Origin of the sequence: Bradyrhizobium sp. 26S5, from assembly GCF_036923295.1 — a bacterium.
Classification (GTDB): Bacteria; Pseudomonadota; Alphaproteobacteria; order Rhizobiales; family Xanthobacteraceae; genus Bradyrhizobium; species Bradyrhizobium septentrionale.
The window spans coordinates 1,944,667-2,002,337 of sequence record NZ_CP145948.1; the positions used below are offsets into that span (position 1 = coordinate 1,944,667).

Below are 57,671 nucleotides of genomic sequence, written 5' to 3' on the forward strand. Positions count from 1 at the left end.
CGCGAGCTTGCGCGGCGCTTCGATCTCGAGGTCGCCGACAAGCAGGACAGCCAGGACATCTGCTTCGTGCCGACCGGCCGCTACACCGACATCATCGGACGGCTGAAGCCGAATGCGATCGCGCCGGGCGACATCGTCGATCTCGCCGGCAATGTCGTCGGCCAGCACCAGGGCATCGTTCATTTCACCGTCGGCCAGCGCAAGGGCCTCGGCATTGCCTCGGGCAGCCCGCTCTATGTGGTCAAACTCGATGCGGCGACGCGCCGTGTCGTGGTCGGGCCGCGCGAGGCGCTGCGGATGGATCGCATCGCGCTGCGCGACGTCAACTGGATCGGCGACGGCGCGCTGGATCGCGTGATCGGCGAGGGCATCGAGCTGTATGTCCGCGTGCGTTCGACGCGCGCGCCGCAGCCGGCGTGGTTGCGCGCCGCCGATGGCGGCTATGAGGTCGAGCTCGTCGCCGGCGAGGAGGGCGTGTCGCCCGGCCAGGCCTGCGTGTTCTACGACGCAGCCTCTGGGCAGGCGCGCGTGCTCGGCGGTGGCTTCATCAGGAGTGCGAGCGCGAGCCGCGTGGCGCGGGCGGCTGTGCGGGATGCGGCGGCGGCGCTCGCCGATGCGGTTCGCGGATAGACAGAAGAAACGTCGGGGCAGGGAATGGCTGGGGACATCGACCGCGAGGGGGTCGAAAAGGCGTATGGCCGCTGGGCACCGATCTACGATCTGGTGTTCGGCAAGGTGTTCGATCAGGGCCGTCAGTCGACGATTGCGGAAGCCGACCGGATCGGCGGGCGCGTGCTCGATGTCGGCGTCGGCACCGGGCTGTCGCTGTCGGAATATGCGCGCACCACAAAACTGTGCGGCGTCGATATTTCAGAGCCGATGCTGCGGCGGGCGCTTAAGCGCGTGCGCGCGCTGGGCCTCTCCAATGTCGAGACGCTGGCGGTGATGGACGCCAAGAACCTCGCATTTCCGGACTCGTTCTTCGACGCCGTGGTCGCGCAATACGTCATCACCGCGGTGCCGGATCCCGAGGCGACGCTCGACGATTTTGTTCGCGTGCTGAAGCCCGGCGGCGAACTGATCCTGGTCAATCACATCGGCGCCGAGAGCGGCCCGCGCCGCATCTTCGAGCTCGCCTTTGCGCCGCTGGCGCGGCGGCTGGGCTGGCGTCCGGAATTCCCGTGGGAGCGGCTGACAGATTGGGCTGCCAAGCATGGCGGCGTCAGTCTCGCGGAGCGTCGGCCGATGCCGCCGATGGGGCACTTCTCGCTGATCCGATTCCGCAAATCGTGAGGCTGCGGCGATTTTCATAGGGAACATCGGCGCGTCGTCACGGTTCTCCCGTCATGAGGATTCGAACGCTGGCTTTTTCCTGTGTGCTGATGACGGCACCCATTGTGGCCGCCGCGCAGGCGCCGCCGACGCCTGCCACGCCGCCGGCGCGGACCGCGCCGCCGGCACCGTCGCGCGCTGCCGTGAATTGCGCGCCGCAACAGCCTTCGCATACCGGCGTGGTGGTTCCGGAGGGAACCACCACCGGGCAGGCGCTGGGCGACAAGCTCGCCAAATCCGACGGCGTGCTGTGCCCGCCGGCCGGCGTCGATCCCGAGATGCGTGCGCCGACCCCGCAAGGCGGCAACACGCCGGTGATTCCACCGCCCGGCAGCCCTGGCGGCGACCCATCGGTGCGGCCGAAATAGCCTCTGTCTGCAATAAGTTGCGACTCTGTCCGCCTTTGCTTGACAGGCGAGCATGCCACTCTTTATATGCCGCCCGTTCGCACCCGCGGCTGCACGCCGACGTTCGCGAGCCCATGGCGGGGTAGCTCAGCTGGTTAGAGCACGGGAATCATAATCCTGGGGTCGGGGGTTCAAGTCCCTCTCCCGCTACCACCTTTCCCCCCCCGTCTCATTACTGGGGGATTGGCGGTACCGCCCTCCCGCTGCCATATTGCCCCACACTCCCTTGACGCGGTTCGGATAAGCCTTCTCGCCAAGGAGGGCGTTGAGCCGACCTGCGATCTCCACGGTTACACCACCTGTCCGCTCTGGATCGCGGAAGACGGTGACAGTCTCGACGAGATCTCTGATGGCTTCGGTGGCCTCTCCATCGCCCGCACTGACACCTTTCGCCAGCGCTTCCTCAAGCCGAGCGAGTTGTCCCTCATATCGCTTCAGGATCGCCGGATGGAGCGCAACTTCTTTGGGGGACGGCGGTGCACTCTGCAATTCCTCCGAGATCCGCTTACGTTCAGCACCTAAGGCTGTCGATCGAGGACCAAGAATGGACGGATCGCCAAGTCCCTTTGCGATCGCATCAACGAGTCGGTCGATTTCCCTGTTCAGTTTTCCGAGCTGCTGCTCAAGACCTTGCCTCTTCGCGACTGATGCAGCTACGAGACGCTTCCTCTCCTCGATGTATGTGCGCACGTATTCGGAAATGACTTTCGGCGCGCGCAATTCGGCTTTCAGACCATTTAGAACTGCAATCTCGACCGTGTCCAAATAGAAGGTCTTGGCATCAGGACACGTTCCACTCTCCGTCGCGGCCGAGCAGCGAATGCGAACGCGCCCTGATTTGTCTCGTCCACTGGTTGCCATGCCCGAGCCGCATGAACCGCAACGGATCAAGCCAGACAGCATCCGACGTGGTCGACGTTGATAGCTAGGATGGGTGCGGCCACGTTCCTCTTTGCGTTTCTGAGCCGCAGTGAACAATTCCGAACTGATGATCGCGAGATGCGGCACTTCAGCGATCTGCCAGTCACTCTTCGGATTGGGGCGTGACAGGCGCTTTCCAGAGTCGGGATCCTTTACCATCCTGACCTTGTTCCAGACGAGGCGCCCGACATAGAGCTCGTTCTGCAGAATGCCGGCACCCCTCTCAAGATTGCCGTTAATAGTTGAAGCGTTCCATGACCGCCCTCGCGGAGGTGACACTCCCTCCTTGTTGAGATCGTGCGCGATTTCGCGAGGCGTCCGACCCTCCACGTATTCCTGAAAGATGCGTTGGATAGTTTGTGCTTCGGCCTCAACAACAACTCGTTCGCCGCTTCTCCCGGCGATCGCGGTATATCCGTATGTTAGGCCACCTCCAGCCAAGCCTTGCCTGATCCGTCCAGCTTGGCCACGACGCACCTTGTGAGCGTTGTCCTCGCGATAGAGCTGTCCGACCAGGCCGCGAAGGCCGACCAGTACAGTATTGACGACGCCCTCGTGCACCGCACGGATCTCGATCCCGAGAAAAGATAGCCGCTTATGTATGCCCGCGAGATCTTCCATGTCGCGGGAGAGGCGATCAAGTGCTTCGACGACGATAACGTCAAAGGACTTCTCCCTTGCATCGTCCAGCAGCTGAAGCAGGCCGTCGCGCCCCATCAACGAGCCGCCGGATCGGGCTCGGTCCTCATAGGTGCGGATGACGCTTAATCCTTCGCGACTGGCGTAGTTTTGACAGAGCGAAAGCTGATCCTCAATCGATCGTTCATTCTGAAGGTCTGTCGAGAACCGGGCATAGATCGCCGCTCTCTTCTTTGTTTCTTCGATTGGCTTGCTCTCTCTCATGATCTTCCCTTGCAGCCAGACGAGCGAGTACGCGGGCAAGGCGTAGGATCGCCTCGTCTGGACTCAGCTGCAAGGGCAATTTTCGATCAGTGTCCCGCACGATCGAGCCTCTAGATCGACGCGCGATCTGGCGAAGTGAGCACACCGGCGCCAGCGCCTATTGATAAAGTGTCGGCGGCTGTGACCATCCTCAGCGTATCCTAAGAGGGTGCTTATCCAGAAAAGGTCTTTAGAGACCCGCCATGCGGGAGGACATCGAGGCAATACGAGTCCACTAAAGTTCGGTTTGACAGCGTACTTGTTGATCACCATGAACGCAGCAATCCGTCACTCCTTCAACTGCAGGCCGAGCAAGGTTGCGGCATTTTGCGCGCAGACGGGGATGCTTGCATCATCTCGGTATGACGGATGACGGTTTGGTCTAGTCGATCATCTTCGCGTTATCCCATTCGAGGCGCCGGCTGGCAGGTCAGCCCTTCCGTAGCGGGTCTCGATTTCGTCTGTCGGCCCAAACGATCCAGGATTGGAGTGAGCCACTTCGCAGCGCGCGAGAAGCGCGCGTTCAAGTGACCATGTGCCTCGGATCGTCAGGTGAATTGCGGGCTCAATATACGAAGCGTCCGCAGGTCACCTCAGTCTCCGTTCAAGGAACAGGTAAAGCCGAGCTCCACGAACGCTGGCTCATTCATACTGATCGGACAGACGATCGCACCGCGGCCTTTTTCGTGCCGCCATTGCGAGAGGCAGTTGATCCGATGGTCAGGACGGGTAGGCGAAAGCTCGCGATGAGATCCAGGTTTCTCAAGCTTGGTCATAGTGTTCTTCTGTGGGCGCGTGAGGCAATGGCCGCACCGGGCTCTCGTCAACCGAGCCGCATGGCGTCTCGGTAGGGTAGGCGTGGAACACCTCCGCGGAGGATGTTCCTACGCCTCCCCCCAAACCGTGCGGGCACCTTTGCGATGCACACGGCTTTCCATGTGCGAGTGCTCTCGACCGGAAACGGTCGCCCGGCACGACGGGCACAAGACGATGGTCTTGCGCCGCCAGCCAGATCGTTTCCAGACTATCAGCGACCCACTTCGCAGGTCTCGAACACGGCGGAGGTGATGCATCTCGAACGGCCCTGTCGTGCCGCTGCATGCTTCGCATCGGCGAGCATTCAACCGGTCGATTAGGTCATTCGAGTTTCTGACCCACCACGCACCCCTTGTGACATCGTCAATTACTGGACTTATCCAGAAGGTTCGCGTGAGGTGCTTCAGTCTCCACAGTTTGATTGTGCGAAGCTTGCCCCGGACTACAGAACTAACCTCGTAGTCCGTGCCTTTCCACAGACGGGCCATGATCCGCGCCCTCGTCGTTCGATGTCGCAACGCCAGCGTCTTGATGAGGCTGCGGAACACAACAAGCTCCAACACTCCCAAGGCGCGTTTGTTGTCATCGGCAAACGAGTAATAGTTCGCAAAACCACGGAACTCTGAGTTGTAGGCGAGCACGGTCGCAGAGTCGCTGGTGACCAGGAACTGCTCACGAGCACGGCCGGTCTTCCTGGCGAGGTCGCCATAGCCGTTCCGTTTGCAGAACTCGGTTATCCGCTTTCGCGGCACACGTAGGCTAATATTACCGGTAGTCGGCCGGCGCGTGATACGCCATGTCCGTGCTGCCGGTCCCTTGCGGTTGGACCTTCGCCCACCCCCGTAGGACGTGTACGCTGCGATACGGTAACCGAGGAAGGTCACTCCCTTTGAAGCGGCCTGAATCCCACTCTTCTCGGGCGAGATCGCGAGCTTCAGCGTCTCCGTCAAGAATCGTTCGACAGAGGCCATGGCTTCACGAGCCTCCGCCTTGCTGCCGATAATGCCGATCAGGAAGTCGTCGGCGTATCGACAGTAGCGGAGCCTTTTGAAGTTGGGGTCCATTGGATCGACGGAAGGCACTTTCCGTCTCTCCTTGTTGATGGCTTTGATCTCTGCCATTGCGGCATTGATCTCGGCCAGCTCCGCGCCATCGGTGCGCAGCCGCTCAATCTTCCGGCGGAGACCAAGGACGCGCCTTTGCAGCGCCGCGTACGGCGGGAATGCGCGTCGGTCGCGACCTTTATCGAATCCCGCCTTCATTTTCTGCATGTGCTGGTCCAGCTCGTGCAGATAGATGTTGGCGAGCAAGGGCGATACTACTCCGCCCTGCGGCGTGCCGCTGTACGTGCGTCCAAGGACCCAATCTTCCATGTAGCCTGCTTTCAGCATTCCTTCGATCAGACCGATGAATCTATCATCATCGATCCGCTTCTTGAGAAGCGTGAGCAGAACGTCATGGTCGATGTTGTCAAAGAACCCACGCACGTCCACTTCGATCAGCCACTTGCAACCCGTCCAAGTCTTCTTGATGAGGTTTAGAGCGGTGTGACAGGACCTCCTCGGGCGGAACCCATGCGACTCATCGAGGAACACAGGTTCATAGATCGCTTCGAGGATGATCCTGACCGCCTCCTGAACGAGCCGGTCTTCCACCGTGGGAATTCCCAGCGGTCGTGTCTTGCCGTTGCCCTTCGGGATGTGAACCCGGCGGACTGGCCGGAAACGATAAGTGCCATCTGCTACGCGCCTGGCAATGTCGGCGAGCTTCGTCAGCGACATGCCGTCGAAGGTCTTGCCGTCAACACCTGGCGTCAGTGCTCCCTTGTTGAGGGAGACCTTTTCGTAGGCCCGCTCGAAGAGATACGGAGATCTCATCAAGCGGTGAAGGCCATTTATGCGCTTACCCGACCGCGACAAAGTCGGCAGTGATTCAATTCTCCTCTGGATGATGACGGCCTGCATCAGCAGAACCTTTCCGTCGAAGAATCTTCTCTACGCATACTGCAAATGCCGTTATTGGCGGCATCGTCCTTCCCCCGATCGGAGGCGCTTTCAATCCGGTCACCCGGCCTTATACGCATGATCATCCGCCTTGCGGCGGCTGTCCCGGCCATTACGCTGGGCATTTGGGTACTACGACGGCTCCGTCGCCATACAGGTTCGCGAACGAACCTGCTGCAGGCGATCCCGTAGTTACGTGTGTGGGGAGTTGCGGTGTGTTTAGGTGTCCCATTCGCTTCCTTGACCCTCCGATGGAGGTCGTCCCACGCGGACTGGTGGTAGATCGCACTGGCCGGTGCGATTTGCCCCGCGTGGCGTAGCGTGTCAGCCGCGTTCGCTACCGCCAACCCTTTAGCAACTGGAAACTTGGATTCAGGCAATACAGCTTTCACCATGCACACCTTACTCTGTGCTCTCCACCGGGCTGCGGCGCCCGATTTCGAGACGTTTCCCGACATGCTCTGGTCCCGTTCCTCTTTCGAGGTCTCAGTCGTTTCCGACACCGGTAAGTCGGGCAAGTAAGAGCCAAACCAGTAGGCTCCATTCTTTCGAACACTCCCTTCTTCTTCACGCCACAACGGCGCACGCCATCCGGCTGCGATCCCTCGCGCAAGTAGAGATAGATATAATGTGTCGCTCGCCGGAGGCACTCGCCCGCGGGCCCCGCCGGCATTGCATGCCGGCGTCGCTATCGCTGTCCCGCGTTCGGGTGCCTTGTTAACCGGTCTCGCGACCGCAGTCGCCTCGGTGCCCGCGGTCATTGCATGCCCGCGTCGCTATCACTGCCCTCTCGTCGGCTGCCTTTTTTCTGCAGGCATGGCTTGCACAGATACGTCTGCGCGCAAGCGCTAATGGGCGCCGCCCCTCGCGCGCGCCAGGGTAAGGCGTCGGCTTGCGCCGCCGCCGCCCCGAGCGGTCTCCCCGGTCTTCCGCGCTTCTCTCACTCTGCCGACTTTGGACGGCATGGCACGCGCTTGTGCAGACCCGCTTTTGTGAAGCGGCCCTTCGGGCGGGCGATACCCCTCCACTCGGGTCGCCCTGGCACTTGCTAGCCCCGGTCTCGCCGACGGGCAGGGGTGCAGGCGCGGAGTGCGCCTTGCACCCATGAAGCCCAAAAGGAGATCGATCATGTCGGCCAAGTCAGTTGGACTACCGAACGGAACAGAGGTTCGCATTCCGCTCAGCAAGCTCAAGAAGTCCCCGAAGAATGCGCGCAAGACGCCGCACAGCGAGGCGGCGATCGAGGCGTTGGCGGCGAGCATCGCTGCCAAGGGCATCCTGCAGAATCTGGTCGTTGAACCGGAGGTCGATGGCGAGGGGGCGGCCACGGGGTTCTTTTGCGTGACCATCGGCGAGGGCAGGCGGATGGCCCAGATGCTGCGGGTGAAGCGCAAGGAGATCAAGAAAAACGAGCTGATCCGGTGCATCGTCGATACCGCGAACGATCCGCACGAGATCAGCCTGGACGAGAACGTTACCCGGGAGAAGATGCATCCGGCGGACGAGTTCGAGGCGTTCGGGAAGCTCGCGGACGAGCGCGGGCTCGGCGCGGAGGAGATCGCGGCCCGCTTCGGCGTGACGGCGCATGTGGTGCGGCAGCGCCTGCGGCTCGGCGCGGTTTCGCCCCGACTGATGCAGCTCTATCGCGACGGCGAGCTGGCCCTTGAGCAGCTTATGGCCTTTGCCATCACGGATGATCATGCCCGGCAGGAAGCCGTCTATGAGCGGTTATCGTACGACCGGGATGCCTCTACCATCCGCCGTCTGCTCACAGAAATCCATATCGCGGCCACGGATCGCCGCGCGCGTTTTGTCGGGCTCGAGGCCTACACGGAAGCGGGCGGTACGATCCTGCGCGACCTCTTCACCGAGGATCGCGGCGGTTATCTGGAAGACGTCGCGCTGCTCGATCTCTTGGTGACCGCAAGGCTCGGTCGCGAGGCGGATAGTCGTGAGCAGCAATCCGAGCGATCGAGCCGAACTGCTGTGCTCGAACAAAAACTAGCGAATTCGTCAGGCAGACCTCTGAAATGCACAGCCGTTTTGGGAAAGGCCCATAGTTCGACGCATCTTGAACGCGCATCCTAAGCGGCGATACGGGCAAAAAAGGAAGCAGTGGCGCCTTCGGCGACGCCAATGCCGACTTCTCCTTATGGCCCTTTTCGGAAGTGCCCCGCCGGCTATCGAAAGTCCGGTGTCGGGGGTGAAGCGGACGTTGCGGTTACGCGTTCCGACTTCCGAGTCTGACCCAACTGAGACATGCGCGGTTCAGGATTGTTGCGGCGCAAATTGACCTTGAAGCCTATTTCTGTGGTCGCAATTGCCTGATGTGATCCTCAATATTGCGAGCCAATTTGTGTGATCCCTGCTCAGGGGCGCCGTGTCGATCACCATCATGTCGTGACAACAATAATAAAGCAGGAAGGACATCACATGCCTTCACGCCGTAGTTTTCTGACCGGCACCGTCGCCACCGGTGTCGCGCTGTCAATGCAGCACGCCGCGGCAACAGTCGCGCAACAAAAACGAGTGATCGTTGATTCGCAGGTTCACCTGTGGCCGGCGAGCACCCCGGAAAGACCTTGGCTCCCCGGTGCCAAACCGCAGCTTCCGGAGCCCTTCACCATCGAGCGAATAATCCCGCTGATGGACGAGGCTGGCGTCGATCGCGTCGTCATCGTTCCGCCAGTGTCGCTCGAAGGCGAGCGCATCGACTATGCCCAAGAGGCGGTCAAACGGTACCCGGGCCGTTTCGCCATCATGGCGCGTGTAGCCCTCGACAAGCCCGACCGCGCGGCACGGCTTGCGACTTGGCGCGACCAGCCCGGCGTACTGGGCGTGAGGTTGAACTTCGGCCCCGGCGAAGCGGCGTGGCTGACAGACGGAACCGCGGACTGGTTCTGGCCGGCGGCGGAGAAGGCCGGCCTGCCTGTGATGTTTCTCACGTCGGGCCAGACATCGCTGTTCGCCCGCATCGCCGAGCGACACCCGCAACTCACGCTCATCATCGACCACATGGGCGTCGGCGCGGGCCTGCGCCCTCGTCCTGATTCATCGGAATCCGTGAGAAACAACACGGTGCCTGAAGCTATTGCCCAGGCGGTCGCGCTCGCAAAATATGCGAATGTGTCGGTGAAGTTGTCGTCGGTACCGCTGATTTCGACTGAACCATATCCATTCCGTGACGTGACCCCGCATATCCACCGCCTATTCGACGCCTACGGCCCGGAGCGCTGCCACTGGGGAACCGATGTAACCAATTCATTCGCCCGGGCCACCTACCGGCAGCGCGTGACGCAATTCACAGAGGAGCTTCCGTTCCTCACCGAAAGCGACAAGGACTGGATCATGGGCCGCGCGATCCTGGCGCGGCTTCGCTGGACGTGAATCAAGCTTGCTGCGATGCATGAGTCCGCTTCTGGGCCCATTTGAGACATGCCGACGCACGGTAACGGTGTCTGCTTATAGGGGTAGAGCGGAAGTCGTCGGTACGTGGCCAAACCGACGTGAATGACCCAAAGAGCAGCACCGCTGACCCAACACGTCGAGCCTTCCGCCGACGCTAACGTGTCGCAGCCACAGACATTGCAGTCGGCTTGCGGAAAGGACGGAAACGTCTGAAAATTTGTTTCAGGGATCTCTTTGGATCCTGTTCCGGCGACCCGTTGAAGTCCCGGATCCGGCAGATTTTTTCCCTCCGCCCGATTTTGGAGCCCATTATGGCGACATTCAAGCGATCGCGAAGCCTGCTGGTTTCCGTAAGTCTTGCCGCACTCGGCGGCACGGCACTGGCGGCGCTGCTGGCCGGGAGCGGTTTTATTCTCGCGGACGCACGCGCAACCGCCGTGGATGTATCGCTGCCGCTCGCCGACGCCGATATTCCGATCTGCGGCACGCCGACGGCAACCGCCCGGCCGAACATGATGTTTCGCCTGGTACAGACGGAAGTGCCGCGCGCCGAGATGAGCGCAGCCAGCCCCGCGCCGGCATTCGCGGACACCGAGCCGCCGCTGTGGACCGGCATCGGCTCGATCACCTGGAAGATCACGACCGCGAACGAGCGCGCGCAGGCCTATTTCGATCAAGGCCTGCGTCTCGCCTATGCCTTCAATCACGATGAGGCGCGACGCGCGTTTCGCATGGCGCAAAAACTCGACCCTGACTGCGCCATGTGTTTCTGGGGCGAGGCACTGGTGCTCGGTCCCAACATCAATCTCCCGATGCCGGAGGACGCGGTCGCGCCAGCCTATGCCGCCGCGCAGAAGGCGAAGGCGCTGGCCGGGAAAGCGAGCCCGCGCGAGCAGGCGCTGATCGGCGCCATCGCGGTGCGCTACGGCAGCGATCCCAAGGCCGCCCGCGCACCACTCGACGCGGCCTACGCGGCCGAAATGGCGAAGGCAGCAAAACAGTTTGCCGAAGACGACGAGATTGCCACGCTCTATGCCGAGGCGGTGATGGATCTCAGCCCCTGGGACTACTGGAAGCCGGGCGGCCGCGGCGCCAAGCCGCAAAGCGTGCCGATCGTGCCGACGCTGGAGCGCGTGCTGGCGCGTAATCCGAATCATGCCGGCGCTATTCACCTATATATTCATGCCGTCGAGGCGTCGGACCGGCCCGAGCGCGCCGAGCCCTATGCCGACAAGTTGCGCGGCGCGATTCCCGGCGCAGGCCATCTCGTGCACATGCCAAGCCACATCTATTATCGGGTCGGCCGCTATCTCGACGCGCTGGAAGACAACAAGACCGCGGTCAAGGTCGATGAAAAATACCTGACCGAGACCAACGCGCCGATGGGCGTCTACAGGCTCGGCTATTATCCGCACAACGTGCACTTCGTGATGGCGTCGGCGCAGATGGCCGGCGACGGCCCGACGGTGATTGCGGCTGCGGAGAAGCTCGGCCAGCTCATTCCCAGCGAGGCTGCCAAGGGCATTGCGATGGTGCAGCCGGTCAAGGCGGCGCCTTACTTCGCGCACGCGCAGTTCAGCACGCCCGACACCATTTTGGCGCTGCCGGATCCCGGCGATGCGATTCCCTATGTCAAGGCGATGTGGCTCTACGTGCGCGGCGTCGCGCTGGTGGCGAACCGTGACTTCGCGGGCGCTACTGTCGCAGCGAGCGCCATCGAGACGATCGAGCGCACCGCGGACTTCAAGCTGCTGAAAGATTCAGGCGTCCCGGCGCAGGAGGTGCTCCGCATCGCGCGCACGGTGATCCTCGCACGCGTAACCCAGGCCAAGGGCGACTATCGCGCCGCCATCGTCCGGTTCGAACGGGCGGCGGCATTGCAGGACGCGTTGGCCTACACCGAGCCGCCCTATTGGTATTATCCGATCCGGCAGTCGCTTGCCGCCGCCCTGCTGCAGGCCGGCCGTTACGCCGAGGCGGAGCGGCAATTCCAGCGCGCGCTCGGCCGGGCGCCCGCCAATGGCTGGTCGTATTACGGGCTGGCGGAACTGCACAAGTCACGCGGTGATGGCTCCGCAGCCCGCAAGGCCGAGGCCGACCTTGCCAGAACCTGGATCGGCGATCGTAAGCTGTTGCAGATTTCGAATCTCTGAAGCGTGCGCCTGACTCGTGCCGATGAGGTGATCCAATGAGGTCGCGACTTCCGTTCCTCGGCACTTTTCGGACATGTCGAAGGTGCGCCGATGTCCGTTCTCGTGGGTAAAGCGGACGAAGCCCCATCGCAAGCCGATCTCGCCTTTTGACCCATTTCGGAAGTCATGTTGCCGAGGCGCGACGCTACTTTACCGGCGTAAAATTCTGATTGGTCAGCGGAGGCTCAATTGGACGCTGGATGCGGATAAACGGCTTGTTGGCTGCCGCGTGGCAGGCGTTGCAGCCGCTGGTAAGCTCGTCGAAAGCGACCGCAAATTTGTCGTTGCTCTTTGCGCTAACCGCTTTTTCAAGCTCCGCAATCCGCGGATCGATGATGGTCTTCATCATCTCGGCGACAGGAACGCCGTCAAAGGTTGGATGCAGCCTTCGGGCCTCCCCCAGGCCTTCCTTGATCTCGTCGATCTCATAAGCAGCAAGGTCCCAGTTACTTTCCCTACCGGCAAACCACAGCTTGGCGTGGCGAAGCTGCGTGGCTGTCATGAATTCGCCAAGTCCTGGCTCGTAGCGTTCTTTTGCTGGCTCTGCGGCTGCAAACATTACCGAAACAGCAAGGGCAATCGTTGCAATGACTATCCGCTTCATTCGTTGTCCTCCCGAGGGACCTCGTAATCATAGCCCAGGCCATCCAGTTCCGGAAGAAAGCCCACCACGTCGACGCGCCCTCTCGGAGTCCGACACTGCCTGCCTTTGACTATTGTGCGAATGTGACCGCTGTTGGCCCTTTTCGGAAGTGCCCCGCCGGCTATCGAAAGTCCGGTGTCGGGGGTGAAGCGGACGTCACGATTGCGCGTTCCGACTTCCGAGTTTGAACCCACAACGGACATCAGGACTTTGCAAACAGGCAACTCGAAGCCAGCCCTATCAATGCACTCAGTTGACCTGATACGATGGTCGCTGGGGGGTGACGTGCAGCGGCAGAAATTTCTTGGTGTTTTGGGTGTTGCGGCGGTCGCGTGGCCGCACGCCAAGCGAGCACAGGAGGGCCTAGAATGAGGAAGACATTTGCTGCATTTTTCGCTGTCGCAACGATTGCCGGTTCGCTCGCCGCAACGCCCGCAAGCGCACAGCGTGGCGTCGCCCCAGGCGTCGCGGCTCCGGGCCGCTATTGGCCCGCCCCTTACGGAGCAGGTCCCGGGCCATACGACGATTTTGGCAGTTGCGAATGGGTGACGCAGCGTTTCTGGAACGGCAATGGCTGGCGGGTCCGCCGGGTACGGGTCTGCGGCTGATCCGCGATGACGGCGAGATTTGCACGGCTCATAGCAACCATCGACATCGAGCGGAGGCCGTCGAAATGACCGGGACCGCAAAGCGCAAGGCCGAAGAACACTGCAGCGATGAGCGATCCATCCCGGCGAACTCGATTTGAAGGACGACAAGCCGATACTGCGGCGCATGAGTCCGCTTTTGGCCCTTTTCGGACGTGCCGCACTGGCTATCGAAAGTCCGGTGTCGGGAGTGAAGCGGACGTTACGGTTGCGCGTTCCGACTTCCGCGTTTGACCCGCAACGGAAATGGTGCGGCCTTCAACGACTTTCGCTCACAGCGCGCCTTCGCAACGTCGAAGTTGATGGCAAGCCCGTACTTTCCGTTCACGAAATCAAAGAGCCTTCCATTGCGGCAAGTGCCGCCAAGAAACCAAGAAACGACTGGCATTTCAGTTCGATTGGAGCATTACTGTATTGATCCGGGCCTTAATACTCGGCCGTCGGCTCGTTTTACGTAACACCTGTGACCTAAGTCGAGGTAGGCCTGTGCGCGAGACGGAGCGACTGTCAGCCTTAATAGGTGACATCTATGATGCCGCCCTCGATCCAGAATTGTGGATCGGTGTGCTTGAGAAAGCAGCAAAGTTTGTCGGCGGTCCAGCCGCCTCTATTTATTCAAGGGATGCCGTCAGCAGGGCAGCGTCCGCCGCCTATCATTTTGGTCTCGAACCTCGTTACGTGCGCCTTTACATTGAAAAGTATGCGAAGCTTGACCCAACATTGCCCGGTTACTTCTTCGCCGAAGTCGAGGAACCGACCCACGTTCCCGATGTCATGGCCTATGACGAATTTCTCCAGACGCGCTTTTACAAGGAGTGGTCGCGACCACAGGGGATCGTGGATTCGCTAAATGCGGTGCTCGACAGATCAGCGACGACGGCCGCCATGTTCGTGGTGTTTCGCCACGAACGCGATGGCCTGGTTGACGAGGAGGCGCGCCGACGGATGCGACTGATCGTGCCGCATATTCGCCGTGCGGTGCTCATTAGCAATGTTATCAGGCGTAAAAAGGCGGAAGCCGCGAGTTTCGCTGATGCACTTGATGGCATCAGCGCCGGCATGTTCCTCATCGATGCTCAGGGACGCATCCTCCATGCCAATGCCAGGGGCCACGCTCTGCTGGCCGACGGGGCACTGCTGCATGCGGTTGGGCAGAAGCTGGGTGCCCATGACGCCAGCGCTGAGCAAGCATTGCACGACGTATTTCTTGCGGCGGGCACTGGAGATGCGGCGGTTGGTATCAAAGCCATCGCTCTGCCGCTCAAGGCGCGCGATGGCGAGCAATACGTCGCGAACGTGCTTCCACTCACATCGGGAGCGCGCCGTCGCACAGGAACAAACTATCGGGCTGTCGCTGCCCTGTTCGTGCACAAGGCAGCGTTGGAGGCTCCCTCTCCGCCTGAGGTGATAGCCAAGACCTACAAGTTGACGGCAACCGAATTGCGGGTGCTGCTGGCCATCGTCGAGGTAGGGGGCGTCCCCGAGGTCGCCGAGGCCCTCGGCATCGCGGAGACAACGATTAAGACGCACCTCGGTCGCATTTTCCAGAAGACCGGCACCGGCCGCCAGGCTGATCTCGTCAAGCTCGTGGCGGGTTTTGCAAGTCCGCTCCGGGGCTAAGCCACCCTGTTGGCAGAGCTGTGATCGGCATCCTCCGATCGGAGGACGCAACCGTCCGCCATCGCGCGCAAGACCGAGGCACAGTAACCGTGATGGAGGATACGCATGATTAGTCCATTAGCATGCATGATAGGGCGCTGGGCTTCGGGCGCCGCGATTGGAGCCTGCCTAGGACTCTGCGCGGTCGCCCCGGCCCTGGCCAACGTCATCACCGATTGGGACGAGAAAGCCGTCGTCGTCGTTGCGCCGATGGCAAGCCTTGGTAACACGACGCCATACATGGCGGAGCGGTTCATGGCCATCGTCCACGCTGCGATGTTCGACGCGGTCAATTCGATCGAACGACGCTATCGCCCGTATTTGGTGCAGTTGCCTGCCGACCCGGCCACGTCGAAGGAAGCTGCGGCCGCGGCTGCAGCTGCCGCGGTCCTAGCAACCATCGATGGAAAAACGGCGAGCGAAATGAAAGCCGCCCTCGCGACTTATCTCATGTCGATTCCCGACGGTTCCGTAAAATCGGACGGCGTCAGGCTCGGCGAGGCAGTTGCTGCAAAGGTCATCGAGGCGCGGACGGACGATGGCTGTGATGCGCCCGATGCTTATCGGCCGCGGACCTCACCTGGCGTCTATGTGCCAACGGCGATCACCATCAACTCGATGTGGCCGGATATGAAGCCATTCGCCATAGCCAAGGCATCGCAATTCAGGCCAAAGCCCCCGATTGCGCTGGACAGCAATGAATGGGCAACTGACTACAACGAGATCAAGGACTATGGCGGACAACATAGCGCGAAACGGACGGCCCAGCAGACCGAGACTGCCCGATTCTGGCTTATCGGTGCACCGGTGGCCTATCATCCCTTCGTACGCCAGCTCGTGACTGCAAAACGGATGAGCGTCATCGACAGCGCGCGGTTTATGGCGTTCGTGGCGCTTGGGCTCAACGACGCGTTCATCGCCGTATTAGACGCCAAGTACAATTTCAACTTCTGGCGGCCGATCACGGCAATTCGCAACGGTGATATCGATGGAAACCCGGCCACTGCCAGTGAGGCAACCTGGCAGCCGATCGCCAGCACACCGATGCATCCGGAATACCCGTGCGCGCATTGCATACTGAGCGGGACCGTCGCAGGTGTTGTCAAGGCGGCACTCGGAAGCACTCTGATCCCTGAAATCGCGATGACAAGCCCGACAGCACCCGGCGTAACCCACCGTTTCACTGACATGACGGCTTACACCGAAGAAGTCGCCAATGCGCGTATCTGGGCCGGCTTCCATTATCGCTTCTCGACCCGGGCGGGGACGGAGATGGGATACGAGATTGGCGACTATGTTGTGAAAAATGTGATGCAGCCAGTTGGGACAAATTCACAATGATCGTTGCAACGCCGGATACGAGCCCGGCGCCGCTGACGTCACCGGCGTAGAGGCCCCGGCGTCGCTTCTCGCGCGCGGACGAGGTGATCGAATAAGGCTTGTCACTTCCGCTGTTGGCCCTTTTCGGACGTGCCGCATTTGCTATCGAAAGTCCGGTGTCGGGGGTGAAGCGGACCTCACGGTTGCGCGTTCCGACTTCCGAGTTTGCCCCATTTCGGAAGTCATGTTGCCGACGCGCGACGTTACTTTACCGGCGTAAAATTCTGATTGGTCAGCGGAGGCTCAATTGGACGCTGGATGCGGATAAACGGCTTGCTGGCTGCCGCGTGGCAGGCGTTGCAGCCGCTGGTAAGCTCGTCGAAAGCGACCGCAAATCTGTCGTTGCTCTTTGCGGCCCGCAAAGGCGGGACCGACAGAACCAAGTGGGCGCCAAATTATTGAGATAAGTACTCATTGGCAAGAAGCAGCTTCCAAGGCGATGTCGGAGCTTGTCGCTCCATGTCGCAATTCGAAGTGCTTCTGGTCAAGCGGAGAAGTCTTGTCTTCATGGGGAAAATGGCTCGGGATAGTTTAGCGACCCCAGAGGAGTTCCCCTCCAGCCTCTCACGAATCGCATCGGTGAGAGTTCAAACGGGTGCTGCTGAACCTCAATGCACGTTTTTGGTACGCTGCAAGCGTCCTGCCTAAAGGGCGTGCCTCAAGAAAAAACCGGAGCCTAGATGGCTCCGGTAAGTTTGGGAGAACCAGTCGATTACTTCAGTCCGTTGAGTGCAAAATCGAATATGTCGTAGTTGTGCACCATGCCGTCCTCGACACGTCTCTCGAAGTCCCTCTTGAGAGGCTTCGAGAACATGAACGGTACGGTCTGTTCGCCCAATCCGCCGTGGGATCGTAGATGATGGTTATTGAGCTGGCTCAAGTCATGGTCGATTGTCCTGGCGCCGACCACTGTATCTCTGTTGCTGAACGCGGCGAAGTCGCCCTCGCGATCGAATGGAAGGTTGAAGCGTTCGCTGACCTCTTTTCTGTCCAGCGCCAGTTGAATTCCCGGCAGCGTTCGAACGTAGTCGATCATTTCGGACACAGTGCCGTCCTTGAGTAGATGAACGCGGACGAAGGATCCGAGAGCGCCGTGATGTTTCACGAACGGATCCGCAATCGGACAGATAACCCGAACGCTCCCCGGACCAAATCTATCGTTGAGCTTGTCTTCGAGATAGACAACGTTCGGTTGCCCCTTCGAATCGCACTTGTCGCTCATACCATGATCTGCGGTCAAACCGACCGTTGCTCCCATCCGAACGAAAGATGCGAGCCTTGCATCGACATCGCTATGAAACTTGTCAGCTTCCGGCTCTCCGGGACCGAACTGATGTTGAATAAAATCGGATGTCGAGATGTACGTGATTGCCGGCCTACGTTGTTCGAAGATTGCCAATGCAGCATCGAATGCGAAGAGAGAGAGATCCGCCGAGTACTGACTGGGCTTCTGCCGCCCTACGAGCTTCTCGACGTTGTCGATACCGTTCGACTTCATGTTTGCTTTATCGGCATTCTCGGATGAAAATCCGATCCCGCCAACCATCTTGTAGGTCAACACCTGCAGAAGTTTATCCTTCGCCGTTGCCACAACGGTCGATACTCCTGCAGAACTCAGCCCTCCTAAGATGGTTTCGCTACGAAGCCTTTTGGCGTCGGTGATCATAATCTCCTCGCCCGTCTCCGTATCGAGATAAAAGTTGCCATTGATGCCGTGAATGGCGGGCGGGACACCTGTAATAATCGACGTATTGTTCGTGTTGGTGGTGCTTGGCATGGTCGCCGCGACGTGACCCACGAAGCCGCTCTCCTTGAACTTCTTCATGGTCGGTAACAGGCCAGTTGAGATTCCATGACTGAGGTAGTCAGGATCGAAGCCATCGAGACACACGATTACCGTGGGTCGGGTGGGCAGAGAATACTCGCGTCCGTTTACAGTAACCGTCTTGGCTTCGAGTTCGGTTTTGGGGGCTGCGACCATGTCATTCCTTCCTGGCTGATGATGTAGGGAATCTGTTGTCGGGGACAGAGGTCAACGCGAGTACCTTGGAGAGAAGCTCTTGGAGCGAGTCGATCACGTGATCGGCTCCAAAGGTGCTGGGATCGGAGCGGTAATAGCCATATGTCACCGCGACGCTGGATATGTCGGCCGCATGCGCAGCATCGATATCATGCGCACTGTCACCAACCATCATCACAGATGCGGCGTCGACGCCGAGGACCCTTATTGCCTCCAGAATTTGAGCGGGTTCGGGTTTCCGAGGTAGGCTGTCTCCTCCCACTACGATCTCGAGCAAATCCAAGACCTCGAGATCCTTCAGAAGGTTTTTGGCAACGGCAGCCGGCTTGTTGGTCACGACACCTAGCCTGAACCCTCTGGTCCGCAATTCTCGCAACACGGAGTGCACAGCTGGATAGCACCTGGTGAACACCGTAGCGTGGTTCTCGTAGTAATTCGAAACTCGCGCGGTGAATTCGCGAAGTTGATCTGGTCTTCCGCCGGCCTCTTGCAGTGCTCTCTCGGCGAGCTTTGGCAACCCATCGCCGATCATGCCCCTCACGACGTTCGCCGAAAGGTTGGGAAGCTCAAGTTCGCGCAAGGCTACATTCGCGGCTTCGCAGATGTCGTGGACGCTATCGACAAGCGTACCGTCGAGATCGAACAGGATTGCCTTGTAGCGGCCTGGCAAGCGTCAACTCCAAATTAGCTTGAATAGCAATCTGTTCTATGTGCTAATCTGTGAGTTGCAATCGAAAAAAAGGCACATACCTGTGAGTTTAAGTGCCTTGCCACGCGGAGGGAATTTTCCTGATGACACCTAGGGAGCTTCCGTTAATCGCGCTCCGCGCATTCTCCGTCGCCGCTCGGACCGGAAGTCTGATCACAGCTGCGTCCGAACTCGGGGTGACGCACGGAGCCGTAAGCAAACAGGTAGCGGCGCTAGAGCTATGGCTCGGGCAGAGTGTGTTTTTCCGGCAAGGAAGACATCTAGCGCTCACGCCATATGGAAAGATCTTGGCGGATCGCTTGGATGAATCCATCAATGAGATGACGACCGCTTGCGAGTACGTTCGCAGGCAGCGGGCAAAGTCCGTGATCTCCGTTGAGGCTCCGGCTACTTTGGCGACGTATTGGCTGTTGGAGCATTTGAAGGAATTCGAGACGCTGAACCCAAGTGTGAGCGTGTGGATCACCACTCGAATGAGCGGTCAATCGGCGGATTTCGGCGCAAACGATGTCGTCATCACGCGAGGCGAGCCAAGTCAGTATCCCCGACTACGCGACAGTAGGGTCTTATTCCAGGAAAGCCTCACGGTAGTGACGTCGGAGTCGGTCCTTTCGCATTTTCCTGTCAGAACGCCGCAAGATATATTGGCGCATAAGCTCATCGTATCCGCCACGCGGCCTGGAGATTGGGAATCTTGGTTTGAGTTCGCAAAAGTGAAGGAATACTTCTTCGAAGGAGGTCACCGCTTCGACCACCTATTCGTGGCTCTTCACGCCGTTCGCATGGGCTTCGGTTCAACCGTCGCGCCACGCGAACTCCTTCAAAAGAGTCTCGAGAGGGGAGATTTCAAAATTCCTCTGCCGAAGATGCTGCTCAAGGGACAGTCATATTGGGTGAACCGGACATTGCGGGCGGAAGGCAAGCACATAGACAAATTTGTGGAATGGATTGGCCGGTTGGCTGAAGAGAGTGTGATGTCAGTAAATCCACCAGGCGCCCGATCGAAGAGTAGACAAAAGCGGTGAAGGTGGGCGGACGCCGGAAATGTTCTAGGAGGAGGCGATGAGCTTAACTTGGCTGAAAGCGTTTCATTTGGTGGCGCAGGAAGGCAGCTTTACCGGGGCCGCCACAAGGTTGCGAGTAAGCCAGCCGACGGTCTCATCGCATGTCAAAGCGCTTGAGCAGTATTTTAAGGTCGAACTCTTTTTCCGACGAGGCCACCAAATTGAACTGACGCCATTCGGCCGCTCGTTATTTGCGATCACCGCCGGCCTCTTCGGTCATGAGGAAGAGGCAATGACGATGTTGCGATCGGCGAACAACTTCGAGGAAGGCCAATTAAGACTGGGAGCGGTCGGCCCTTTCGATGTGATGGCTTTGATGGGAGAGTTGAACAGAAAGTTCAGCAGGATGAAGATATCCGTTTCGTTGGGATCGGCACACAATGTGCTTCAGCAAATCATTGAGTATCAGACCGACGTAGGGTTGTTGGGTCGAGATCCGGAAAACGCACTGTACTATTGCATGCCCTTCAGAAGGCACAAGGTGGTGGTGATAACGAACCGGGGGAGCAGCCTCGCCAAAAAACGCCGAGGGAGCATTTCGATCAAAGAGCTTTCAGGAGAAAATATGATTGTGCGTGAGGCGGAATCTACGACGCGGCAGGCGTTCGAGCGAGCCTGCCGTGCCGCGAAGGTATCACCTAACATCTCGCTCGAGATCAACAGCCGCGAAGCGATTGTACAAGCCGTGGCGATAGGCCTCGGAACGAGCATCATTGCGGAAACCGAATTCATGCATCACCCGGACCTGAAAGTACTGGAATTGAACGACGCCGACGTTAACGTGAACTCCTTCATGGTTTGCCTGAGCGAGCGAAGGAACCGGCCAATCATAAGAGCTGCTTTCGACGTCGCTGCGAAGATGTCCGCCAAGGTCAAAAGCCCAGATAGAGTGGCTCAATAGGACCTGCCAAAAACAAAATTTTACAATCGATCCCTCGTCGCCGTAAGCAATGCCAGGTCAAGTGCAGCTCGAGCAATTGTGGAGCCGGGCGCCAACAAAAACAGGCAGCGAAGAGAGGAACGAAATGAAGTCGCCAGAACTCAAATATCGTCCCAAAGGGTTTTATATCGGCGGAGAGTGGGTGGCGCCCCAATCGGGTGGCAGTTTCTCTACATTCAATCCATCCAATATGAAGAAAATCGGGGAAGTCCCCAATGCCACCAGCGCTGATGTCGACCGCGCGGTGGCTGCGGCGAAGAAGGCGTTCCCGGAATGGTCGCAGGTGCCGATCAAGGAGCGGGCTCGATGCCTGGTGAACTTGGCCAAGGCAATCGAAGACAACATTGACGAGCTTTCGTTGATGGATGCTGTCGATTCCGGCAATGCTATTGTCGGAATGCGCGGGGATATGACCTGGACTGCTGACTGGCTGCGATACTGCGCCGGTCTCATTACGGAGATAAAGGGGCAGACGTTCTCGCAGGGGCCCCGCCACCTCAATCTGACGCGTCGGCAACCGTATGGTGTTGTGGCTAAGATCAACCCTTTCAATCATCCATTCAGATTCTGTGCCGAAAAGGCAGCTGCTCCGCTCGCTGCGGGCAATTGCGTTGTCATCAAAGGCTCCGATCAGGCCCCGCTTTCCAGTCTCCGTCTCGGTGAATTGTGCGAAGGCATCTTTCCGAAGGGTGTCGTCAACATCATCACGGGTGATGGCGCTATCGGAGCGGCGTTGGTTCGGCATCCCGATGTGTCGCGCATTGGGTTTGTGGGATCAGTCCCGACCGGCCGCGCGATTGCACGGGACGCCGCGGAGGGGCTGAAGCGGGTCAGCCTGGAGCTCGGAGGCAAAAACCCCATCATTGTGTTCCCGGATGCCGATCCGAAGAAGGCGGCCTCGGCCGCCATCAAGGGCATGAACATGAACCGGCAGGGTCAATCTTGTAGTTCGACTTCCAGAGTGCTCGTTCATTCGTCCCTGCGGGAAGCAGTCACAGCTGAGTTGGTCAAGCTGTCGGAAGCACTCCCGATTGGAGCGCCGTGGCTCCCGGAAAACGAGGTTGGCCCTGTTGTTTCGGAAAAGCAATTCAAACGGGTCATGGAGTTCATCGAGTCCGCAAAAAAGCAGGGCGCAAACCTTCTTACGGGCGCTGGCAAGCCGAAGGATCCGGAACTAAGCGATGGTCTCTTCATTGCGCCGACCATCTTCGACAATGTTACGCCTCAGATGCGGATTGGCCACGAAGAGATTTTCGGGCCTGTAATGTCTGTATTTAGCTGGGACAGCTACGAGGACATGATTCAGGTGGCGAATGGGATAGAGTACGGATTGACGGCCGCGATCGTCACGAATGACCTCGCGAAAGCGATGGAGACGGCGGAGCGGGTCGATGCCGGGTATGTCTGGATAAATTCCAACGGACGATACATGGGAGCCCCCTATGGAGGTTGGAAGCAAAGTGGAATCGGCGAAGAAGAGTGCTTCGAAGAAATTCTTAGTTACACGCAGGTGAAAAACATCAACATGCGTTGGTAGAGGGTTCTTGAGCACGATCGAGAGGCCCGCCGCACGGCGGGCCTTTGTATTGGCTGACCACGGTTCACAGGCTGTTTCGTCGACAAGGGTCACAAACAGCCGCGACCGCACCTTGCGAGCGAAGAGCGTTGATGGTGTTTGACGTTTCGTCGCGTCAAACGCTCTGGAGAAAGTTATGGCCATACTGATGCCGGCCTCTGACCTTACGGTTCTAGGGCGCCGCGATGCTATTGTGGAGGCGTTGCGCGCAATCGTGCCGGGCGAAGGCGTGATCGACAGCGCCGCGGAGATGCGGGCCTACGAATCCGATGGGCTGACCGCATACGGGCAGCCGCCGATGGTCGTCGTGCTGCCCGACACCACCGAGCAGGTCTCGCGCGTCCTGAAATATTGTGCCGGGCAGGGGATCAAGGTGGTCCCGCGTGGCTCCGGCACTTCGCTGTCCGGGGGCGCGCTGCCGCTGGAAGATGGCGTGCTGCTCGGGCTCGGCAAGTTCAAGCGGATCCGCGAGATCGATTTCGATAACCGCGTCGTCGTCACCGAGCCCGGCGTCACCAATCTTGCGATCAGCCAGGCGGTCGCGCATGCCGGCTTCTATTACGCGCCCGACCCGTCCTCGCAGATCGCCTGCTCGATCGGCGGCAATGTCGCGGAAAATTCCGGCGGCGTGCATTGCCTCAAATACGGCATGACCACCAACAACGTGCTCGGTTGCGAGATTGTGCTGATGAGCGGCGAGATTTTGCGCATCGGCGGCAAGTCGGCCGATAACACCGGCTACGACCTGATGGGTGTCATCACCGGCTCGGAAGGCCTGCTCGGGGTCATCACCGAGATCACGGTGCGCATCTTGCAAAAGCCGGAGACGGCCCGCGCGCTGATGGTCGGCTTTGCCGAGGTCGAGGCCGCCGGCGAATGCGTGGCGCGGATCATCGGCGCCGGCATTATTCCCGGCGGCATGGAGATGATGGACAAGCCCGCGATCCACGCCGCGGAAGCCTTCGTCCACGCGGGCTATCCGCTTGACGTCGAGGCGCTGCTGATCATCGAGCTCGACGGTCCTAAGATCGAGGTCGACGAGCTGATCACGCGGGTCGAGACCATCGCCAACGGCTGCGGCTGGACCACCTGCCAGATCTCGACCTCGGAGGCCGAGCGCAATTTGTTCTGGGCGGGCCGGAAAGCTGCGTTCCCGGCGGTGGGGCGCATCTCGCCCGACTATCTCTGCATGGACGGCACCATTCCCCGCGGCGCGCTGCCGAAGGCCTTGGCGCGGATCCGCGAGCTCTCGGAAAAATACCAGCTCGGCTGCGCCAACGTGTTCCACGCCGGCGACGGCAATCTGCATCCGTTGATCTTGTACGATGCCAACAAGTCCGGCGAGATCGAGCGCGCCGAAGCTTTTGGTGCCGACATCCTGCGCGCCTGCGTCGAGTTCGGCGGCGTGCTCACCGGCGAGCACGGCGTCGGCATCGAGAAGCGCGACCTCATGGGCGACATGTTCACCGAGATTGATCTCAACCAGCAGCAGCGGCTGAAATGCGCCTTCGACGCACAGGGTCTGCTCAATCCCGGCAAGGTGTTTCCGACCCTGCACCGCTGCGCCGAACTCGGCCGCATGCATGTGCACGCGGGCAGGCTGGCTTTCCCGGACATTCCCCGGTTCTAGCGCCGATCGCGGCACCTGCCTTATTTGCTTCCAGTTGTAAACTTGGATACCGGCTCAGTCGTGGATAGGCTTAAAGTCAGAGACGCCAAAGACGTCGAAGAGGTGGTGCGCGCGGCGATTGCCAATGAGCAGCCGCTCGAGATCATCGGTCATGGCAGCAAGCGCAGCATCGGGCACGCGATGGCGACCAATGCCGTGCTCGACGTCTCCGCGCTGAATGCGGTCACCTCCTATGAGCCCAACGAATTGATCGTGACGCTCCAGGCCGGCGCGCCGCTGGCCGACGTGCTGTCGCTGATCGATGCCAAGAACCAGCAATTCGCCTTCGAGCCGATCAACACCGCCCCGATGCTCGGCACGCCCGTATCAGGCACCATCGGCGGCATGATCGCGGCCGGGCTGGCCGGTCCGCGCCGGATCAAGGCGGGTGGGGCGCGCGACCATCTCCTGGGGGCGCATGCCATCTCCGGCTTCGGCGACAGCTTCAAGACCGGCGGCAAGGTGGTGAAGAACGTCACAGGTTACGACCTCTGCAAGCTACTTTCGGGCTCCTGGGGCACGCTGTCGGTGATGACCGAAGTGACGCTGAAGGTGATGCCGAAGCCCGAGGCCGAGCGGACGCTGCTGTTGCGCGGGCTCGACGAGGCCGCCGCGAACAAGGCGATGACCGCGGCCCTCGGCTCGCCCTTCGACGTCTCCGCCGCCGCGCATCTGCCGAAATCGGCCTTCCGCGCCAGGACCGACGGGCTTGGCGATATCGCCGGCCAGGACGAGGCGCTGACGGTGCTGCGGCTCGAGGGCATCATGGCTTCTGCGAGCCACCGCGCCGGCTCGCTGCGCGAATTGCTGGCGCCTTTCGGAACCGCAACCCTGATCGAGGATGCAGAGTCATCAACGTTGTGGGCGACCATCCGCGACGTGCTGCCGTTCGCGGCCGGCGGCGCGCTCGGCGCCTGGCCGGTGTGGCGGATCGTCTGTCCGCCGGCTTCGGGCGCGGCGCTCGGCACGCACTTGACGCGCGAGACGGGCGGCGATGTCATCTATGACTGGGGCGGCGGGCTGATCTGGGCGGCGCTGCCGCCGAAGGCCGACGCGCATGCCCCGGCCGTGCGCCAGCGGACCCATGCGTTCGGCGGGCATGCCACGCTGATCCGGGCCGACGAGCACGTCAAGCGTAGCATCGACGTGTTCCATCCGCAAGCGCCGGGTGTCGCCGCCCTGAGCGAACGGGTCCGCGCCAGTTTCGATCCGAAGTCCATTTTGAACCGGGGACGGCTGACGCGGGGCGCTGCGGCATGAAGACCGAATTCTCACTCGCGCAGCTCGCCGACCCCGACATCGCGGAAGCCGACAAGATCCTGCGCGCCTGCGTTCATTGCGGCTTCTGCACCGCGACCTGCCCGACCTACGTGCTGCTCGGCGACGAGCTCGATAGCCCGCGCGGCCGCATCTATCTGATCAAGGAGATGCTGGAAAAGGACCAGGCGCCGACGGCCGAGGTGGTCAAGCATGTCGACCGGTGCCTGTCCTGCCTGTCCTGCATGACGACCTGCCCCTCCGGGGTGAACTACATGCACCTCGTCGATCAGGCCCGTGTCAGGATCGAGCAGCGCTATCAGCGGTCGCTCGCCGAACGGCTGCTGCGCCAGGTGCTGACCTTCGTCCTGCCGGACCCCCGGCGCTTTCGCGCGAGCATGGTGTTGGCGCGGCTGGCCCGGCCCTTTGCCGTCTTCCTGCCGACGCCGCGGCCGTCAGCCACGCCCGGCCTGATCCAGCGCCTCAAGGCAATGCTGGCGCTGGCCCCGAGCTGGCTGCCGGCGCCAGGCGCCCTTCCGGGCAGCGTGTTCGCGGCGCGCGGCAAGAAGTGCGGCCGGGTCGCGCTGCTCCAGGGCTGCGCCCAGCAGGTGCTGGCGCCGCGCATCAACCAGGCCGCCATCAGCCTCCTCACCCGTCACGGCATCGAGGTCGTCCTGGTCAAGGACGAGCAGTGCTGCGGCGCGCTGACCCATCACCTCGGCAACGACCAGGATGCACTGGCGCGGGCGCGCGCCAACGTCACGGTGTGGCGGAAGGAAGCAGCCGGCGGAGGGCTCGACGCCATCCTGGTGACGGCGTCCGGCTGCGGCACCGTGATCAAGGACTACGGCTATCTCCTGCGCGAGGATCAAGCCTTCGCGGCCGATGCCGCCAAGGTGTCGGCGCTCGCCAAAGACATCACCGAGTATCTCACGGACCTTCAACTTCATCCATCAAGCGAAGAATTCGATCTGACGGTCGCCTATCACTCGGCTTGTTCATTGCAGCACGGACAAAAGATCACGCACGCACCGAAAGAATTGCTTTCGAAGGTCGGGTTCCTGGTGAAGGATATACCCGAGGGGCACTTGTGTTGTGGCTCGGCTGGCACCTACAACATCCTCCAGCCGGACATCGCGAATAAATTGCGTGATCGAAAGGTTGCCAATATCGCAACGCTCCAGCCGGACGTGATCGCTGCAGGTAACATCGGTTGCATGGTGCAGCTAGCGAGCGGCGCATCGATCCCCGTTGTGCATACGGTTGAGCTGCTGGACTGGGCCACCGGTGGAGCAAAGCCGCAGTTGAGCAGCGGCGTTCGGCCGAAATAGAGCGATTCGAGAGCGTCGGGTTCTTGCGCCGGGACATGAATGCCCAGGCGAACGTTGGCCTGTGGGCGAGTCATGCTTCATCGATAGGTGATGCAACCCAGAGCGCTTTTCGCAAGCGTTGAACCTGACCGATTCGCGCAATCTGCTCGTATAGATTTTTTCACTAGCTTCTTAGGGAAAATGAATTTTGTGATGAAACCGCGGGAGCGTATTTCAAGCATGAACAATACCATTCAAAGAGGAAACAACGCGATGACGGCATCTTGGCAATACACTAATCCGGTCAAAATCGATTTTGGGGTTGGTGCTGCCGATCGCCTCAAACAAAAGATCGGAGGCAGGCCGTACTGCCTGCTCACCTACGGGGACAATCCTCACTTCATTGAGCTCGGTGACAAGATTTCGGCCAAGGCCGGAAAACCCGCCGTCGTCGTGCGTGACGTCGAGCCAAATCCGAGCTTCATCGGTTTGAGGAAAGCGTGCTCCTCTTATATGAAGGCCAGCTCCCCACCCCAGGTGATCGTCGCGCTTGGCGGGGGCTCTGTGATCGACACCGCGAAAGTTCTCGCGGCAGCCAATGGTGACTTTGCCCGCGTACAGTCCTTCCTTGAAGGCGCGCCAGGCGCGAAGCTCAAGCCCGAAGTCGCGATCATCGCAGTCCCGACCACGGCGGGTACTGGGAGTGAGGTGACTTCGTGGGCAACGGTGTGGGACACTGAAAAGAAGAAGAAGTATTCGCTGGCATTGCCGGAATTGTATCCCGAATACGCAGTGATCGATCCTTCGCTAGCTGTTGGGCTCCCGCGCGATCTCACCGTAAGTACCGGGCTCGATGCCCTTTCTCATGCACTCGAGAGTATCTGGAACGTAAACGCAAACCCGGTTTCGACGCACCACGCAATCTTTGCCGCGCGCGAAGTCATTGATGTGTTGCCGCGTCTGGCCTCAGACCTTACAAATATTGACCACAGGGCGAGGCTGGCGCGCGCCTGTATGTTTGCCGGGCTCGCGTTTTCGAACACGAAAACCGCACTTGCTCACTCTCTATCCTACTATCTGACGCTGCATTACGGCACCGTTCATGGAATTGCATGCTCGTTCTCGCTGCCGGCGGTGATGCGTAGCGTCGTAGGAAAGAACGTCGCGTGCGACGAAGCGCTGTCTGCGATCTTCGGAAACGATCTCGCCCTTGGTGCGAATAAGCTCGAGATCACTCTGAATCAGCTCGGCGTATCGACACTCGCAACGGACTACGGTCCGAGCAAATCCGAGTGGATCGACGCCGTAAACGACGCGCTTATCGGAGAGCGGGGAAAGAACTTCATCGGTGATCGAGAGGCCGTACTTAGCGCGGTTTAGTCCTGAGGTTGCGATCGCGGTCATCGCTGGTTTCAGCGGTGACCGCAAACGCCAATTCGTCCATCTGCCCGCTTCCTTGGTCTGCTTGATCGCGGTGCCAATGCGAAGCGGTTCAATACAACAAAGAAAAAAGATCAATTCGGGTGTGAAACGGCACAGAGCCGAAAGCCAAGGAGCTTCGACATGTCAATTACCATGGGTCGGACGAGCAACGCTTCTGTCGGCGTGTTAAACCCGGAATTGGAGATCTCGTTCCGCCGTGCGCAGTGGCGCATGCTTCTCGCAACTTGCTTCTGTTACCTCTTCTTCTATCTCGGACGACAAACGTTCGGCTTTGCGATTCCCGGCATCCAGGCCGAGCTTGGTCTCTCTAAGCAATTTCTTGGCTGGGTCAGCGCCACGATGTTGTGGTGCTACTCCATTGGGCAGGCGATCAACGGAAATCTTGGCGACAAGTACGGCGGCAGGCGCGCGATGACCGCGGGAGCCATCTTGTCTTGTGCTGCGAACTGGTGCGTCAGCTTTGGCACAGGGTTTTGGACGCTGTGCGTTCCTTGGGGCGCGAATGGCTATTTCCAGGCGTTGGGCTGGGCTCCGGGTAGCCGCCTTCTGTCCAATTGGTGGGGAGCTAGCGAGCGTGGCAAGGTTTATGGCTTCTACCTGTTTGCCTCAGGTGCGGCTTCAGTCCTGGCCTTTATCAGTTCGATTGTTGTGATCGACATTCTTCATCTTGATTGGCGCTGGATATTCCGAGTTCCTGTGCTGCTGATGCTCCTTGCTGGAGTCATCTACTTCTTCATCGTTCGGGACACTCCGGAGGAACTCGGCTACAAGTCGCCTCACGATGAAGAGAAGTCGCCGAGTCCGACGGCCAGTCAACAAGCCGTCGACGACGGGGAGAGTTCATTTCAGCGTTACAAGGCAGTATTGAGCAATTGGCGGATCTCGATCGCTGGTCTCACGATTGGCTTTGCCAACGCCGCAAGGTACGGCCTCGTCGTATGGGTGCCAGTGCACTTCCTGGGCAATGCGGCTTCCGCGAGTTCGGGCCAGCGCTGGATTAGCGTCGCGCTCCCCTGCGGTATGGCGATCGGAGCTATTACCAACGGTTGGGTCTCGGACCGGCTGTTCGGATCGCATCGCGGCAACGCAATTGCGCTCTACATGTTCTTTGCTATCGGAACTTCGATCGCAATGTACTTTATCCCGACCTCTGACGCTGCCATGGGCATTTGCGCGCTATTTCTCTGCGGGTTTTTCGTCTTCGGGCCGTACGCATCGTTGTACGCGCTTTGCCCGGATCTGGTAGGCGTCAAACGTGCGGGGACGGCGACGGGAATATTGAACTTTTATTCTTACCTCCTCGCAGGACTGATCGAGCCGACAATCGGAGGAATTCTCGACCACTATCATGACACTTCGAATATCTTCCTTGTCGTTGCCGCGTCGAGCGCCCTGAGCTTCACAACTGCTCTGTTCATCCGGCGATAGACCGATCGAGGAAACTCAAATGCAAATGAAATACTGCAAGACCGCTGAACTCGAGATTGCGTACGAGGAGCGCGGTTCTTCGGATGGCTTTCCTGTGATCTTTCTTCACGGATTTCCTGACGATCCACGGACTTGGGATGGTGTTGTAGAACCGCTCCTTAAAATGGGCTTTCGAACGATCGCTCCATACTTGCGCGGCTATGGCCAGACCCGTTTCCTGAAGGAGGGCTTTGTTGGCAGTGGGCAGCAAGCTGCTTTGGGCAAGGATCTCCTCGATCTCATGGATGGCCTGCACTTAAAGGACGTCGGTCTCGTCGGTTATGATTGGGGTGGCCGCGCAGCCTGCATCGTCGCCGCGTTGTGGCCGGAGCGTGTCCGCTGGCTGGTGTCGATTGGAGGATATCACATCCAGAACATCGCAAATGCTCATGTACCGTCTCATCCTGAGCAAGAGCTGCGCTTTTGGTATCAGTGGTACTTCGGTGCAGAACGCGGCGTGCTGGGTCTCAAGAAAAATCGATACGAACTGTGCAAGCTACTTTGGAAGCTTTGGTCGCCGAATCTGGATTTTACGGATGAGGAGTATGATCGAACTGCCAAGTCGTTTGATAACGCCTCCTTTGTCGATGTCGTGATTCACTGCTATCGACATCGATATCGCACCGCTCCCGGCGCCGCCGAATTCGAAGAAATCGAGCAGCGGCTTGCGGAATTGCCGAAGATTCCAGTTCCGACCGTTGTTTTGCACGGGGGGACTGACGGGTGCAAGCCGCCCGACGATTCTCAGTCGCATGACAAATTTTTCACAAGCTTTTACGAGCGCCGAATTGTGAAGCAGGCGGGGCACATTCTATCTCGGGAGGATCCCGGCACGGTTTTGAAAGCCATCTTGGATGTATCGGCCGCCGGTGTTGGCGGACAGCGCCCTGCCACCTCTGCACGAGTGTAGAAAATCTAAGGAAAATTCCATGGTCGAGGGCGTCAGTCACATTACCTTCATCGTGAAAGATCTCGAAAAAAGTGCGAGGATCTTCGTCGATGGGTTGGGCGGCGAAGAAGTCTACTCGAGCGGCGACGCAATGTTCTCCGTCAGTCGGGAAAAATTCTTCCTTGTCGGTGGTCAATGGATCGCGATCATGGAGGGCGATCCGCTGCCGGCTCGGACCTACAATCACGTAGCGTTCAAGATCAACGCCGGCGAGGTCGATAAGTATCTCACAGCGCTGAAGAAGCTCGGGCTGGAGATAAGGCCGCCCAGATCTCGGGTGGAAGGAGAGGGCGAGTCGATCTACTTTTACGATTACGACAATCACACCTTCGAACTTCACACCGGTACATTAAAAGAACGTCTGGCGAGATATGCGAAGGATGTGAATGCATCGAGCGAGTAGTCGCTCCAGGGGAGCCTGCTTCTGATCGACCCTTAGGGGATCGGTGACATAGAAGCCCGGTTTACGAGGAGTGGCAGCGTGTCAACGAAGGGGGCTCATCTAGCCACAAAAGTTGTGAGCAGTTTGTGGCGCGACGCGTCAATCGCGAAACACATCGCGCGGATCACAGGCGCTCTTCGGATCCTATAGTTTGACTCAGATCGGAGCGACATGACCTTTCGCGTTCCGGCCCATATCGCACCTGGCCGCGATGTTTCATACTCGGAGATGGCCGATGCTATTCGCATTTTAGCGGTTGGCCCGGTCGAGAGCGAACGGCCCGATCGGCCGAAGCTGTCGATAGGTATGGCCAATCTCGCTACGGTCTTATTCTCGCGGTTCCTGAAATTCGATACAGCTGATCCGACATGGCCGGATCGAGACCGGCTGGTATTCGCGACGGGCGAAGACGCGAAGCTACGGTACGCGTTACGCTATTTGTTGGGTTATGGTGTCACGTCATCGCTCGAATGCCAAACGTGCCATCGGCAACTGCATGCGTCGGAGTATCTCGAATACTCAAGTGCACTCGACCCGGAGGCGGCTACAGACCCGGGGCAAAAGATCGCCATAGGGGCGGGCATGGCGGTCGCGGAGGGCTTGATGAATGCCCGACTCGGGAACGGTTTCATCGATCATTTCAGTTACGTGATCGGCGGAGAAGATTGTCTGAGTGGGAGAATAGGTCAGGAAGCGATTGTATTGGCCGGTCAGTTGCGCTTGAGCCGGTTGATCCTGCTGTTTGACGACAGCGGAAAATCCGGCGGAAGTGCCGGGTCACCACTCTGCTCGGACAGCACCTTAGCGTGGATCGAGGCATCGGGTTGGTCGTTGTGTCGGATCAGTGGCGATGCCCCCCTTGCGATCGCGGCCGCTATCGATCGCGCCCAACGGAGTGATCGCCCGTCGTTGATAGTCTGCCGCTCGATCGGTTCATCCAGCGCGTCCCATCGTGACAAGACAGAACCAACGCGCGTCCCTTTGCCTGCCTCCGAGGTGAAGGATGTGGCTCTCTTCGCTCCGAATGAACTCCGCGCCGCCTTCCCGGTCCGGGATGCGGTCTTGGCCAAGTGGCGCCAGATCGGGCGACGTTGGGGTGCTGCCCGACGCGAATGGATTGAACGTGCCAGGCAACGTTCATCCAGGCCCCGCTCACCATATCACGCCGCGGTAAATCGCAATCTTCCGTTCGGCCTCACGGAAGCGATGAAGGAGTTGCGGCAATGCTTCACGACAAGAGAGCCAAGTATCTGCACCCAAGATGCTTCGGGGCGTGTGATCGAGGGAATGGCAAGTACGCTCCCAAATTTGCTTCGAAATTCAGCGAACGTTGCTCGATCTGGATCGACGCGGAGTAGGGTAACGTGCTCTTTACAGTCCACAACGTTTGCATCCGATCATATTCATCTTTTGCAAAACGGCGCGATGGCCGCGGCCGTGAACGGCATCGCATTGCACGGGGGCTTCATTCCTACTACGACACGCATCTCGACATCGCTGATAGCAGCCGTTGCGCGCTTGATGTGGCGGCCAAGCTGAATGTCCGCGTGATACATCTGATCACGCAAGACTTTGAAAGTAAGGCCCAAGGTGGCGTTATCCATCAGACGGCTGCACCCTTGGCGTCGCTCCGTGGAATTCCGAATTTGCTGGTCTTCCGCCCTGGCGACGCCGTAGAAGCGGCGGAAGCGTGGGAATGCGTCTTGCGCGCACAGGCAAACCCCTCCGTTCTCTACCTGTCCCGGCAGATGCTCCCGACGTTCCGTAAGTCGATCAGCGACGCCAACCTCGTGGCTTTCGGTGCTTACGTTGTGCTTGAGCCGGAAGATGGGCGTGATATCACATTGATCGCGACCGGCTCGGAGGTCACGGTCGCGCTTGAGGCCGCGAAACGTCTCGAACGCCATCATATTCGTGCTGCGGTCGTCTCGGCTCCTTGCTTTGAACTATTTTCCGGGCAGCCGGAAACGTACCGGGCCGCGGTTCTCGGAAATGTCCCGCGGATCGGCATCGAAGCCGGGCCCGAGGGCGACTGGACGAGTTGGATCGGCGGCTGCGGAGAATTTGTATGTATTTCCCCAGCGAATGCTGTTGGGGTTTGCCGAGAGCCAGGCATTGACGCGAGAATAGTTGCAACGATCGCGCTCAAGCGCGTTACTAACGCACGAGCTACAGGATGAGCAGGTCTAACCACACCGACTCGCGGTTACTGGTGGCGATTGAGGTAGCCCGAGCAGTTGGTGCGACCGTCAAGGCGCAGCGGGCTCTTAGCGCAGGGGTAGAGGTCAGGAGAAAGGGGCCTCAAGATTATGTCACCGCTACAGATGAGGAAGCGGAGTTCGAGATTCGAAAACGCATTTCCAGCATGTTTCCGTCCGATGCGACTGTCGGCGAGGAAATGGGAGGAACGATCAGCGGCGCCACTTGGTTTGTGGACCCGATAGACGGAACGACCAACTTCATCCGTGAGGGGACGCATTACGCGATTTCGATAGGTTTCGCGCTGGATGGTAGACCCTGCATTGGAGTTGTCTACGATCCGGAAGCCGACTTGCTGTTTTCGGCCCAACTTGGTGCTGGTGCGTACTGCAATGGCGCGCCGATCGTAGCCGCAAGTACAGACGACCTGTCGGCCGCTTGTGTAGAAGTCGGCTGCTGGCGACGGCGTCCTCCACCATCGAACTACACCAGCGCCGTCCTGCGGATGCTTTCTTTGGGATTGGAGTTTCGCTGGAAGGGATGCGCAGCCCTGGCGCTTGCCGACGTCGCTCGCGGTCGCAGCGACGGCTTCTATGGGCTGCATCTCAATTCCTGGGACGCCGTCGCAGGCATCGTTCTGGTTAACGAAGCAGGAGGGCGGACGACGGATTTTTGGTCGGGCAACGGCTTACAAAGAGGCAACGCGCTTCTAGCGTGCGCGCCGAAGCTATTTGACAGACTGCTTGAGGCGACCTGTCCGTCGTCAGATAATTTGAGACTAATCAGGCTTTTCGAGAAGGGAGGCTCTGGCTCATCTGTTGTTGGAGTTTAAGCGGCCTGCAGTTGGTGCTGCAAGCGGCGGTTTGCGATGGTCTCACGCTTGATGCGCTGTCGTTCGGTTAGGATGGTCTCGGCTCTGCCGAAGTAGACGTCAGCCGGGGTCAGGTTTTTGATGCTCTCATGATAGCGGACGTGGTTGTAATGCTCGACGAAGGCGCCGATCTGCCGTTCGAGGTGGCGAGGTAGATAATAGTTCTCGAGCAGAATGCGGTTCTTCAGGGTCTGATGCCAGCGCTCGATCTTTCCCTGGGTTTGGGGATGATACGGAGCGCCGCGCACGTGCTGCATGCCCTTGTATTCGAGCCACCTGGCCAGATCGTCCGCGACGTAACTCGAACCATTGTCGCTGAGAAGCCTCGGCCGGTGCGCGACGGTGATGTGGTCAAGGCCGGAGGCCGCGAGTGCCTGGTCGAGTGTGGCCGTGACGTCGGAGGCACACATCGTGGGACCAAGCCTCCAGGCGACGATGTAACGCGAGAAGTCATCGAGCACGGTCGACAGGTAGTACCAGCCCCAGCCGGTGATCTTGAGGTAGGTAAAGTCGGTCTGCCAGAGCTGGTTGATGGCGGTGGTCTTGTCCTTGAACTCGTTCGCCGCCTTGATCACCACATAGGCGGGGCTGGTGATGAGGTCATGCGCCTTCAGCAGCCGATAGACCGATGCCTCGGAGACAAAATACTTCCGTTCGTCGGTGAACCGCACGGCCAGCTCGCGCGGCGACAGCTCGGGCAGCTCCAGCGCCAGGTCGATGATCTGGCCCCGCACATCGTCGGGGATGCGATTCCATATCCGGTCAGGTCGAGACCGGTGGTCAGCCAGCGCCTCGACGCCGCCATCACGATAGCGATCATACCATCTATAAAACGTGGCGCGTGGGATCCCGAGCTTGTCCAGCGTGCGCTTGGCCGGCAGGTGCGACTGCTCGACCAACTGGATGATCTCGGCCTTCTCGGACGCAGGATATCTCATGCCTCGTCCTCCCCATCCCCGTTCATGCTTTTTTTGAGTAGGCGGTTCTCAAGGGTGAGGTCGGCCACGACTTCCTTCAATGCGGCCGTCTCACGACGGAGATCCGTCACCTCGCCGGAGGTCGCCGCACGCGCCGTATCGCCCGCCAGGCGGCGCTTACCGGCTTCGAGGAACTCCTTCGACCAGCCGTAATACATTGAGGCGGCAATGCCCTCACGCCGGCAGAGCTCGGAGATGTTCTCCTCGCCCCGCAGTCCTTCCAGCACGATGCGGATCTTCTCTTCCGCCGAATACTGCCGGCGGGTCTGGCGCCGAATGTCCCTTAGTACCTGTTCTGCCGGCGCTTTGCCCGGTCCGGATTTCTGCTTCATCTTCGCTCCTGGTGGCTACGATGAACCAGAAATCCTCCCTCCGCAAAATCCTTCAATTTGTCTCACACGCCCTGACGGCAAACACCCGGCCGAAAATTCAGCGGCCTCAAGGCTATCGAAGTCTTGGGGGGGGCGATTTCAAACCGATCGCAAGCGCCGGCCGGAGATCGGCCGAATAACTTCATAATGATCCTGCCGCGACACAGCAGGCTGCCTCCAATCCCCGAACGGGAGCCGCGAGCCGATCTGCCCGATGGAATCATGTCCGTGACCAGGTGGGACGTAAACTGCATTTGCGCGGGGCGGCCGGTAGGGGTCAAGGGCCCCGCATTTTGAGGCTAGGACATGTGACGAGGCCTCACATATGTGTGCAATTTATTCGATTGAATCTCACTTGGTATAGTTCATACGCTTCAGTATGGCGAAGCAGAACGCAATCCAAGCAGTTATTTTCGATCTCGATGGGACACTCGTCGATAGCGCCGAAGACTTGCGCGCGGCGCTCAATCAGTTGCTATCAGAACTCGGTCTCCGATCCATCGAAGCAGCCGAGGTCCACGGCATGATCGGCGATGGCGTGCTTAAACTGGTTGAGCGGGGATTGAGCGCCGTGGGCGCCAACTCAACGCAAGCCGAAGTCGTTCTCCCGCGCTTTCTCGAGATTTACCAAGCCGATCCCGCCAAGCTCACCCGCCCCTACGCCGGCGTCGTCGAAACGCTATCTGCGTTTAAGCGTGCTCGCATCCGTATGGCCGTTGTGACAAACAAGCCGTTCACGGCCGCCATGCAAATTTTGCAGGCTCTATCCCTTGCCGATTACTTTTTGGCCGTCGTGGGCGGTGACAGCCTGCCATACCGAAAGCCTCGCCCGGAACCAATGCTCGAAGCTATTCGACAACTTCGCGTTGGCTTGGGTCAATCGATTGTGGTTGGCGACAACATACATGATGTCGAGGCCGCACATGCTGCCGGGATGCGTTGCATCGCGGTGAGCTATGGGTATCACCACTTGCCGCCGTCCGAATTCAACGCTGACCATCTCGTCGATCGGTTCGAGCAGATTGTGCCGCTTGTACTGGAGTCCCTGAGAAACAGCGAGCATTCCAGCGGTGTACAGATCAGTGGCGCAACCCATTCCTCCCAAGCTGTCAAATAGCGGTGCCGATACTTTGCACGGGGCGGGAGCAACGAGTAGCCGTTGAGCGAGCGTTGGCTCGAAAGCCAGATCTAATTCTGGCCAACGAAGCCTTTCTCGGCCGTGATTCAGAGTTCGCCCGCCTACTGCTGCACTAATGTTCTTGCTTGTTTCCGGCTTACGCGATCGGCGTCCTCCGCAGAGAAGATCATCCGACTCTGCGATCAACTAAGGAAGGCAATGGGTACGACCATACTCCTCAATCTCATTGGCGGAATTGCGCTCCTGTTATGGGGACTGCATATGGTGCAGTCCGGGATCTTGAGAGCGTTCGGCGCGGATCTGCGTCGCGTCCTGGCGACCGCACTGCGCAACCGTTTCGCTGCCCTACTCGCTGGCATCGGCGCGACGGCGCTCCTACAAAGCAGCACGGCGACCACACTGATGACCGCCACCTTTCTGGGAGACGGCCTGGTTGGACTTGTGCCCGCGTTGGCGATCGTGCTTGGCGCGAATATCGGCACGACCTTGATCGTCCAGATTTTCAGTTTCGATGTATCCGTGATAGCGCCGGTACTCCTCGGCATCGGGGTCATCGCATTCAAGAACAGCGTGAGAACCCGATTCCGCGACCTTGGCCGGGTCGCCATAGGCCTTGGCTTAATGCTGCTTTCGCTGCATATGCTGCTCGAAACGTTGTCGACGGCGGAATCTGCACCTAACGTCCGAGCGCTGCTTAGCGCCATTACGGGCATGCCGCTGCTCAATGTCATCTTCGGCGCTGCGCTCGCCTGGGCGGCGCATTCAAGCGTTGCCGTGGTGCTGCTGGTAATTTCGCTGGCTCATTCCGGCTTTGTCCCTCCTGTCGCGGCTCTCGCTTTGGTGTTGGGTGCAAACCTGGGTTCGGCAATCAATCCGATGGTGGAAGGCGGCAGTCTCACCAATCCGATTGCTCGACGTCTGCCGCTCGGAAATCTAATCAATCGGGTAGTCGGATGCGTCCTGGTACTGCCGTTCCTTCAACTGATCACCGATTCGATGGGCGCTCTCTATACCGGCCCTATCCGCTTGATCGCGGACTTTCATACGTTGTTCAACGTCGCGCTTGCGGCTCTTTTTTTCATTCCACTTCCGGCGTTCGCCAAGCTCTTGCAATGGCTCCTACCTCCACCTGTCACCGCCTCCGACCCGTCTGAGCCCATCTATCTCGATGCCGCTGTAATTGGGACGCCCTCATTGGCGCTTACGAGCGCAGCTCGGGAAGCCTTACATATGGGCGATTTAGTCGAGACCATGCTGCGGGAAACGATGACCGCCTTGGCTACAGACGACCGGCGACTTGTTTCATCAATCGAGCGCGCCGACAATGCCGTCGACAAACTGCACGAAGCGATCAAGCTCTATGTCACCAAAGTGACCAGAGAAAGTCTCGACGACCGCGAGGCGAGCCGAGCGATGGAAATCATCGCATTCTCGATAAACCTTGAGCATATCGGCGATATCATCGACAAGAATCTGATGGAGCTTGCAGCAAAGAAGATCAAGAATCGGCTGCACTTTTCGAACGAAGGTGCGGCAGAGTTGCAAGCGTTTCACCGGCGAGTGATCGAAAATCTGAAGCTAGCGTTGACTGTCTTCATCACCGGTGAAGTGAAAATTGCCCGTCAATTGATCGCAGAAAAAGTAGCCATTCGGCAGGCAGAGCGAATCGCGGCCGAAAATCACCTGATTCGGCTGCGCGAAGGCCACCTTGCCAGCATCGAGACCAGTTCGCTGCATCTCGATATCCTTCGAGATTTGAAGCGAATTCACTCTCATATTTGCTCGGTGGCTTATCCGGTGCTGGAAGCGGTTGGCGAGTTGCAGCCGAGCAGGCTGAAGATATTGGAAGCTGAAGTTGCGCTAGGAGCCGAGCGGGCAGAATCATCGGACGGCCAACCGACGGCAGCGCTGGCACACGGTGCCGAGATCGCCGCAAGGGCGAAATAGCACACGCGAAACTCGAGCGCTTAGCCGGAGAAATCAAAGCTAGAACAACATACTCTGCGATGAAACGCACATCGAAGTCGGAGTTGCGGTGGGGCGCCGCTATCCTTGCGGCCTAGGGGGCATTGGGAATGATAAGATCGATTTCAGCGCGCATGATCGTTGCGATCACACTGGTCGCCGCCGGTACTTGCTGCACGCTTGCGGCTTTCAGCATGTGGCAACAGCAGACCCTAGTTGCCACTGCAGCGGAGCGGGAGCTGCAGAACGACTATCTCAATCTGATCGGAGCGTTGAATGCTGAAATCCGCACCGTTCTGGCGGTGGCGGAAGTATTGGCCGCAATGCCTCAATTGAGGGAGGCGATCCACGCACAAGACAGAAACGCTGCGTTGGCCGCGCTTGAGCAATCGTACTCCAAAATCAAGCTGCGGGGCCTCGAACTCGTCACGATTGCGCGGCCGCCAGGCATCGGCTTCGCACGAAGTCACAATCCCAAGATATTTGGTGACGATCTGCGCGAGCGACGCAAGACGATCGCGAACGCGATGACCACGCGCCGGCCGCTTGGCGGTGTGGAAGCCGGCACGGCAGTGCTCAACGTATTCGGCAGCGCACCGATAAAGGATGGCGATGACGTCATCGGCGTCGCGGACGTGGGGGCGCCATTCGGCAAGGCTTTCGTTGATAGCATGAAGGCGCGATTCCACGTCGATGTCGCGATACACCAGCTGGACGGCGAAGCAGTCAAGACCTTGGCATCGACATTTTCCGAACTAAGTGTCGATCTGCCAATTGTTCGGCAAGCCTTGGCCGGCAAGTTGATCGTTCGGCAGGCGAAGCTCGACGGCCGCGCCACTGCGACGGCGTTTGGACAGATCCTGGGGTTTTCCGGTGAGCCCATAGCCGTGTTCGAGATTGCGCGGGACACCGGTGCCTATCAAAGGCTGATCGAGTCATCGATGACCTGGATGGCGTTCGCCTCATTCGGTGCGCTGCTACTGGCTGGCGTCGTCGCGACTTTACTGGGCCGCAACATGGCTAAGCCCATCCGGGCCCTTGGAGTTGCGATGCGATCCTTGGCAGGCGGTGAGCACACGGTTGTCGTGCCAGGCGCGGGGCGCGTCGACGAGATCGGTGAGATGGCGGGTGCCGTCGAGGTGTTTAAGACCGGGCTGATCGAGGCCGACCAACTGCGTGGAACTCAGGAAGCGCAACGCATCCGCGCTCAACATGAACGGCGCGATACTATGAACGCACTTGCGTCTCGTTTCGAGAAAAGCGTCGGCACCGTGGTCGATACACTTGGGCATGCGGCCGGGGAAATGCGCAACACCGCGCAGTCAATGGCAGCCAACGCCGAGAAGTCGACGCGACAAAGTTCGGAGGTCGTCAGCGCCTCTAACGAGGCAGCGCAAAGCGCCGAGGCCGTCGCCGCAGCTGTCGAGGAGCTCAATGCGTCGATCGGAGAGATTGCCCAGCAAGTCAACGAATCGGCTCGCGTTGCCGGTGACGCCGCCTCGCAGGCCAACTCGACCAATGGAGAGGTTCAGAGCCTCGCCGAAGCGGCTCAAAAGATCGGCGACGTCGTTAAACTGATCAGTGAGATCGCGGAACAGACCAACTTGCTGGCCCTCAACGCTACCATCGAGGCGGCGCGCGCGGGAGCTGTGGGGCAGGGCTTTGCGGTGGTGGCCTCTGAAGTTAAGGCGTTGGCAGCCCAGACCTCGAACGCGACGGAAGATATTGCGGCGCAAATCGGGGCTATTCAGAGCGCGACCAGGCATTCCGCTGAGTCCATCCAGGCAATTACTCTTACGATCCACAAGGTCAGTGAGATTTCCAGTACGATCGCGGCGGCTGTAGAGGAGCAGGGCGCTGCTACATTGGAGATTTCGCGGAACGTTTCGGCGGCTGCTCGCGGTACCAGCATTGTTTCGCAAAACATTGCGGGCGTGAGCAGTGCGGCTCGAGAAACCGGTTTGAGCGCCTCGCGTGTGGTCGAGGCTGCAGAGGACCTTTCCCAGAGTGGGGAAGATCTGCGTACCCAGGTGGACGCCTTTCTACGCGAGGTGAGGGGCTCATGACAGCACGCTGATCGCGAAGATGGTAAGCGCTCGAGTAGACGATCTCGATCACTGCGGGTAGGACGTTGTCATCCCATCGCCCTCCGGTCGAACCAAACGCCGCTAAGGCGGCGCCATCAACATCAGGTAGGATACAGACATGCAGGCTGCAACGAACATTCGAACTGGTCAGTGCCATTGCGGCGCGGTGCGTTTCGAGGCGACCCTCAGCGACGGCTTCAATTCGATCCTGCGCTGCAACTGTTCTTACTGCCGGATGCGAGGCGCCGTCGTCGTCATGGCGGGATCGGGCGGGATCAAGTTGCTACAGGGTGAGGATGCGCTAACAAGCTACCGATTCCATACCGAAACAGCTAAGCACTTCTTCTGTTCTCGCTGCGGAATATACACGTACCATCAACGACGATCTGATCCTAACAAGTATGGTGTGAACGTTGCCTGCCTAGATGGTGTGAGCCCGTTCGACTTCCATGAAGTGCCGGTCGTAGATGGTGTCAATCATCCAAACGACACTAAAAGGCGAGGAGGCCGAGCAGGAACCCTCCGTTTCATCCTGGCCGACTAACGATGACTACAGCGGCAAGCGCCTAGAGCACGTTCGAGAGGGTACCTGAACGTCTTTAGGTTGATTTGCCAGGGCGTCGGACCCATGACGGGAGCCGGCGCCGATCCGCAAGCGAGTTGCGCACATGGCGGCTACAACCTCGATCTGTCCGCCCCTCGGCGTTAATCGCGCCGTTGGTTCGGATGTGCGATACTGGCTGGCTGCCGGCTGCGTATGGCCACGTCGCACGAGCCGGTCGATGCCGTCCTCAACTTGCTGCGGTTGGGTGGCGGTTGGCTCTTGACCTTCCGCCCGGCGAACGATCGGCAACCTGTGCCGTCCTGATGCGAGCGCTTGTTCGAAAGCATCAGCCGAGACCGCTACCATGGGACAGCCGTATCTTAAGCGCGAGGGCTGAACTGCGATTCGCCGAAAAGCAAGTCGTGCGACTTCTCGTCAACCACAATTCCGCGCTTCTCTCCCTCCGAAAGCGGTTTGAGTCCAGCTATGACGGCAGGACGCGCGGCGATAGACTGAAACCATCGCCGTACATTCGGGTAATCCTCGAGCCTCTGTCCATGCCGCTCGTGCCGCCTAACCCAAGGGAAGCTCGCAATGTCCGCGATGCTATAGTCGTCGCCGGCGAGATAGGAAGCGTCCCTCAGCCGCCTGTCCATGACCCCGTAGAGTCGCGCCGACGCCCGCGTGTAGCGATCGATCGAATACGGATGTTTTTCTTTGGCGTAGTGCCTGAAGTGGTGAGCCTGCCCGAACATTGGTCCCACGCCACCCATCTGGAACATAAGCCACTCTACCACTCGATACGGCTCGCGCGCAGTTTGGGGCAGGAATTGCCGGGCCTTTTCCGCGAGATAAAGCAAGATCGCGCCGGACTCGAAAATGCTGATCGGCTTGCCGTCCGGGCCGTTGGGATCAACTATGGCCGGTATCTTGTTGTTTGGACTTATCCTGAGGAAGTCAGGTGCAAACTGGTCGCCCCTGCCGATGTCGACCGGGCAGGCCTCATAGGGAAGCCCAATCTCCTCCAGCATGATGGACGCCTTGTACCCATTCGACATCGCCCACATGTACAGCTTAATCATGGTTATTCCGATTTTGCGCAAGCCACGATTGGCCAGAGCCACCCAGGACCAATTGTGCGCCGTTCGGCAGACGTCTTGAACGACCGCACAACGAATGTATTGCGCAATGTCACATCCTCCTCCTTCCGAACAGGCCGACCGCAAGAGTCTTGGCCGAATATGCGTCGAATTGGATCGCCTCAGATGAGCGTTTTCGCCGGGCTTTCTAAGGTTGGGTTCGTTGCGCCTCTGTCGCTGGATCATATCTGATCGCAGGCCAATTTAATTTCGCGGAAGGAGCGTCCTCACCCGCAATTAATGGATCGCGCTGCGCCGTATGGCTGGTTCTCAGCACCTGGTTGCATGAGAAGCCAACGCGAACCACCCTAGGTGAGAGTTCATGCCTCCGCCGTGCAAGGTCTGAGGTCAAAGAATTCAGCGTCGAGGCCCTCCACAGTGATCCATTACCTCTCGCTTTGATCAGCCCAACGGCAGATTGGATTTCGGCCTTACCCGTTCGGGCCACTGCGAAAAGTCGGCATTGGCCATTTTTCTCCAAATCTCATGCTCGGCCGGAAGACGCGCATTAGCATGGTCGCGAACGAACGAGGGTGAAAAGGTCGAGATATAGGACAGTTACCTGGGCCTAGGCTCGTTGTAAGTCAATGGACAATTGGTCTGGCGTACGTGAGAACTACTCACACTTGGGTGAGTTATTATCGATTTTGTTCTTCAGGCCAATCCCTAGAAGTCACGCCAGAGAGAGAACTCAAGGTGATGACTTCATGACAAAACACGATGGCGGCGCGGTAAATGTAAATGGGCGGGACTACAAGATCCCGGCGCTTCCGGCGGTTGTGATCTGCTTCGACGGTTGCGATCCCCGATACATCTCGCATGGACGATCGACGGGACTATTTTCCAACATATCGCGGATCATGTCGGAAGGATTCTACGCTATCGCCGATGCGGCGATGCCGACCTTCACTAATCCGAACAATATGTCGATCGTCGCCGGAGCACCGCCGAAAGTACACGGCATATCTGGAAATTACTATCTCGATAGGGCAAGCGGCAAAGAGATCATGATCACGGATGCGTCGCTCGTGTCTTCAGGCACGATCTTAGCGGCGCTTTCCGAGGCCGGTGTTCGCGTTGCCGTCGTGACGGCGAAGGACAAGCTGCGAAAGATGCTAGGGAGCGGTCTGAAGGGCATCTGCTTCTCATCAGAGAAGGCCAAGGAAGCAACCATCACCGAGAATGGGATCGACAACGTCGAAAAGCTGGTGGGGCGCTCGACTCCGAATATGTACAGCCCTGATCTTTCGCTATTCGTCCTCGATGCTGGCATCAAGCTTCTTGAGAAGGAAAGTGCGGACGTCCTTTACTTATCGCTGTCCGATATGGTGCAGCATAGCGCGGCGCCGGGCGAGGAACTTGCCGATCATTTCAACCGGGAGGTCGACAAGCGCGTTGGACGACTGATCGAACTCGGTGCAGTCGTCGGAATCGTCGCCGATCACGGTATGACCGAAAAGTGCACGCCTGAGGGTGAACCTCAGGTCGTTTATCTCGAAACCGAATTGAACAAGAAGTTTGGAGCGAATTCGGTACGGGTAATCTGCCCGATCACCGATCCGTTCGTAAAGCACCACGGAGCGCTAGGCTCGTTCGTCCGTGTTTATGCGACCGGAAAGGTGCCCGCGGATGTGCTGATGGACGCCGCCGCGCGCATTCCTGGCGTTGTGCTCGACGGGGTCAGCGCGGCCGAGCGTTACGAAATGCCGCTTGAGCGCGAAGGTGACTTCATCGCAGTCGGCGATACTTACACCGCAATTGGCTCTCGCCCCGACGAGCACGATCTGTCCGGCTTGAACGGTCACCGATTGCGCTCTCACGGAGGACTTTCCGAGCAGCCGGTGCCGTTCATGGTGTCCAGAAAGCTGAATGACAAATACCGAACGATCGCGACGGAGCGTCGCCTTCGCAACTTCGATATCTTCGATTTCGTCCTCAACGGCGTCGCGTGAGCGGAGACGACACCATCATCCGCATCAGAAAAATGACCGCAATTGTCGAAGCCTAGAAGTGTGAAATTCCTAGATCGGGCAAACAAGACCTGACCGGGCAATTGGAAACGTCGCAGCTACGGGAGCAAACGAAATGCCGAGCCTCGCTTCGGAGTCTGAGATCCACGCCTCAACTTTGCGAAGAGTAACGATTCGAATCATTCCTTTCTTCATGGTGTGCTACCTATTTGCCTATATTGATCGCACGAACCTCGGCTTCGCGGCCCTCCAAATGAACGCCGACCTCTCGATCTCGGCAACAGTCTATGGAACGGCTGTCAGTATGTTCTTCGTCAGCTATATGCTGTTCGAAGTGCCGAGCAACCTGATGCTGGAGCGCATCGGTGCAAAACGATGGATAGCAAGCCTCATGATTATTTGGGGTTTGATTTCCATTTCAATGGCTTTCGTCACGGGTCCGGTTTCACTCTATCTAGTTCGCTTCCTGCTCGGTATGGCCGAGGCCGGCTTCTTTCCCGGCGTTATTCTATATCTAACATATTGGATTCCGCGGGCGGATCGGGCGAAGATCATCGGAATGTTCCTCATCGCTCAGCCGTTGTCCGGATTTATCGGATCGCCGCTTTCCGGCGCTCTTCTGGGATTAGACGGGTGGCACGGTTTGCGTGGATGGCAATGGCTGTTCATTTTGGAGGCCTTGCCCGCGACATTGCTCGGCTTCGTGTTCTTGTCGTTCATTAGCGACAAGCCCGCTCAGGCGGCGTGGCTCAGTGACGAGCAACGCAATTGGTTAGTCAATAAGATCGCGCAAGAGGATAAGGTCGCTTCCGCGGCTCACGCCCCTCTTTGGCACATGCTGAAAGATCGTCGGGTCCTTACGCTCGGGCTAGTCTACGCCGGCGCGGTGATGGCTGAATATGGCCTTATCTTCTGGCTTCCGCAGATGATCAAGGAGTTCGGTCTTACGAATTTCAAGACGGGCATCCTGGGCGCCCTGCCGTACTTAGCAGCCATGGTAGTAATGTTGCTGTGGGGATTCCACTCCGACAAGACGAAAGAACGGACGCTGCACGTGGCGATCCCGTTGCTGTGCGCGGCGACAGGATTGTGCGTATGTATCGTCTCGACAGATCTTACGGTGACGATGGCGGCACTGTGCGTCGCGTTAGTAGGATGTTTTTCCGTAAAGCCTCCGTTCTGGGCGATGACGACTGAGCGACTCCCGACAGGTTTTGTCGCAACGGCAATCGCTCAGATCAATTCTATGGCGATCTTCTCTTCAATGATCGGATCGCCAATGATCGGCTGGGTAAAGGATCAGACAGGTAGCTATGGCCTGGCGTTGATCCCACTCATCGTATTGGCCGTAATCGCCTTCGTGGTGACTCTCCTGTTGCCAAAGAAAATGGACACGAAGCCGCCCAGCGGCGCGCTGGAAGCGCGGTGACGAACTTCTCACAACAATGGTGAAGTAGGGATATTGTAAACGAACGATGGTAAAAGGAGGACGAAATGTACCGCACGAAGACGTGGATGATTGTTGCCGCGATGGCGTGTGCGTCCGGGATTAGCTTTGCTCAAACCGCATCGTCGCCACAGAATGAGAGCGGGCCCATGTCTACCACTCGACAACCTCTCGTCGTCGTGACTGGCGCGTCGACGGGCGAGGGCATCTCCTATCTGCCATTCACGCTCATGAAAGAGCACAAGCTGGTGGAGAAGCAGGCCGCGAAGTACGGCGTTCAGGTAGCAACAGAATGGCAGCGCTTTCCTAAGCCGATACCCATGCGCGAAGCGTTGGTGGACGGCAAGATTGCTTTTGCCGCGGGTGGGGTTACTCAACTGCTGGCGACCTGGGAACTGACGCGCAACACCGACAACAAGGTTAAGGGCATCGGTACGCTAAACTCGATGCCACTCACCCTTATTAGTTCGAATCCGAGCGTAAAAGCGCTAACTGACTTCACGGCAAAGGACAAGATTGCCGTGCCTACGGTGCGCACTTCGATCCAAGCCGTCGTGCTAGCGATGGCCTCAGAGAAAGCCTTTGGAAAAGGCCAGGCCGACAAGATCGAGCCGTTCACCATGTTCATGAGTCATCCGGATGCGACAAAGGCGCTTATCAATGGCAACTCGGAGGTGAATGCGCATGTCAGTTCGGCTCCGTTTGTCTATGATGAATTGGCGAAGCCTGAAGTCCATAAGGTCCTGGACAGCTACGACGTTCTCGGTGGTCCCCATACCTACAATGCAGTATGGACAAGCACCAAGTTTCATGACGCGAACCCGAAAATTGTCGAGGCCTACATCGCTGCGCTAGAAGAGGCTCACGAGATGATCAAGGCCGATCCGGCCGCTGCAGCCGCGCTCTGGCTAAGAACAGAGAACATCGAGAATATCACACCTGCTCAGGTTGAAGCGATCATCCGCGATCCGCAAAATGAGTGGACGACGACTCCCAAGAAGTTCATGGCGTTCGCCACGTTCATGAACCAGATTGGCCAAATGCCGACAAAGCCGGCGAGCTTGCAGGATTTGTTCTTCGGCAACATCAAAGGCGGCGATTAAGGCCTGAAGCCGACGGGACAAGCCGCCACGCTCGCGGGGGCAGTTTCGCAGGTGCGCGCAAGCTGTGGTTCAGCTGAGCTTGCTCGCATTTTACTCTCATCGTTGGGGGCGATCGCTCGACTGCTTTGATTGGCTTCCCTCGGCGAGGACCCAGCTCAGAAAATTGCGGAGCAAAGGTGACTTATCGACATCGCAAGGTGTCAACGCGAAATAGCTTCTGCGTGGAACCTGTATGTCCATGAACGGTACGACGAGACGCTTCTGCTCGATGTCATCTCCCAGAACCGGAATGGGTCCGACCGCTAATCCGACACCATCCAGTGCAGCCTGAAGCGTGACGAAGAAATGGTCGAACGCTTGGCGTCGGACCGGAAACTCCCCCGCATAGCTTGCCGCATCCAGCCAACTCTCCCAATCGCCTGGTCGAGTGTCTGTGGAAAGAAGGGTATGTTCCGAAATGTCGGAGATCTTGCGTAGCGGCTTTCGTTTTAGCAGGGTTGGCGATGCGACGAGAGTGTTGCTCTCTTTTAGAAACTCAAGCGCATCGTACTGATCCCAGTTCTCGGGACCTCTCCTAATGATGACGTCGAAATGACCGGTTAACGTGTGATCCGTCGTTGTAGATGTCGATACGCAGATCTCGGCTCGAGGCCGCTGCTCGTAGAACTTCGAAAGGCGCGGAATAAGCCATCGCATCGCGAAAGTGGCAGGCGCACATATCTGTAGCACGCTGCTCGACGTCGAAGATCCGAATCGTCGCGACGATTCGGCAATCTGATCGAGCGCGTTACTGATCTCCCGTGCATATGCCCTTCCATGTGGGGTTGGCAACATTCTTTGTCCCGATCTGCGGAACAACTGGCGGCCTAGCCAGACCTCGAGAGCTTGTATCTGTTTGCTGACGGCGCCGTGCGTCACGCCGAGTTCTGTTGCCGCGGCCGTAAAACTTCCGGCGCGAGCAGCTACCTCGAATGCACGCAAAGCAGATAGCGGAGGCAAGCGACGGGCCATACGTGAAAATAACTCACGATGAGTGGTACCACAAGTCGTTTGTGGCAGAAGCCCGGGCCCGATAGTTTGGGTCGCCTACCGCAAAGCGATTGGGCTTTGCGTCAACATGGCGTCGAACTCGAGGAAGTTTCGCCTACTCGCGCGGTCGAGGACAAGTGCATTAAGCGAACTGACCGACGACGTGTCAAAAGGATAAAGCATTGCGGGAGGTGTTCATGTTGTCGAGGCGCATCCGCGCACGTTCCGGACTAGCGGGCTTGATTTCCGCCTGTGTCGCTACCGCATCCCTTCTCGCTCTTCTTGTGCCTGCCTTGGCTGGAGACGTCCCCTCGTTCGCAGTTGATCCCTCTTGGCCGAAGCCGTTACCAAACAGCTGGATCCTCGGCCAAGTCAGCGGCATCACTGTCGATTGGCAGGGGCATGTCTGGATCATCCATCGCCCCGGCTCCCTGACCGACGACGAGAAAGGCGCGGGCCTTAATCCGCCGCGTTCGAAATGCTGCATCTCGGCGCCGCCGGTGCTCGAGTTCGATTCCGAAGGCAATCTGTTGCGATCTTGGGGCGGTCCCGGTGACGGCTATCAATGGGTTGGCCGCGAGCATGGCATCGAGGTGGATGAGCGCGGGTTCGTCTGGATCGGTGGCAACGCTGATAGTGACAACGCGATCCTGAAATTCACCTTGGACGGAAAGTTCGTTTCGCAGATTGGTTCGATCGCGCCGAGTAAGGGCAGCAACGATACGACGCAGCTAGGGAAGCCCGCGGAGACTGCGATCGACAAGGAGGCCAACGAAATCTACGTAGCCGACGGATACGGCAATCGCCGCGTCATCGTGTTCGATGCCACGACGGGTGCCTACAAGCGGCACTGGGGCGCCTACGGCAACAAGCCGGATGATGCCAAGCAGCCGCCCTACGACCCCAAGGCGCCCGTGTCGCAGCAATTCGGCAACCCGGTGCATTGTGTGAAGATCGCCAATGATGGATTGGTCTATGTCTGCGATCGCATCAACAACCGCATCCAGGTGTTCCGGAAGGACGGCAGCTTCGTGAAGGAATTCTTCTACGAGAAAAAGACGCTCGGCAACGGCGCGGTCTTTGACCTCGCGCTATGGCCGGATCCGAAGCAGACCTATTTGCTCACCGCGGACGGCGAGAATAATGAAATCCGAATCGTCAAGCGCGACGACGGAACCGTGGTAAGTAGTTTCGGCCGCAACGGCCGCAACGCCGGCCAATTCCACTGGGTACACGCGATGGCCGTTGATGCCGCGGGCAATATCTACACCGCGGAGGTCGACACCGGAAAGCGTATACAGAAATTCAGGTTGACCTCGGGTGCGCTCAAATAGGTTCAGGCGTGCGAGAAAGGGCTCGGCGGTCGAGAGAGCGAGAGGTGCGAATGTCTAAAGGGCCTAAAGCGATCATTGTGGTTTGCGATAGTCTGCGTCGCGATCTTCTGGGTAGTGCAACGCCGACCTTGCGTAAATTCGCCGAAACTGCGACTTCCTTCGTCTCGCATAGGGCGATTTTTCCATCGGCGACCCGCGTGACATCGGCCTCGATCGCGACGGGATGCACTCCTGGCCGACATGGCCTGCACGGCAACATGATGGCTCTCGACGACGGGGAGGGACCCGTCGCGTATTCAGTAGGGAAGCCGGACTTCGTAGATCGGCTACGGAAAATGACCGGCCGCACGCTCAGATGCCCGACCCTAGCCGAGCGGGTCTCGGACAGGGGCCGCGCGGTCATATTCTCGAACGTTTCGCCAGGCGCGGCATATTTTCAGGATCCCAACGGGTTTGGGTATGTCTATCATCGGGCAGGATCGTTCGGACCAGGTAGGGTGCGCTTGCCGGATGAGCAAGGCCTTGCGATTAGCTCGGGGGTCGCCGGCGATCGGGAGATGACGGAACGATTCTGCCGGCATCTCCGATCAAGGGAGTTTTCGCTGCTATCCGTACTATGGCAATCGGAGCCAGATTGGACCGCTCACCACCATCCGCTCGGCTCGCCCACCCATTTGGCTGCGATCCGATCGGCTGACGATAATGTCGAACGTGTGCTCAATGCAGTAAGACTTGCCTCGGTCTCGGAGGACGAACTTTTGATGGTCATCTGTTCCGATCATGGCAACGAAACCATCAGACGGCAAATCGACGTGAACAAGGAACTCGCTAAGGCCGGTTTTAAGGCGGAGGCCTCCTCGCGCGATATTGTGGCGGCGTCCCAGGGCACGGCAGCATTGATCTATTTCTCACGGCCAGCGCTGCAGAAGGCGGCTGACGTCGTCGCGTATCTTAACGATCAGGACTGGGCCGGCGCGGTCTATGCCGGTGAAGATCTGCGCAAGATCGGGATGGAGCCTGAAGGCGGATTGTGGATTGCAATATCCATGGCGGCGAGCGACGGAAAAAATAGCTTTGGTGTTACTGGATTTTCTGACTTGGCGGTCAATCCCGAGTACGCTGAGGACGTCAGAGGGTTCGGAAATCATGGCGGACTTGGGCCCAATGAAAGTCAACGGCCATTTCTCATGATAAAAGGGCCCGGATTTGCCCCGGGAGAAGTTAGATCTGAGCCGACATCGCCGCTGGACATAGCCCCGACCGTGCTTCGCCATCTCGGGCTTGAAGTGAGTGGGATGGACGGCATGGCATTGCAGCAATAGAACCATTGCATTTTTAGCGCGGCAACGGCGGTGCTGATGGTGTCGCTTGCGTGCAGCCAAATCGGCGGTCTGAAAGCCGCTTTAGCGATGGTCTTGCAAGCCAAGCTCAATAGCGCGGTCACCCTCTGTCCGCGGCAGGGCGCCCGGATGATCTCGCCAACAAGCGGGGTTGATCGGCGCTCTCTTGAACGATGGTCAAGTGCGTGCGCAATAATCAGCAACATGGAGCCGGGTCTCGGCCAAACTTACCTCGGAAGGCGGCTGCGGGAATCCCTAGCTTCGCCTCCAACTCCGAGTAAGTTCGCCACGAACTGATTATATCTCGTATCGTCCATACCCACGGGACCAGCCGTAGCGAATCAACTGTTGAAGCTCGACCATGGACTGACGGTTTCCGGCCGCATCTGTTTGATGCTCAGGAACGAGGGCAAGCTCTAAGACAACTGCCTCGTTCCGGGCGCTCATGCTTTGAATTACGCCAGCCTCTCCGAGTGTTTTTAGTGCCTCTAGAATATCCTTGGATGCCATTCGATTGCTCCTGCAGGAGTAACTCGATTGCTTGTCGCAGACATACGAGATCAAAAGAATAGCGAGAGTGCGATATGATCTATTCGGCAACGGAATAAGGAGTGCAGAAGCTGCCACTCAGGTCGTGGTCCACCATTGGTCTCGAAATCGTGGCTTCAAGAAGTCGATCAGCGAAAGGACCCCGTTCGGCACCATTTTAGGGGAGGGGAATACCGCATGAAGCTCTTGGTCTGGCAATAGATAGTCCGTCAGGATCTGCACGAGCCGGCCGTCCAGAAGCGCCTCGTTAGCGACGTAGCAGGGCAATATAGCGATACCCAAGCCGTTTTCAGCAGCGATAAGCAAGGTCGAGAGATTGTTGGATCGCATTCGTCCTTGGACAAAAATCGACGAATGTACACCGGTAACACCCCGGAGATGCCAAACGGCATCGCCCTGTACGCTGCTGTAAACGATACAGTCATGGCTAGCCAGTTCAGTTGGCTCGGCGGGCTGGCCACGGTTTGCGACGTATTCGGGTGAAGCAACCATGATCCATGGGTTGCGGCCCAAGTATCGTCCGCCAAGGGAAGAATCCGCCAAGCGTCCCATACGCAAAGCCAGATCGATGCCTTGCGATACAAGATCGACGTATTTGTCGTCACAGCTGAGATCGACGCGAAGCCCGGGATTTCCGCTCATGAACTCGATTAGCATGGGAGCGACAATGCGGCGCCCGAACGCAACGGATGTCGATATGCGAAGGGTTCCTTCAAGGCGAGCCTGGCGCCTGTTAATTATGCTCTCGGCTTCCGACAATTCGTGAAGCGCGGCCTTGCATTTCTCATAGTAGAGTTCGCCCAGTTCCGTCAGGCTAATCCCACGCGTATTACGATTGAGAAGCCGCACCTTTAGGTGCGTTTCGAGCTCTGCGATATTTTTTGTGACCGTTGATTGCGAAATTATCAGGTCGGCGGCTGCTTTTGAAAAGCTGCCCAATTCTACAACCCTCACAAAGACACGAAGCTCGCGTAGTCGATCCATGATTATCGCGCATACATGTGTGGGGGCCCGCAGTTTGACTATCTTGAGTGCGTTGCAGGAGAGTTGCGTTGCCTGGGTGTCACTACACAATTAACGGCAATCCGTATGAGAATCAAAGGGGCTTGGCGCGTCCTATGCGCGATGATTGAGAGCCGGACTGAGGTGTAGATAGCGATTGATCGGGATGCCTAGAGGTCTCTGAGACCAGGCCAAGACGAAAGGATCGGAGCTATTTCGCCAAGCGAACGAAAATGTCGTTCGCACAATGCGATAGAAGCATCTTTCCTGATTGGAATAACTGATATCGACAGACAGAGGTTCGCAACATCGGATCAATGGGCCAGCTTGCACAAAGAGCAAAAGTGACAGGACGAGTCCCATGGGTAAGATGCGGGCGGTTGATGCAGCCGTGCGAATTCTGGAGAAGGAAGGGCATTTCAACCGCCTTCGGCGTTCCCGGGGCCGCGATCAATCCGCTTTATTCAGCACTTAAGACGCGCGGATCGATCAAGCACATCCTGGCGCGGCATGTGGAAGGCGCCTCGCACATGGCCGAGGGCTATACGCGCGCCAAGGCCGGCAATATCGGCGTCTGCATCGGCACCTCGGGGCCGGCCGGCACCGATATGATCACCGGGCTCTATTCGGCCATCGCCGATTCCATTCCGATCCTCTGCATCACCGGGCAGGCGCCGCGCGCCCGCCTCTACAAGGAGGATTTCCAGGCCGTCGACATCGAGTCGATAGCCAAGCCCGTGACCAAATGGGCGGTGACGGTGCGCGAGCCGGCGCTGGTGCCGCGCGTGTTCAGCCAGGCCTTTCACGTCATGCGTTCAGGCCGGCCGGGACCGGTGCTGATCGATATGCCGCTCGACGTGCAGCTCGCCGAGATCGAGTTCGACGACGAGACCTATGAGCCGCTGCCCGTCTACAAGCCGACCGCGACGCGCAAGCAGGTCGAGAAGGCGTTGGAGATGCTCAATGTCGCCGAGCGTCCGCTGATCGTGGCGGGCGGCGGCATCATCAATGCTGACGCCTCGGATCTGCTGGTTGAATTCGCCGAGATCGCCAACGTGCCTGTCGTCCCGACGCTGATGGGGTGGGGTGCGATCCCCGACGATCACGTGCTGATGGCCGGCATGGTCGGCCTTCAGACCAGCCACCGCTATGGCAACGCTACGCTGCTGGAATCCGACTTCGTGCTCGGCATCGGCAACCGCTGGGCCAACCGTCACACCGGCTCGGTCGAGACCTACACCAAGGGCCGCACATTCGTGCATGTCGACATCGAACCGACCCAGATCGGGCGCGTGTTCAATCCTGATCTTGGCATCGTCTCGGACGCCAAGGCCGCGCTCGAGCTCTTCGTTGCCGTCGCCAGGGAGTGGCGCCGGTCAGGCAGGCTCCGCGAGCGCCAGGCGTGGCCCGCTGCCTGCCGCGATCGCAAGAAGACCATGCTGCGCAAGAGCCATTTCGACAATGTTCCGATCAAGCCGCAGCGCGTCTATGAGGAGATGAACAAGGCGTTCGGTCGCGACACCACCTATGTCACCGTGATCGGCCTGTCGCAGATCGCAGGCGCGCAGTTCCTTGGCGTCTACAAGCCGCGCAACTGGATCAATGCCGGCCAGGCGGGGCCTCTCGGCTGGACATTGCCGGCGGCGCTCGGCGTGCGTGCGGCATGCCCGGATCGCGAGATCGTCGCGCTGTCCGGCGATTACGACTTCCAGTTCCTGATCGAGGAGCTTGCGGTCGGGGCGCAGTTCAATCTGCCCTACATCCACGTCGTCGTGAACAATTCCTATCTCGGTCTGATCCGCCAGGCCCAGCGCGGCTTTGAGATGGACTATCACGTCCAGCTCTCCTTCGAGAACATCAACGCGCCGGAGATCGGCGCCTACGGCGTCGACCATGTCGCGGTCGCCGAAGGCCTTGGCTGCAAGGCGATCCGCGTCACCGATCCCAAGGATACACAGGCCGCATTCGCGACCGCGCGCGAACTGATGGCGAAGCACCGCGTGCCTGTCGTCGTCGAGTTCATCCTCGAGCGCGTCACCAATATCGCGATGGGCACCGAGATTGACAACATCGTCGAGTTCGAGGAGGTGCTGGACCTGCCACTCGATGAGGTCGAGCGGGCGCGGCCGGGCGTGTTGCAGCCGGCGGAATAGGGGAGAGCATCATGCCGAAATTCGCCGCCAACCTCACCATGCTTTTCAACGAGATGCCGTTCGTCGACCGCTTTGCTGCGGCGAAGGCGGCGGGCTTTTCAGGGGTCGAGTATCTCTTTCCCTATGATTTCGACAAGGCGCTGCTGCGCGAGCAGCTGGAAGCCCACGGCTTGACGCAGGTGCTTCACAATCTGCCGGCCGGCAACTGGGCGGGGGGCGAGCGCGGAATTGCGATCCTGCCCGATCGCACCGCCGAATTCCGCGACGGCGTGTTCCGCGCCATCGACCACGCCAAGGCGCTCGACTGCGACCAGCTCAACTGCCTCGTCGGCATCGCGCCTGCCGATGCCGATCCGCGCGAGCTGAACGAAACGCTGGTCGGAAACTTGCGGTTTGCGGCCTCCACATTGGCGCGGGAGCACATCAAGCTCCTGGTCGAACCGATCAACACGCTCGATATTCCCGGCTTCTATCTCAACGGTACCGAGCAGGCGGTGCGGCTCATCTCCGAGGTGCGATCGAACAATCTGTATATCCAGTACGACATCTATCACATGCAGATCATGGAGGGTGATCTCGCCCGCACCATGCAGGAGTATCTTCCCCAGATTGCGCATGTCCAGCTCGCCGACAATCCCGGCCGCCACGAGCCCGGCACCGGCGAGATCAACTATCCGTTCCTATTTCGTCACCTCGAAGCGATCGGCTACCGCGGCTGGATTGGCTGTGAATACAAGCCTCGCGCTTCGACGTCGGACAGTTTGTCTTGGTACGCCGCACTTGAGGCCTGAGGAAAGAGCGACATGATTAAAGTTGGCTTTATTGGGTTGGGGACGATGGGACGGCCAATGGCCCTTCATCTCCTGGCTGCGGGTTACAAGCTGTTCTTGCAGGATGTGGGCTCTATTGCTTCTGAGTTGATCGCCGCCGGGGGCATTCCCTGCAATTCGGCAAAGGAGGTGACCGAGCAGGCGGACGCGGTAATCATCATGGTGCCGGATACGCCGCATGTCGAAGCCGTGCTGTTCGGCAAGGACGGCGTCGCGGGCGGCATCTCCAAGGGCAAGATCATCGTCGACATGAGCTCGATCTCGCCGCTTGCGACGAAGGAGTTTGCAAAACGGATCGAAGCGCTCGGTGCTGATTATCTCGACGCACCTGTATCCGGAGGGGAGGTTGGCGCCAAGGCGGCGAGCCTCACCATCATGGTGGGTGGACCCGAGCGCGCCTTCAACACCATGAAGCCGATCTTCGACAAGATGGGCAAGAACGTCAACCGGGTGGGAGCCAACGGCGATGGTCAAACCACAAAGGTCGCTAACCAAATCATCGTCGCGTTGACGATCGAAGCAGTAGGCGAAGCGTTGCTGTTTGCGTCGAAGGCCGGCGCCGATCCGGCGCTGGTACGGCAAGCATTGATGGGAGGGTTTGCTTCATCGCGAATCCTCGAAGTGCATGGCGAGCGAATGGTCAACCGCAACTTCGATCCAGGCTTTCGAATCGAGTTGCATCAAAAGGATCTCAATCTGGCACTCGAAGGAGCTCGATCGTTAGGCATATCGTTGCCGTGCACTGCGTTGGCGCAACAACTATTCAATGCGTGTGTCGCCCAAGGCGGGCGCGCTTGGGACCACTCCGCGATGGTTCGTGCGTTGGAAGTAGCTGCCAGTTACCAGATCGCTGGTAAGTGAGAGGCAATAGCAATTTCGAAATGCCGATGTGGGAATATCGAGAAGCGCTTCATCGAATAATGCGGTCGGCTATCGCCGCCTCGGATCCCGTAAAGGGTGTCCTCGCGCATCTGCCAAAAGCTCCTGTCGGACGAACGGTCGTAGTCGGAGCAGGGAAGGCAGCTGCAGCAATGGCGGCGGCCATCGACAAACATTGGTCGGGATCGCTGGGAGGCGTGGTGATCACGCGGTACGGACACGGGACCGCCTGTGAACGGATCAAGGTTATTGAGGCGGGGCACCCAATTCCTGACGAGGCCGGAGAGCGAGGGGCCCGGGAGATTCTGCAAGCCGTCAGCGGCTTGTCTTCCGATGACCTCGTCATCGCTCTTATTTCTGGAGGCGGATCCGCCCTTCTTTCCTTACCGCGTGCCGGCATAACTCTCCGAGAGAAGCAGGCGATCACGGGCCATTTGCTGAAGAGCGGCGCAGGTATCGCGGAAATCAATACGGTTCGAAAACATATCTCAGCGGTAAAAGGTGGAAGATTAGCCCGAGCGGCTGCTCCTGCATCGATTGTCACCCTTCTGGTATCCGATATCCCGGGAGATGATGCCGCTGCGATCGCCTCAGGGCCAACGTTGCCGGATCGAACGACGCAATCAGAGGCATTAGAGATCCTCGAGAGATATGGGATCGATATTCCAGAGTCGGTCCGAAACTACCTTGTTGAGGCGCCGTCGGAGACGATCAAGCCGGGTGATGCTCCACCATCCTCTCGATATGCAGTTGTCGCGTCGGCTAAATTGGCTTTAGGTGCGGCAGCACGAGCGGCCCGCGATGAAGGATTTACACCTTTGGTCCTAGGTGACTGGATCGAAGGAGAGGCAAGAGAGGTCGGTGCCGTTCATGCCGGCATTGCTCTGTCCTGTGCGGAGAATGGCGAGCCGATCGAGTTCCCTTGCGCAATTATCTCGGGCGGTGAAACGAGCGTTACCGTTCGTGGAGACGGCAGGGGAGGCCGCAACGCTGAATTTCTCGCTGGTCTAGCGCTAGGACTTCGGGGCCATCCTGGAGTTGCGGCACTTGCCGTCGATTCCGACGGCATCGATGGAAGCGAAGATAACGCTGGAGCGGTTGTTCTACCAGATACTCTTGAACGTGCCGCGTCGCTGGGTATCGATCTGCGCCGGTCCTTGGCAAACAATGACTGCTATACAGCATTTAGTGCCTTGGGTGACCTGGTCGTAACTGGGCCCACGCGCACGAATGTGAACGATATCCGTATCGTCTTAGTGTTCGGACGAAGCTGAATCGCCAAAGGTGGGCTTGGCGGTCTCAAATGCGTGTCCTCCGGGTTTGCGATGCCAGTCGCGAGCCGACCGCCTCGATTTCTGTTTCGAGGCGGCCAAGAGAACAAGTGGCGGATCTCTCATCGAAGGTGCGCTCCAGCGCGAAGTTGGGCCTGGCGCCGCTACCACGCGTAGATGTTCATCCTGAAGAAAGCAAACGGCCGAACCTCACAAGGATTGGTGCCGGTCGGATAGATGGCGATCTAGCGCAAATGCGAACGGTATAGTAGCGAGC

The 57,671-nt window shown here is 58.9% G+C and carries 45 protein-coding genes, 1 tRNA gene and 3 pseudogenes (2 of these 49 only partly in view); 38 read left to right on the top strand and 11 right to left on the bottom strand.

Going from position 1 to position 57,671, the window contains the following annotated elements; translation table 11 throughout:
- From mnmA to V5279_RS09235, 4 genes are all read left to right on the top strand, one after another.
- Positions 1 to 630 carry the 3' portion of a tRNA 2-thiouridine(34) synthase MnmA gene (mnmA, locus tag V5279_RS09220; protein ID WP_338696606.1) on the top strand. Its footprint begins 567 nt before the window's first position, so only the last 630 of its 1,197 coding nucleotides appear in the window; its start codon lies off the left edge, out of view; its stop codon occupies positions 628 to 630.
- Positions 631 to 654: 24 nt separating this feature from the next.
- Entirely contained in the window at positions 655 to 1,293 is a 639-nt protein-coding gene (locus tag V5279_RS09225) for a class I SAM-dependent methyltransferase (RefSeq protein WP_338696608.1), read from the top strand.
- A gap of 53 nt (positions 1,294 to 1,346) precedes the next feature.
- Entirely contained in the window at positions 1,347 to 1,700 is a 354-nt protein-coding gene (locus tag V5279_RS09230) for a hypothetical protein (protein WP_338696610.1), read from the top strand.
- Between the two features lie 115 nt (positions 1,701 to 1,815).
- A tRNA-Met gene (locus tag V5279_RS09235) sits at positions 1,816 to 1,892 on the top strand.
- Here the strand turns inward: V5279_RS09235 and V5279_RS09240 are convergent.
- Both V5279_RS09240 and V5279_RS09245 read right to left on the bottom strand, forming a co-directional pair.
- Complete coding sequence (locus V5279_RS09240; RefSeq protein WP_338696612.1) at positions 1,887 to 3,563, bottom strand: recombinase family protein; 1,677 nt, start codon at positions 3,561 to 3,563, stop codon at positions 1,887 to 1,889. The two genes, V5279_RS09235 and V5279_RS09240, sit on opposite strands and share 6 nt — an antisense overlap.
- A gap of 923 nt (positions 3,564 to 4,486) precedes the next feature.
- The gene (locus tag V5279_RS09245) at positions 4,487 to 6,382 is read right to left on the bottom strand and encodes a reverse transcriptase domain-containing protein (RefSeq protein WP_338696614.1); all 1,896 of its coding nucleotides are present in this window, start codon (positions 6,380 to 6,382) and stop codon (positions 4,487 to 4,489) included.
- Between the two features lie 1,167 nt (positions 6,383 to 7,549).
- Between V5279_RS09245 and V5279_RS09250 the strand changes: the two are divergent.
- From V5279_RS09250 to V5279_RS09260, 3 genes and pseudogenes are all read left to right on the top strand, one after another.
- Positions 7,550 to 8,371, top strand: a pseudogene (locus V5279_RS09250) (ParB/RepB/Spo0J family partition protein); the annotation flags it as partial.
- Positions 8,372 to 8,854: 483 nt separating this feature from the next.
- Complete coding sequence (locus V5279_RS09255) at positions 8,855 to 9,808, top strand: amidohydrolase family protein (protein WP_338696616.1); 954 nt, start codon at positions 8,855 to 8,857, stop codon at positions 9,806 to 9,808.
- A 332-nt stretch (positions 9,809 to 10,140) separates the two neighbouring features.
- Positions 10,141 to 11,982 carry a tetratricopeptide repeat protein gene (locus V5279_RS09260; RefSeq protein WP_338696618.1) on the top strand — a complete coding sequence of 614 codons (1,842 nt, stop codon included), beginning with the start codon at positions 10,141 to 10,143 and terminating at the stop codon, positions 11,980 to 11,982.
- Positions 11,983 to 12,166: 184 nt separating this feature from the next.
- Here the strand turns inward: V5279_RS09260 and V5279_RS09265 are convergent, their stop codons facing one another.
- Positions 12,167 to 12,625 carry a hypothetical protein gene (locus tag V5279_RS09265; protein WP_338696620.1) on the bottom strand — a complete coding sequence of 153 codons (459 nt, stop codon included), beginning with the start codon at positions 12,623 to 12,625 and terminating at the stop codon, positions 12,167 to 12,169.
- 407 nt (positions 12,626 to 13,032) lie between these two features.
- Between V5279_RS09265 and V5279_RS09270 the strand changes: the two genes are divergently transcribed.
- The 4 genes from V5279_RS09270 to V5279_RS09285 all read left to right on the top strand — a co-directional run bounded on the left by V5279_RS09270 (position 13,033) and on the right by V5279_RS09285 (position 16,311).
- The gene (locus tag V5279_RS09270) at positions 13,033 to 13,272 is read left to right on the top strand and encodes a hypothetical protein (RefSeq protein ID WP_338696622.1); all 240 of its coding nucleotides are present in this window, start codon (positions 13,033 to 13,035) and stop codon (positions 13,270 to 13,272) included.
- 136 nt (positions 13,273 to 13,408) lie between these two features.
- Positions 13,409 to 13,729: a hypothetical protein gene (locus tag V5279_RS09275; protein ID WP_338696624.1), complete on the top strand. Its 321-nt coding sequence runs from the start codon at positions 13,409 to 13,411 to the stop codon at positions 13,727 to 13,729.
- 68 nt (positions 13,730 to 13,797) lie between these two features.
- Entirely contained in the window at positions 13,798 to 14,931 is a 1,134-nt protein-coding gene (locus tag V5279_RS09280) for a helix-turn-helix transcriptional regulator (RefSeq protein ID WP_338696626.1), read from the top strand.
- Between the two features lie 105 nt (positions 14,932 to 15,036).
- Positions 15,037 to 16,311 carry a vanadium-dependent haloperoxidase gene (locus V5279_RS09285; RefSeq protein WP_338696628.1) on the top strand — a complete coding sequence of 425 codons (1,275 nt, stop codon included), beginning with the start codon at positions 15,037 to 15,039 and terminating at the stop codon, positions 16,309 to 16,311.
- 751 nt (positions 16,312 to 17,062) lie between these two features.
- Here the strand turns inward: V5279_RS09285 and phnA (V5279_RS09290) are convergent.
- Positions 17,063 to 18,331, bottom strand: a complete 1,269-nt coding sequence (phnA, locus tag V5279_RS09290; RefSeq protein ID WP_338696630.1) for a phosphonoacetate hydrolase — start codon at positions 18,329 to 18,331, stop codon at positions 17,063 to 17,065.
- A 1-nt stretch (position 18,332) separates the two neighbouring features.
- Entirely contained in the window at positions 18,333 to 19,040 is a 708-nt protein-coding gene (gph, locus tag V5279_RS09295; protein WP_338696632.1) for a phosphoglycolate phosphatase, read from the bottom strand.
- Between the two features lie 122 nt (positions 19,041 to 19,162).
- Here gph (V5279_RS09295) and V5279_RS09300 point away from each other — a divergent pair.
- The 14 genes and pseudogenes from V5279_RS09300 to V5279_RS09365 all read left to right on the top strand — a co-directional run.
- A pseudogene (locus V5279_RS09300) lies at positions 19,163 to 19,303 on the top strand (LysR family transcriptional regulator); the annotation flags it as partial.
- 63 nt (positions 19,304 to 19,366) lie between these two features.
- Positions 19,367 to 20,104 carry a LysR substrate-binding domain-containing protein gene (locus V5279_RS09305; protein ID WP_338701082.1) on the top strand — a complete coding sequence of 246 codons (738 nt, stop codon included), beginning with the start codon at positions 19,367 to 19,369 and terminating at the stop codon, positions 20,102 to 20,104.
- 37 nt (positions 20,105 to 20,141) lie between these two features.
- Positions 20,142 to 21,044 carry a LysR substrate-binding domain-containing protein gene (locus V5279_RS09310; RefSeq protein WP_338696635.1) on the top strand — a complete coding sequence of 301 codons (903 nt, stop codon included), beginning with the start codon at positions 20,142 to 20,144 and terminating at the stop codon, positions 21,042 to 21,044.
- Between the two features lie 124 nt (positions 21,045 to 21,168).
- Positions 21,169 to 22,620: an aldehyde dehydrogenase family protein gene (locus V5279_RS09315; RefSeq protein WP_338696637.1), complete on the top strand. Its 1,452-nt coding sequence runs from the start codon at positions 21,169 to 21,171 to the stop codon at positions 22,618 to 22,620.
- Positions 22,621 to 22,795: 175 nt separating this feature from the next.
- Positions 22,796 to 24,289: an FAD-linked oxidase C-terminal domain-containing protein gene (locus V5279_RS09320; RefSeq protein WP_338696639.1), complete on the top strand. Its 1,494-nt coding sequence runs from the start codon at positions 22,796 to 22,798 to the stop codon at positions 24,287 to 24,289.
- A 60-nt stretch (positions 24,290 to 24,349) separates the two neighbouring features.
- The gene (locus tag V5279_RS09325) at positions 24,350 to 25,588 is read left to right on the top strand and encodes an FAD-binding protein (RefSeq protein ID WP_338696641.1); all 1,239 of its coding nucleotides are present in this window, start codon (positions 24,350 to 24,352) and stop codon (positions 25,586 to 25,588) included.
- The gene (gene glcF / locus V5279_RS09330; RefSeq protein WP_338696643.1) at positions 25,585 to 26,916 is read left to right on the top strand and encodes a glycolate oxidase subunit GlcF; all 1,332 of its coding nucleotides are present in this window, start codon (positions 25,585 to 25,587) and stop codon (positions 26,914 to 26,916) included. The genes V5279_RS09325 and glcF overlap by 4 nt, the downstream gene beginning before the upstream one ends.
- Before the next feature lie 219 nt (positions 26,917 to 27,135).
- Positions 27,136 to 28,275: a phosphonoacetaldehyde reductase gene (locus V5279_RS09335; RefSeq protein ID WP_338696645.1), complete on the top strand. Its 1,140-nt coding sequence runs from the start codon at positions 27,136 to 27,138 to the stop codon at positions 28,273 to 28,275.
- 183 nt (positions 28,276 to 28,458) lie between these two features.
- Positions 28,459 to 29,766: an MFS transporter gene (locus tag V5279_RS09340; protein ID WP_338696647.1), complete on the top strand. Its 1,308-nt coding sequence runs from the start codon at positions 28,459 to 28,461 to the stop codon at positions 29,764 to 29,766.
- 19 nt (positions 29,767 to 29,785) lie between these two features.
- Positions 29,786 to 30,715 carry an alpha/beta hydrolase gene (locus tag V5279_RS09345; RefSeq protein ID WP_338696649.1) on the top strand — a complete coding sequence of 310 codons (930 nt, stop codon included), beginning with the start codon at positions 29,786 to 29,788 and terminating at the stop codon, positions 30,713 to 30,715.
- 19 nt (positions 30,716 to 30,734) lie between these two features.
- Entirely contained in the window at positions 30,735 to 31,157 is a 423-nt protein-coding gene (gene fosX / locus V5279_RS09350; RefSeq protein ID WP_338696651.1) for a FosX/FosE/FosI family fosfomycin resistance hydrolase, read from the top strand.
- Positions 31,158 to 31,367: 210 nt separating this feature from the next.
- Positions 31,368 to 32,735: a hypothetical protein gene (locus V5279_RS09355; protein ID WP_338696653.1), complete on the top strand. Its 1,368-nt coding sequence runs from the start codon at positions 31,368 to 31,370 to the stop codon at positions 32,733 to 32,735.
- Positions 32,720 to 33,376 carry a transketolase-like TK C-terminal-containing protein gene (locus V5279_RS09360; RefSeq protein WP_338696655.1) on the top strand — a complete coding sequence of 219 codons (657 nt, stop codon included), beginning with the start codon at positions 32,720 to 32,722 and terminating at the stop codon, positions 33,374 to 33,376. Before V5279_RS09355 ends, V5279_RS09360 begins: the two co-directional genes overlap by 16 nt.
- On the top strand, positions 33,373 to 34,227 hold the full coding sequence (locus V5279_RS09365) for an inositol monophosphatase family protein (protein ID WP_338696657.1): 855 nt from the start codon (positions 33,373 to 33,375) through the stop codon (positions 34,225 to 34,227). Before V5279_RS09360 ends, V5279_RS09365 begins: the two co-directional genes overlap by 4 nt.
- On the opposite strand, the gene V5279_RS09370 is transcribed toward V5279_RS09365, so the two are convergent.
- Positions 34,224 to 35,575, bottom strand: a protein-coding gene (locus V5279_RS09370; RefSeq protein WP_338691735.1) for an IS3 family transposase whose coding sequence is annotated in 2 segments (ribosomal slippage) — positions 34,224 to 35,239 and positions 35,239 to 35,575 — 1,353 coding nt in all. Because the reading frame shifts where the segments join, the coding sequence is not laid out codon by codon here. The two genes, V5279_RS09365 and V5279_RS09370, sit on opposite strands and share 4 nt — an antisense overlap.
- A gap of 418 nt (positions 35,576 to 35,993) precedes the next feature.
- On the opposite strand from V5279_RS09370, the gene gph (V5279_RS09375) reads away from it, so the two are divergent.
- From gph (V5279_RS09375) to V5279_RS09390, 4 genes are all read left to right on the top strand, one after another.
- Positions 35,994 to 36,731, top strand: coding sequence for a phosphoglycolate phosphatase (gene gph, locus V5279_RS09375; protein ID WP_338696659.1), 738 nt, complete (start codon positions 35,994 to 35,996; stop codon positions 36,729 to 36,731).
- Between the two features lie 219 nt (positions 36,732 to 36,950).
- Complete coding sequence (locus V5279_RS09380) at positions 36,951 to 38,699, top strand: Na/Pi cotransporter family protein (protein ID WP_338696661.1); 1,749 nt, start codon at positions 36,951 to 36,953, stop codon at positions 38,697 to 38,699.
- Positions 38,700 to 38,827: 128 nt separating this feature from the next.
- Positions 38,828 to 40,783, top strand: a complete 1,956-nt coding sequence (locus tag V5279_RS09385; RefSeq protein WP_338696663.1) for a methyl-accepting chemotaxis protein — start codon at positions 38,828 to 38,830, stop codon at positions 40,781 to 40,783.
- Positions 40,784 to 40,922: 139 nt separating this feature from the next.
- A complete protein-coding gene (locus V5279_RS09390; RefSeq protein WP_338696665.1) occupies positions 40,923 to 41,348 on the top strand; it encodes a GFA family protein in 426 nt (141 codons plus the stop codon).
- A gap of 380 nt (positions 41,349 to 41,728) precedes the next feature.
- Here the strand turns inward: V5279_RS09390 and V5279_RS09395 are convergent, their stop codons facing one another.
- A complete protein-coding gene (locus V5279_RS09395) occupies positions 41,729 to 42,430 on the bottom strand; it encodes a glutathione S-transferase family protein (RefSeq protein WP_338696667.1) in 702 nt (233 codons plus the stop codon).
- A gap of 764 nt (positions 42,431 to 43,194) precedes the next feature.
- On the opposite strand from V5279_RS09395, the gene phnA (V5279_RS09400) reads away from it, so the two are divergent.
- The 3 genes from phnA (V5279_RS09400) to V5279_RS09410 all read left to right on the top strand — a co-directional run bounded on the left by phnA (V5279_RS09400) (position 43,195) and on the right by V5279_RS09410 (position 47,007).
- Positions 43,195 to 44,439 (top strand): phosphonoacetate hydrolase, encoded by a 1,245-nt coding sequence (gene phnA, locus V5279_RS09400; protein WP_338696669.1) that lies wholly within the window; start codon positions 43,195 to 43,197, stop codon positions 44,437 to 44,439.
- A gap of 133 nt (positions 44,440 to 44,572) precedes the next feature.
- Entirely contained in the window at positions 44,573 to 45,886 is a 1,314-nt protein-coding gene (locus V5279_RS09405; protein ID WP_338696671.1) for an MFS transporter, read from the top strand.
- 65 nt (positions 45,887 to 45,951) lie between these two features.
- A complete protein-coding gene (locus tag V5279_RS09410; RefSeq protein ID WP_338696673.1) occupies positions 45,952 to 47,007 on the top strand; it encodes an ABC transporter substrate-binding protein in 1,056 nt (351 codons plus the stop codon).
- Between the two features lie 96 nt (positions 47,008 to 47,103).
- Here the strand turns inward: V5279_RS09410 and V5279_RS09415 are convergent, their stop codons facing one another.
- Positions 47,104 to 48,018 carry a LysR substrate-binding domain-containing protein gene (locus tag V5279_RS09415; protein WP_338696675.1) on the bottom strand — a complete coding sequence of 305 codons (915 nt, stop codon included), beginning with the start codon at positions 48,016 to 48,018 and terminating at the stop codon, positions 47,104 to 47,106.
- A 215-nt stretch (positions 48,019 to 48,233) separates the two neighbouring features.
- Between V5279_RS09415 and V5279_RS09420 the strand changes: the two genes are divergently transcribed.
- Positions 48,234 to 49,370 (top strand): hypothetical protein, encoded by a 1,137-nt coding sequence (locus V5279_RS09420; RefSeq protein WP_414645911.1) that lies wholly within the window; start codon positions 48,234 to 48,236, stop codon positions 49,368 to 49,370.
- A 50-nt stretch (positions 49,371 to 49,420) separates the two neighbouring features.
- On the top strand, positions 49,421 to 50,692 hold the full coding sequence (locus tag V5279_RS09425) for an alkaline phosphatase family protein (protein WP_338696677.1): 1,272 nt from the start codon (positions 49,421 to 49,423) through the stop codon (positions 50,690 to 50,692).
- Between the two features lie 315 nt (positions 50,693 to 51,007).
- On the opposite strand, the gene V5279_RS09430 is transcribed toward V5279_RS09425, so the two are convergent.
- Together V5279_RS09430 and V5279_RS09435 are read right to left on the bottom strand one after the other, a co-directional pair.
- Positions 51,008 to 51,220 (bottom strand): hypothetical protein, encoded by a 213-nt coding sequence (locus V5279_RS09430; RefSeq protein WP_338696679.1) that lies wholly within the window; start codon positions 51,218 to 51,220, stop codon positions 51,008 to 51,010.
- Between the two features lie 117 nt (positions 51,221 to 51,337).
- Complete coding sequence (locus tag V5279_RS09435) at positions 51,338 to 52,243, bottom strand: LysR family transcriptional regulator (RefSeq protein ID WP_338696681.1); 906 nt, start codon at positions 52,241 to 52,243, stop codon at positions 51,338 to 51,340.
- Positions 52,244 to 52,622: 379 nt separating this feature from the next.
- On the opposite strand from V5279_RS09435, the pseudogene gcl reads away from it, so the two are divergent.
- From gcl to V5279_RS09455, 4 genes and pseudogenes are all read left to right on the top strand, one after another.
- Positions 52,623 to 54,414 (top strand): annotated as a pseudogene (gene gcl, locus V5279_RS09440) (glyoxylate carboligase).
- An 11-nt stretch (positions 54,415 to 54,425) separates the two neighbouring features.
- Positions 54,426 to 55,205, top strand: coding sequence for a hydroxypyruvate isomerase (gene hyi, locus V5279_RS09445; RefSeq protein ID WP_338696683.1), 780 nt, complete (start codon positions 54,426 to 54,428; stop codon positions 55,203 to 55,205).
- Between the two features lie 12 nt (positions 55,206 to 55,217).
- On the top strand, positions 55,218 to 56,105 hold the full coding sequence (locus V5279_RS09450) for a 2-hydroxy-3-oxopropionate reductase (RefSeq protein ID WP_338696685.1): 888 nt from the start codon (positions 55,218 to 55,220) through the stop codon (positions 56,103 to 56,105).
- Between the two features lie 59 nt (positions 56,106 to 56,164).
- A complete protein-coding gene (locus tag V5279_RS09455; RefSeq protein WP_338701087.1) occupies positions 56,165 to 57,397 on the top strand; it encodes a glycerate kinase in 1,233 nt (410 codons plus the stop codon).
- 207 nt (positions 57,398 to 57,604) lie between these two features.
- Here the strand turns inward: V5279_RS09455 and V5279_RS09460 are convergent, their stop codons facing one another.
- Positions 57,605 to 57,671: the 3' end of an MFS transporter gene (locus V5279_RS09460; protein WP_338696687.1), read on the bottom strand. The gene runs 1,079 nt beyond the window's last position; 67 of the gene's 1,146 nt are visible here — the last part of the coding sequence; the start codon falls outside the window, past its right edge — the gene reads right to left on this strand; its stop codon occupies positions 57,605 to 57,607.

Bases quoted from the DNA above. Each gene is read 5' to 3' on its own strand.
- V5279_RS09225 (WP_338696608.1), top strand. From the start codon at position 655: ATGGCTGGGGACATCGACCGCGAGGGGGTCGAAAAGGCGTATGGCCGC.
- V5279_RS09230 (WP_338696610.1), top strand. From the start codon at position 1,347: ATGAGGATTCGAACGCTGGCTTTTTCCTGTGTGCTGATGACGGCACCC.
- V5279_RS09240 (WP_338696612.1), bottom strand. From the start codon at position 3,563: ATGAGAGAGAGCAAGCCAATCGAAGAAACAAAGAAGAGAGCGGCGATC.
- V5279_RS09245 (WP_338696614.1), bottom strand. From the start codon at position 6,382: ATGCAGGCCGTCATCATCCAGAGGAGAATTGAATCACTGCCGACTTTG.
- V5279_RS09255 (WP_338696616.1), top strand. From the start codon at position 8,855: ATGCCTTCACGCCGTAGTTTTCTGACCGGCACCGTCGCCACCGGTGTC.
- V5279_RS09260 (WP_338696618.1), top strand. From the start codon at position 10,141: ATGGCGACATTCAAGCGATCGCGAAGCCTGCTGGTTTCCGTAAGTCTT.
- V5279_RS09265 (WP_338696620.1), bottom strand. From the start codon at position 12,625: ATGAAGCGGATAGTCATTGCAACGATTGCCCTTGCTGTTTCGGTAATG.
- V5279_RS09270 (WP_338696622.1), top strand. From the start codon at position 13,033: ATGAGGAAGACATTTGCTGCATTTTTCGCTGTCGCAACGATTGCCGGT.
- V5279_RS09285 (WP_338696628.1), top strand. From the start codon at position 15,037: ATGATTAGTCCATTAGCATGCATGATAGGGCGCTGGGCTTCGGGCGCC.
- phnA (WP_338696630.1), bottom strand. From the start codon at position 18,331: ATGGTCGCAGCCCCCAAAACCGAACTCGAAGCCAAGACGGTTACTGTA.
- V5279_RS09310 (WP_338696635.1), top strand. From the start codon at position 20,142: ATGAGCTTAACTTGGCTGAAAGCGTTTCATTTGGTGGCGCAGGAAGGC.
- V5279_RS09315 (WP_338696637.1), top strand. From the start codon at position 21,169: ATGAAGTCGCCAGAACTCAAATATCGTCCCAAAGGGTTTTATATCGGC.
- V5279_RS09320 (WP_338696639.1), top strand. From the start codon at position 22,796: ATGGCCATACTGATGCCGGCCTCTGACCTTACGGTTCTAGGGCGCCGC.
- glcF (WP_338696643.1), top strand. From the start codon at position 25,585: ATGAAGACCGAATTCTCACTCGCGCAGCTCGCCGACCCCGACATCGCG.
- V5279_RS09335 (WP_338696645.1), top strand. From the start codon at position 27,136: ATGAACAATACCATTCAAAGAGGAAACAACGCGATGACGGCATCTTGG.
- V5279_RS09340 (WP_338696647.1), top strand. From the start codon at position 28,459: ATGTCAATTACCATGGGTCGGACGAGCAACGCTTCTGTCGGCGTGTTA.
- V5279_RS09345 (WP_338696649.1), top strand. From the start codon at position 29,786: ATGCAAATGAAATACTGCAAGACCGCTGAACTCGAGATTGCGTACGAG.
- fosX (WP_338696651.1), top strand. From the start codon at position 30,735: ATGGTCGAGGGCGTCAGTCACATTACCTTCATCGTGAAAGATCTCGAA.
- V5279_RS09355 (WP_338696653.1), top strand. From the start codon at position 31,368: ATGACCTTTCGCGTTCCGGCCCATATCGCACCTGGCCGCGATGTTTCA.
- V5279_RS09365 (WP_338696657.1), top strand. From the start codon at position 33,373: ATGAGCAGGTCTAACCACACCGACTCGCGGTTACTGGTGGCGATTGAG.
- gph (WP_338696659.1), top strand. From the start codon at position 35,994: ATGGCGAAGCAGAACGCAATCCAAGCAGTTATTTTCGATCTCGATGGG.
- V5279_RS09380 (WP_338696661.1), top strand. From the start codon at position 36,951: ATGGGTACGACCATACTCCTCAATCTCATTGGCGGAATTGCGCTCCTG.
- V5279_RS09385 (WP_338696663.1), top strand. From the start codon at position 38,828: ATGATAAGATCGATTTCAGCGCGCATGATCGTTGCGATCACACTGGTC.
- V5279_RS09390 (WP_338696665.1), top strand. From the start codon at position 40,923: ATGCAGGCTGCAACGAACATTCGAACTGGTCAGTGCCATTGCGGCGCG.
- V5279_RS09395 (WP_338696667.1), bottom strand. From the start codon at position 42,430: ATGATTAAGCTGTACATGTGGGCGATGTCGAATGGGTACAAGGCGTCC.
- phnA (WP_338696669.1), top strand. From the start codon at position 43,195: ATGACAAAACACGATGGCGGCGCGGTAAATGTAAATGGGCGGGACTAC.
- V5279_RS09405 (WP_338696671.1), top strand. From the start codon at position 44,573: ATGCCGAGCCTCGCTTCGGAGTCTGAGATCCACGCCTCAACTTTGCGA.
- V5279_RS09410 (WP_338696673.1), top strand. From the start codon at position 45,952: ATGTACCGCACGAAGACGTGGATGATTGTTGCCGCGATGGCGTGTGCG.
- V5279_RS09415 (WP_338696675.1), bottom strand. From the start codon at position 48,018: ATGGCCCGTCGCTTGCCTCCGCTATCTGCTTTGCGTGCATTCGAGGTA.
- V5279_RS09420 (WP_414645911.1), top strand. From the start codon at position 48,234: ATGTTGTCGAGGCGCATCCGCGCACGTTCCGGACTAGCGGGCTTGATT.
- V5279_RS09425 (WP_338696677.1), top strand. From the start codon at position 49,421: ATGTCTAAAGGGCCTAAAGCGATCATTGTGGTTTGCGATAGTCTGCGT.
- V5279_RS09430 (WP_338696679.1), bottom strand. From the start codon at position 51,220: ATGGCATCCAAGGATATTCTAGAGGCACTAAAAACACTCGGAGAGGCT.
- V5279_RS09435 (WP_338696681.1), bottom strand. From the start codon at position 52,243: ATGGATCGACTACGCGAGCTTCGTGTCTTTGTGAGGGTTGTAGAATTG.
- hyi (WP_338696683.1), top strand. From the start codon at position 54,426: ATGCCGAAATTCGCCGCCAACCTCACCATGCTTTTCAACGAGATGCCG.
- V5279_RS09450 (WP_338696685.1), top strand. From the start codon at position 55,218: ATGATTAAAGTTGGCTTTATTGGGTTGGGGACGATGGGACGGCCAATG.
- V5279_RS09455 (WP_338701087.1), top strand. From the start codon at position 56,165: ATGCGGTCGGCTATCGCCGCCTCGGATCCCGTAAAGGGTGTCCTCGCG.